General features: G+C 60.4%; 45 protein-coding genes (1 of these 45 running past the window's edge). 14 read left to right on the plus strand and 31 right to left on the minus strand.

The window, feature by feature from the left end:
- The first annotated feature begins 1,221 nt into the window (after positions 1-1,221).
- Genes bcsA through HLH35_RS04370 form a run of 5 tightly spaced genes read left to right on the plus strand, consistent with a single transcriptional unit; the run spans position 1,222 to position 13,321 of the window.
- On the plus strand, positions 1,222-5,850 hold the full coding sequence (gene bcsA, locus HLH35_RS04350) for a UDP-forming cellulose synthase catalytic subunit (RefSeq protein WP_246384844.1): 4,629 nt from the start codon (positions 1,222-1,224) through the stop codon (positions 5,848-5,850).
- Between the two features lie 44 nt (positions 5,851-5,894).
- The gene (locus HLH35_RS04355; RefSeq protein ID WP_182977992.1) at positions 5,895-6,563 is read left to right on the plus strand and encodes an SGNH/GDSL hydrolase family protein; all 669 of its coding nucleotides are present in this window, start codon (positions 5,895-5,897) and stop codon (positions 6,561-6,563) included.
- A 53-nt stretch (positions 6,564-6,616) separates the two neighbouring features.
- Complete coding sequence (locus tag HLH35_RS04360; protein WP_182977993.1) at positions 6,617-7,777, plus strand: acyltransferase family protein; 1,161 nt, start codon at positions 6,617-6,619, stop codon at positions 7,775-7,777.
- A gap of 28 nt (positions 7,778-7,805) precedes the next feature.
- Positions 7,806-11,612: a cellulose biosynthesis protein BcsC gene (locus HLH35_RS04365; protein WP_182977994.1), complete on the plus strand. Its 3,807-nt coding sequence runs from the start codon at positions 7,806-7,808 to the stop codon at positions 11,610-11,612.
- Positions 11,613-11,623: 11 nt separating this feature from the next.
- A complete protein-coding gene (locus HLH35_RS04370) occupies positions 11,624-13,321 on the plus strand; it encodes an SGNH/GDSL hydrolase family protein (protein WP_182977995.1) in 1,698 nt (565 codons plus the stop codon).
- A 277-nt stretch (positions 13,322-13,598) separates the two neighbouring features.
- On the opposite strand, the gene HLH35_RS04375 is transcribed toward HLH35_RS04370, so the two are convergent.
- Complete coding sequence (locus HLH35_RS04375) at positions 13,599-13,862, minus strand: hypothetical protein (protein ID WP_182977996.1); 264 nt, start codon at positions 13,860-13,862, stop codon at positions 13,599-13,601.
- A 635-nt stretch (positions 13,863-14,497) separates the two neighbouring features.
- Between HLH35_RS04375 and HLH35_RS04380 the strand changes: the two genes are divergently transcribed.
- Positions 14,498-16,954, plus strand: coding sequence for a TonB-dependent receptor (locus tag HLH35_RS04380; protein WP_182977997.1), 2,457 nt, complete (start codon positions 14,498-14,500; stop codon positions 16,952-16,954).
- Positions 16,955-17,020: 66 nt separating this feature from the next.
- Here HLH35_RS04380 and HLH35_RS04385 read toward each other — a convergent pair whose 3' ends face one another.
- The 8 genes from HLH35_RS04385 to HLH35_RS04420 form a co-directional block, all read right to left on the minus strand.
- Positions 17,021-18,469 (minus strand): tetratricopeptide repeat protein, encoded by a 1,449-nt coding sequence (locus HLH35_RS04385; RefSeq protein ID WP_182977998.1) that lies wholly within the window; start codon positions 18,467-18,469, stop codon positions 17,021-17,023.
- A 279-nt stretch (positions 18,470-18,748) separates the two neighbouring features.
- Positions 18,749-19,846 carry a flagellin gene (locus tag HLH35_RS04390; protein ID WP_182977999.1) on the minus strand — a complete coding sequence of 366 codons (1,098 nt, stop codon included), beginning with the start codon at positions 19,844-19,846 and terminating at the stop codon, positions 18,749-18,751.
- Positions 19,847-19,875: 29 nt separating this feature from the next.
- A complete protein-coding gene (flgK, locus tag HLH35_RS04395; protein WP_182978000.1) occupies positions 19,876-21,513 on the minus strand; it encodes a flagellar hook-associated protein FlgK in 1,638 nt (545 codons plus the stop codon).
- A 175-nt stretch (positions 21,514-21,688) separates the two neighbouring features.
- Positions 21,689-22,432 carry a flagellar hook-basal body complex protein gene (locus HLH35_RS04400; protein ID WP_182978001.1) on the minus strand — a complete coding sequence of 248 codons (744 nt, stop codon included), beginning with the start codon at positions 22,430-22,432 and terminating at the stop codon, positions 21,689-21,691.
- 203 nt (positions 22,433-22,635) lie between these two features.
- A complete protein-coding gene (gene flgC, locus HLH35_RS04405; protein WP_182964245.1) occupies positions 22,636-23,043 on the minus strand; it encodes a flagellar basal body rod protein FlgC in 408 nt (135 codons plus the stop codon).
- A gap of 16 nt (positions 23,044-23,059) precedes the next feature.
- On the minus strand, positions 23,060-23,476 hold the full coding sequence (locus HLH35_RS04410; RefSeq protein WP_182978002.1) for a flagellar basal body rod protein FlgB: 417 nt from the start codon (positions 23,474-23,476) through the stop codon (positions 23,060-23,062).
- Positions 23,477-23,730: 254 nt separating this feature from the next.
- Complete coding sequence (locus tag HLH35_RS04415; RefSeq protein WP_246384845.1) at positions 23,731-26,103, minus strand: tetratricopeptide repeat protein; 2,373 nt, start codon at positions 26,101-26,103, stop codon at positions 23,731-23,733.
- A gap of 470 nt (positions 26,104-26,573) precedes the next feature.
- Positions 26,574-26,822, minus strand: coding sequence for a hypothetical protein (locus tag HLH35_RS04420; RefSeq protein WP_182978004.1), 249 nt, complete (start codon positions 26,820-26,822; stop codon positions 26,574-26,576).
- Between the two features lie 629 nt (positions 26,823-27,451).
- Between HLH35_RS04420 and HLH35_RS04425 the strand changes: the two genes are divergently transcribed.
- Complete coding sequence (locus HLH35_RS04425; RefSeq protein ID WP_182978005.1) at positions 27,452-28,255, plus strand: response regulator transcription factor; 804 nt, start codon at positions 27,452-27,454, stop codon at positions 28,253-28,255.
- Between the two features lie 236 nt (positions 28,256-28,491).
- Here the strand turns inward: HLH35_RS04425 and HLH35_RS04430 are convergent, their stop codons facing one another.
- The 9 genes from HLH35_RS04430 to flhA all read right to left on the minus strand — a co-directional run bounded on the left by HLH35_RS04430 (position 28,492) and on the right by flhA (position 40,614).
- Positions 28,492-29,259: a flagellar hook assembly protein FlgD gene (locus HLH35_RS04430; protein WP_182978006.1), complete on the minus strand. Its 768-nt coding sequence runs from the start codon at positions 29,257-29,259 to the stop codon at positions 28,492-28,494.
- 37 nt (positions 29,260-29,296) lie between these two features.
- On the minus strand, positions 29,297-31,453 hold the full coding sequence (locus tag HLH35_RS04435) for a hypothetical protein (protein WP_182978007.1): 2,157 nt from the start codon (positions 31,451-31,453) through the stop codon (positions 29,297-29,299).
- 35 nt (positions 31,454-31,488) lie between these two features.
- Positions 31,489-32,370: a flagellar motor stator protein MotA gene (gene motA / locus HLH35_RS04440; protein ID WP_182978008.1), complete on the minus strand. Its 882-nt coding sequence runs from the start codon at positions 32,368-32,370 to the stop codon at positions 31,489-31,491.
- 123 nt (positions 32,371-32,493) lie between these two features.
- Positions 32,494-33,585: a flagellar motor protein MotB gene (locus tag HLH35_RS04445; RefSeq protein WP_182978009.1), complete on the minus strand. Its 1,092-nt coding sequence runs from the start codon at positions 33,583-33,585 to the stop codon at positions 32,494-32,496.
- A gap of 17 nt (positions 33,586-33,602) precedes the next feature.
- On the minus strand, positions 33,603-34,367 hold the full coding sequence (locus HLH35_RS04450) for a hypothetical protein (RefSeq protein WP_182978010.1): 765 nt from the start codon (positions 34,365-34,367) through the stop codon (positions 33,603-33,605).
- Between the two features lie 165 nt (positions 34,368-34,532).
- Positions 34,533-34,958 carry a flagellar FliJ family protein gene (locus HLH35_RS04455; RefSeq protein WP_182978011.1) on the minus strand — a complete coding sequence of 142 codons (426 nt, stop codon included), beginning with the start codon at positions 34,956-34,958 and terminating at the stop codon, positions 34,533-34,535.
- Positions 34,955-36,346 carry a flagellar protein export ATPase FliI gene (fliI, locus tag HLH35_RS04460; RefSeq protein ID WP_182978012.1) on the minus strand — a complete coding sequence of 464 codons (1,392 nt, stop codon included), beginning with the start codon at positions 36,344-36,346 and terminating at the stop codon, positions 34,955-34,957. Before fliI ends, HLH35_RS04455 begins: the two co-directional genes overlap by 4 nt.
- 200 nt (positions 36,347-36,546) lie before the next feature.
- Entirely contained in the window at positions 36,547-38,325 is a 1,779-nt protein-coding gene (locus HLH35_RS04465; RefSeq protein ID WP_182978013.1) for a DUF1217 domain-containing protein, read from the minus strand.
- 198 nt (positions 38,326-38,523) lie between these two features.
- Entirely contained in the window at positions 38,524-40,614 is a 2,091-nt protein-coding gene (gene flhA / locus HLH35_RS04470) for a flagellar biosynthesis protein FlhA (protein WP_182978220.1), read from the minus strand.
- A 495-nt stretch (positions 40,615-41,109) separates the two neighbouring features.
- Between flhA and HLH35_RS04475 the strand changes: the two genes are divergently transcribed.
- A complete protein-coding gene (locus HLH35_RS04475; protein ID WP_182978014.1) occupies positions 41,110-42,546 on the plus strand; it encodes a tetratricopeptide repeat protein in 1,437 nt (478 codons plus the stop codon).
- Between the two features lie 26 nt (positions 42,547-42,572).
- Here HLH35_RS04475 and HLH35_RS04480 read toward each other — a convergent pair whose 3' ends face one another.
- On the minus strand, positions 42,573-43,454 hold the full coding sequence (locus tag HLH35_RS04480; protein ID WP_338029291.1) for a transglycosylase SLT domain-containing protein: 882 nt from the start codon (positions 43,452-43,454) through the stop codon (positions 42,573-42,575).
- A 349-nt stretch (positions 43,455-43,803) separates the two neighbouring features.
- Between HLH35_RS04480 and HLH35_RS04485 the strand changes: the two genes are divergently transcribed.
- The 4 genes from HLH35_RS04485 to HLH35_RS04500 all read left to right on the plus strand — a co-directional run bounded on the left by HLH35_RS04485 (position 43,804) and on the right by HLH35_RS04500 (position 46,393).
- Positions 43,804-44,964 (plus strand): flagellar basal body P-ring protein FlgI, encoded by a 1,161-nt coding sequence (locus HLH35_RS04485; RefSeq protein ID WP_182978222.1) that lies wholly within the window; start codon positions 43,804-43,806, stop codon positions 44,962-44,964.
- A 6-nt stretch (positions 44,965-44,970) separates the two neighbouring features.
- The gene (locus HLH35_RS04490) at positions 44,971-45,318 is read left to right on the plus strand and encodes a rod-binding protein (RefSeq protein ID WP_182978015.1); all 348 of its coding nucleotides are present in this window, start codon (positions 44,971-44,973) and stop codon (positions 45,316-45,318) included.
- Entirely contained in the window at positions 45,315-45,746 is a 432-nt protein-coding gene (locus HLH35_RS04495; protein WP_182978016.1) for a hypothetical protein, read from the plus strand. The genes HLH35_RS04490 and HLH35_RS04495 overlap by 4 nt, the downstream gene beginning before the upstream one ends.
- A gap of 146 nt (positions 45,747-45,892) precedes the next feature.
- Positions 45,893-46,393 (plus strand): hypothetical protein, encoded by a 501-nt coding sequence (locus HLH35_RS04500; protein ID WP_182978017.1) that lies wholly within the window; start codon positions 45,893-45,895, stop codon positions 46,391-46,393.
- A 12-nt stretch (positions 46,394-46,405) separates the two neighbouring features.
- Here the strand turns inward: HLH35_RS04500 and HLH35_RS19755 are convergent, their stop codons facing one another.
- The 8 genes from HLH35_RS19755 to HLH35_RS04540 form a co-directional block, all read right to left on the minus strand.
- Positions 46,406-47,149 carry a DUF6468 domain-containing protein gene (locus HLH35_RS19755; RefSeq protein ID WP_220790543.1) on the minus strand — a complete coding sequence of 248 codons (744 nt, stop codon included), beginning with the start codon at positions 47,147-47,149 and terminating at the stop codon, positions 46,406-46,408.
- 80 nt (positions 47,150-47,229) lie between these two features.
- Positions 47,230-48,381 (minus strand): flagellar motor switch protein FliM, encoded by a 1,152-nt coding sequence (gene fliM / locus HLH35_RS04510; protein ID WP_182978018.1) that lies wholly within the window; start codon positions 48,379-48,381, stop codon positions 47,230-47,232.
- A 58-nt stretch (positions 48,382-48,439) separates the two neighbouring features.
- The gene (locus tag HLH35_RS04515; protein ID WP_246384847.1) at positions 48,440-48,907 is read right to left on the minus strand and encodes a flagellar basal body-associated FliL family protein; all 468 of its coding nucleotides are present in this window, start codon (positions 48,905-48,907) and stop codon (positions 48,440-48,442) included.
- Positions 48,908-49,491: 584 nt separating this feature from the next.
- Positions 49,492-50,820 carry a flagellar hook protein FlgE gene (locus HLH35_RS04520; protein WP_182978020.1) on the minus strand — a complete coding sequence of 443 codons (1,329 nt, stop codon included), beginning with the start codon at positions 50,818-50,820 and terminating at the stop codon, positions 49,492-49,494.
- A 388-nt stretch (positions 50,821-51,208) separates the two neighbouring features.
- Positions 51,209-52,294 carry an EscU/YscU/HrcU family type III secretion system export apparatus switch protein gene (locus HLH35_RS04525; RefSeq protein WP_182978021.1) on the minus strand — a complete coding sequence of 362 codons (1,086 nt, stop codon included), beginning with the start codon at positions 52,292-52,294 and terminating at the stop codon, positions 51,209-51,211.
- Between the two features lie 6 nt (positions 52,295-52,300).
- Complete coding sequence (locus tag HLH35_RS04530; protein WP_182978022.1) at positions 52,301-53,113, minus strand: flagellar biosynthetic protein FliR; 813 nt, start codon at positions 53,111-53,113, stop codon at positions 52,301-52,303.
- A 34-nt stretch (positions 53,114-53,147) separates the two neighbouring features.
- The gene (locus HLH35_RS04535; RefSeq protein WP_182964269.1) at positions 53,148-53,423 is read right to left on the minus strand and encodes a flagellar biosynthetic protein FliQ; all 276 of its coding nucleotides are present in this window, start codon (positions 53,421-53,423) and stop codon (positions 53,148-53,150) included.
- Between the two features lie 10 nt (positions 53,424-53,433).
- Positions 53,434-53,766 (minus strand): flagellar hook-basal body complex protein FliE, encoded by a 333-nt coding sequence (locus HLH35_RS04540; protein WP_182978023.1) that lies wholly within the window; start codon positions 53,764-53,766, stop codon positions 53,434-53,436.
- A gap of 362 nt (positions 53,767-54,128) precedes the next feature.
- Here HLH35_RS04540 and HLH35_RS04545 point away from each other — a divergent pair, with 362 nt between their 5' ends.
- A complete protein-coding gene (locus tag HLH35_RS04545; protein ID WP_182978024.1) occupies positions 54,129-54,764 on the plus strand; it encodes a hypothetical protein in 636 nt (211 codons plus the stop codon).
- A 143-nt stretch (positions 54,765-54,907) separates the two neighbouring features.
- Here HLH35_RS04545 and HLH35_RS20285 read toward each other — a convergent pair whose 3' ends face one another.
- The gene (locus tag HLH35_RS20285) at positions 54,908-55,903 is read right to left on the minus strand and encodes a flagellin N-terminal helical domain-containing protein (protein ID WP_182978025.1); all 996 of its coding nucleotides are present in this window, start codon (positions 55,901-55,903) and stop codon (positions 54,908-54,910) included.
- 229 nt (positions 55,904-56,132) lie between these two features.
- Between HLH35_RS20285 and HLH35_RS04555 the strand changes: the two genes are divergently transcribed.
- On the plus strand, positions 56,133-56,531 hold the full coding sequence (locus HLH35_RS04555) for a flagellar biosynthesis regulator FlaF (RefSeq protein ID WP_182978026.1): 399 nt from the start codon (positions 56,133-56,135) through the stop codon (positions 56,529-56,531).
- 70 nt (positions 56,532-56,601) lie between these two features.
- Here the strand turns inward: HLH35_RS04555 and HLH35_RS04560 are convergent, their stop codons facing one another.
- The 3 genes in view from HLH35_RS04560 to HLH35_RS04570 are tightly spaced (at most 28 nt apart) and all read right to left on the minus strand, a layout consistent with a single transcriptional unit that may run on beyond the window.
- A complete protein-coding gene (locus HLH35_RS04560) occupies positions 56,602-56,988 on the minus strand; it encodes a hypothetical protein (RefSeq protein WP_182978027.1) in 387 nt (128 codons plus the stop codon).
- A 28-nt stretch (positions 56,989-57,016) separates the two neighbouring features.
- The gene (locus HLH35_RS04565; protein ID WP_338029292.1) at positions 57,017-57,577 is read right to left on the minus strand and encodes a chemotaxis protein CheD; all 561 of its coding nucleotides are present in this window, start codon (positions 57,575-57,577) and stop codon (positions 57,017-57,019) included.
- Positions 57,574-57,671, minus strand: partial view of a response regulator gene (locus tag HLH35_RS04570; protein WP_182964275.1) — the 3' end only. It continues 292 nt past the right edge of the window; 98 of the gene's 390 nt are visible here — the last part of the coding sequence; its start codon lies off the right edge, out of view — the gene reads right to left on this strand; its stop codon occupies positions 57,574-57,576. The genes HLH35_RS04565 and HLH35_RS04570 overlap by 4 nt, the downstream gene beginning before the upstream one ends.

Consider the following 57,671-nt stretch of genomic DNA (forward strand, 5'->3'; position numbering starts at 1 on the left):
CGCTTTAATCGCTTCTCAAATCCAGCCATCCGGCCACGGCTCGCTCGGGTCCACATCCCCAGCTTGAATCACGCCCAAGCCACCGCATCAACACATTCTCAAACGGTCTCTAAGATGATAGGAAGATCAGCCTGTTGTTGGAGATGCGAAACAGGTCCTTGATATCTCCAGTTGACATATTTGTTTGTAAAGGTGACGTATTTATTCTCCCGCACCATGAATATAGAAAAATTCATCTTATTATATAAGAATAAAAATTTTGTCTGATGAAGATCTGAACTTTAAATGAGGTCCAAGACCTTTGTATCCCGTAATTTGTGCAAGGCAAGTCAGGGTCGTAGTCCGGTTTTCGCGATTGATTGATGACAGACGAATATACGTCTTCTATCGCCTTGTTGATGATCGCCACCAACATGCGTCATTCTTTCTGATCTGCATAGAAATAAATTTTAACTCTATAGATAATTTTTGTTCTTGTAAATCCCCATTTGGGGCATGAAGATTTATTCTGTTTCGGATACCAGATCAAGCCGTGCCTCGGGGGCGGATAAAGTATTGATGTGGGTTGGGTGGAGTCTGCGATCTCCGTAGATTAAGTTCGCGCTGATGCTATCGCATGTCGTGTCATCAGGGTCTGGCGTGCTGATGCAGAAGGCACGTAGCGGCCGGCGATCCGCCTGAGGATGGGGTGAGGAGTTGATATCGTGGGGAAGTGACCCCAGACCGACGTGTCTCGCAAGCGGTGTGGTCCGGAACGCGGGATTGCTGGCGTGGAACGTGTTTGGTTCGGTGTTGCGATTAGAAAAACGTTGCATGTTCCCTCTTTGGGTGGGCAGGCAGGCATGGTGAAAGATGCAATGGCCAAATGCGCAGGTAATTTTCAATTTTCGTGGGATGCAATGTTGCTTGAGTGCAATATTCTTCGATATTGATGGGTATATTTATTTTATTTTATTTGTAAAGAATTTTTGGTGATTTTCGCAATCTGTACAGCGTTTTTCATAAAAAAACGTGACAGATGGGTATCCTCAAAAACTCGTCGTGGGCTTTAAATATTGAATAATATAGATTATTAATAAAGCGTGATCTCTGCGCGCCGGCGGTGTGTGGCGAGCAATCTTTGGTGTCGATATGAGTTGGCAGGGGCGGCGGACGGACTTCCCTGAGAGTGGGACGCATGTCTGATATCTGGTTGGAATTTCCATGACGCGTCGGTTGGGTATGACAATGCATTCGAAGCCGTTTCGTCGGGTCGTGCTCGATTCCGCTCTTGTCGGCATCATCGGGCTGGGGCTGATGGTCTTGGTCAGCGCACTCACGCTGTCCGATCTGCAGCAGGGGCTGTTCGCGCTCGGTACGATCGGTCTGATGCTGGTTGTCAATCGCCTGCCGGGACGCCTGGCCAGCTGCTTCCTGATCACGCTGTCGATCATGATGTCGATGCGCTACATCGTGTGGCGGGTCGGGACAACGATCACTCATGACAACGTGCTGCAATTTGTTCTGTCCATCACGCTGCTCCTGGCAGAATGCTATGCTCTGGTGGTTCTCGGCCTGGGTTATTTCCAGATGATCTGGCCGCTGGAAAGGCAGGTGCATCCCCTGCCGGTGGATGAGACGCTCTGGCCATCTGTCGATGTCCTGGTCCCGACCTATCATGAAAGCCTGGACGTGGTGCGCGCGACAGTGCTGGCGGCGCAGGCGCTCGACTGGCCGGTGGACAAGCTGAACGTCTATATACTGGATGACGGAAGGCGGCAGGACTTCCACGATTTCGCTATCGAGTGCGGTGTCGGTTACATCACGCGGCCGGATAATCGCTTCGCCAAGGCGGGTAACCTCAACCATGCGCTTGGCATGACCGATGGAGACCTGGTGGTCGTGTTCGACTGCGACCACGTGCCGGTGCGCGATTTTCTGAAGCAGACGGTCGGCTGGCTGGTGGCCGAGCCGACGATGTGCATGCTGCAGACAGCGCATTATTTCTATTCGGCCGATCCGTTCCAGCGCAATCTGACGGCGGCCGAACAGGTGCCGCCGGAAGGCAATATGTTCTATGGCCTGATCCAGGATGGGAACGATCTGTGGGATTCGACCTTTTTCTGCGGGTCGTGCGCCGTGATCCGGCGGGCGGCGCTGGATAGCGTCGGCGGTTTCGCCACGGAGACCGTGACGGAGGACGCGCATACTGCCCTGAAGATGCAGCGCAAGGGCTGGAGTACCGGCTATCTGCGTCAAGCCCTGGCGGGCGGACTGGCGACCGAGCGGCTGATCTTTCATATCGGGCAGCGCATGCGCTGGGCGCGCGGCACGCTGCAGATCATGCGGATCGACAATCCCTTGCTGGGTCGGGGGCTGCGCTGGGAGCAGCGGCTCTGCTACCTGTCGTCGATGTCGCATTTCCTGTTCGCTGTGCCGCGTATCATCTTCCTGGCCGCGCCGATGGCCTTCCTGCTTCTGGGGGTGAATATCCTGACGGCGTCGCCCCTGGCGGCACTCGCCTATGCCGGGCCGCACATATTGCATTCGATGCTGACCCTGTCGCGAATCGAAGGACGCTGGCGTTATACCTTCTGGAGCGAGCTCTATGAAACTTCGCTCGCCATGTTCCTCGTGCGCCTGACGGTGTCCACCTTTCTGTGGCCGAACAAGGGACGTTTCAATGTTACTCGCAAAGGCACGCAGCTTCATAACGACTATTTCGATCTGCGTGCGGTCTATCCCAACGTCATCCTGGCCGTTCTGCTGGGGACAGCAGTGCTGCGCGGCATTTTCGGGGTGTGCTTCCAGCATCTCGACCAGGCGGCCTTCCAGTCGATGCTGCTCAATATATTTTGGGGCCTGTTCAGCCTGTTCATGATTCTGGCATCGATCGCGGTTGCCCGTGAAACGCGCCAGAGCCGCGTCCAGCATCGCGTGCGGGCCGATCTGCCGGTGACTCTGCAAACGGACACCGGTGAAGTCTGGCAGACCCGCACCACCGATCTGTCGCTGGGCGGGGTCGGGCTTATAGCACCAAGCGACATGCCGATTACCGGGCCCATGCAGGTCGTCCTTGATTACCACGATGCGCGGGACGGCCTCGACGCTTCGATCCGGGTCGAGATCCTGCGCCGACGCGGTGACCGCATGCATGCGCGCTGGCTGGTTTCGGGGTTGGACGGCGAGCGACAGGTCGTATCGATGATCTTCGGCCGTCATGATGCCTGGTCCTCGTGGGACGACTTTCCCCGGGATCGGCCTATCAGAAGTTTTCTCATCATCCTCAGGAACATTGCCGGCCTGTTCTGGCGGCGTTCCGGTGAGGCTCGTTTGTCCGTCATTCCTGCCGATGATGAGTCGTCTGATGACGTCACACCGGCCAAGACATTGGAGAAGGCAAGTTTCGTGTTGAAACCTTCACGACCAGCCACGCAGCGTGGCGTAGTGGCTTCCTGTGTCCTGGTGGCCGGCCTGGCGATGGCGGGCATCCCTATGGCCCATGGACAGACCGACGGGGCCCTGCCCGCGTCCGCCCCTGCGGAGGACGATCCGTCATTCGCCCTGCCGTTGCCGGCGCCGCCGGCCGCTTCGGAGGCCAAGCCGGCCCTTGCCGTGCCACCGCCTCCGGTCGCACCGGGGGCACCGGGACTGCCGATCAATGACACCAATGCCGGCGACCGCAATCCGGTAGCAGGTAGCGACGCCGCCATCGCCGCACGTATCTCGGATACCGAGGTGACGAATACGCTGTCCCTGCATGATCTGGGCGTATCCGGTCCCATGGTCCTGCGGGGTTACAGCCCGCTGCAGGGGGTGACTGTCGCGGTGCCGGCCAATCGTATCGTGACCCATGCCCAGTTGACGCTGTCCGGCGCGTTGTCACCCGAACTGCTTCCCGAAGCGAGTGCGGTGACCGTGACGCTGAACGAGCAATATGTCGGAACCATCAAGGTCGATCCGGAGCATCCACAGTTCGGGCCGCTGACGTTCGACATCAATCCTATGTATTTCGGTGGGAAGAACACGCTGAATTTTCATTTCGCCGGCGAGTACAGGCGGGATTGCAACGATCTTTATAACGAGGTCCTGTGGGCGCGTATTTCCGACCTGTCGCGCATCACGCTGACCACGGTGCGTATCGCGCCCGAACGGACGCTGGCGCGTCTGCCGGCGCCGTTCTTCGATCCGAACCTGCGTAATCCCGTGCGGATTCCGATGGTGATCCCCGCTACGGGGGCCAATTTGCGGGTCAGCGGCATGATCGCCTCCTGGTTCGGCAAGCTGGCGGATTTCCGGGAATTCTCCTTTCCGGTCACCAACGTGATCCCGGATGCCGGCAATGCGATCCAGATCGGTGAAAACCTGCCGGTCGGGCCTGATGGCCTGCCGCCGGAAGGGCCGACGCTGCTCGAAATACCCAATCCCAACGATCGCTGGGGTACGATCCTAGTGGTGACCGGGCGAAACCCGCAGGAACTGGAGATTGCGGCGCGGGCGCTGGTGCTGTCGCCCACGACTCTGGGTGCGGTGAATGCGCAGGTGGTGGCGAATGTCGAGGCCGCGCCGCGCAAGCCCTATGACGCGCCGTCTTTCGTGCCGACGGATCGCCCGGTCCGTTTCGGCGAGTTGGTGCCGGCTGAGACATTGGAAGCGAACGGCTTTGCGCCTTCCTTGCTCAACATGCCGTTTCATCTGCCGACCGATCTCTATACATGGCGGCAACGGCCGTTCCTGATGGATCTGTGGGTCCATCCGCCTGGTGTCATCGGCGGAACGACGGTCGATCTGGCGAGTTCGCGGCTGGATGTGTCGGTCAACGACATCTTCCTGCAACGCTCCTCGATGATTGCGTCGGGAACCTGGGACACATGGTCGCGGCGGCTGATCAATCCGCATTTCGGCACGGTCGGCATTCAGGTGGCGTTGCCGCCCGCGACGCTGTTCGGCCAGAATCAGCTTCAATTCGCGTTTGATGCCAGGCCGGTCGATCGTGGTGCCTGCCGTCACGTTCCGATCGACCTCCATACGAGTGTGGATGAGTCGTCGGTGCTGGATTTCCGGCGGGCCTATCATTTCACCACGCTTCCGGACCTGGCCCAGTTCGCCCAGATCGGTTTTCCCTTTACGCGTATGGCGGATCTGTCGGAGACGACGGTGGTCATGCCGCGTCATCCGGATAATGCGACGGTGGGAGCCTATCTGGACCTGATGGGCGTCTTCGGCGCGACGACGTGGTACCCCACGACCGGGGTGTCGATTGTCTATACAGACAGTATCGATGCGGCTCCTCCAGCAGGTGACGTCATTCTCCTGGCGACGGCCAAGCAGGTGCATGAAGCGGTGTCGTTGCTGTCCCGGGCGCCTTATCAGGTTGACGGGACCCGGATTACCGCTGGGCAATACACGGGTCTGCAAGGGGTTCGCTATCTGTTCCAGGACCGCGACCAGACCGGATTGCGCAATGCCGTGACGGCAAGGCTGCGGGCGCCGATCGTGGGGGCGGGACTGCTGATCGGCGCGCAGTCACCCTTTGACTCCCATCGATCGGTCGTGGCGATCATGGGCGACACGCCGGAGCGGCTGCAGGAGATGGTGCTGGCGCTGCGCGACGCGGCCGTTCATCCGCTGATCCAGGGAGATCTGGTTATCAAGAACGGCGAGCGGATTTCCAGCTATCGCACGGCGCCGCGTTATACGGTCGGGTCGTTGCCGTTGTGGATGTGGCCGGCCTGGTACCTCGATGGCCATCTGTTCGGCCTGTCGCTGGTCGGCCTGCTCGGTACCGGTCTGCTGGCCTATGTGATCTGGCGGGGCTTGCGGCGCCGGGCGCATCGTCGCCTGGGCGATATGTCCTCGGACGACAAGTGAGCGTGTTGTCCTGAGGGAATGAGAATGAAGGACGGAAACCGGATATGAGTGCGCTTCTCGCAGGTCTTACGCTGCTGATTATCGGCGACAGCCATGTGACGTTCAAGGACTCGCTGCTGTCGGTCCTGCCGGACGCGTTGACGGCGCAGGGCGCGAAGGTCGTGGCCTATGGGGTCTGCTCGTCGCAGGCGGCGGATTGGGTGGTACCCAATCCGAACAATGGCTGCGGCGCGGCCGAGCGGATCGACGATGCCCCGCTGGGGCCGCCGAACATGCAGCCGGCGGCCCCGCCGTCAATGTCGTCGCTACTGGAGAAATGGCATCCGAATGTGGTGATGGTGGTGCTGGGTGACACCATGGCGTCGTACGGGCAGGAGAGCGTTTCCAAATCCTGGGTCGATGAGCAGGTGAAGACCCTGACCTATACGATCGGCAAGACCGCCTGTATCTGGATCGGGCCGACCTGGGGCCAGTACAGCCCGCGCTATGGCAAGACCGACGCGCGGGCCGCGGAAATGGCGGCCTTCCTCAAGACTGAAGTTGCACCCTGCACTTATATCGACGGCACGGCTCTGATGAAGCCGGGTTCGGTCGCGACCATCGACGGGATTCACGCCACGCCGGCAAGCTATCGGGTATGGGGCGATGCGATTCTGCAGGCGACGGTGCCGCTGTTGCAGAAGATCAAGAATGGGGCGGCTGCGGCGCCATAGGCCATCCTGGCCCGTTCGCATCCCTTTAGAGCGCATTTGTACGGAAGGCCGGAATGTTACAGCGCATCACGACCCCCTCTGAGGCAGGCAACTGGCCGGAGGCCCTGCGGCGAGTTTTCTTCCCGATCGACCGCCGGAGGGATGTCGACGGGCTGCGCGGTCTGGCCGTGTTGCTGGTGGTGCTGTTTCATGCCGGATGGATCCGTGGCGGTTTCATCGGCGTTGATGTTTTCATCGTGATTTCCGGCTATTTCATGGGCCGTTCGGCGTTGCTTCAATCGCCGTTCCGGCCCGTGAATTTCGTTTGCCGCCGCCTCTATCGCCTGCTGCCGGCCCTGCTGTGCATGATTGTTGCCGTCTGTGCGGCCATGCTGTGGTGGGTCCTGGCCAGCGATCGGGCCGACATTGCGCTCAACGGTGCCTATTCGCTGGTTTACCTGTCGAATCTGTGGGCTGCGGGTCATGTCGGATATTTCGAAGGGCAGAGTATCGCCTATCCGTTCCTGCATACATGGTCGCTCTCGCTGGAGATGCAGTTCTATACGATCATCTTCTTCATGGCGCTTTTCCTGCCCTATGTTCGGCATCGTGGCTGGGCGATCATCGGGATCTTCGTGCTTTCGCTGGTTTCCAGCGTGACGGCCCATCTGCACGGCGATGTCCAAGCCTATTACAGCATCTTCGACCGGATGTGGCAGTTCTCGCTCGGGACCATGATCTGGCTTCTGCCGCCGTTCCGCATCTCGTCGGTCGCGGCGAATCTCGTCAGTGCGGTGGCGTGTGCGACGATCGTTCTGGCCGGACTGTTCTATTCCCTGAATTTCGCCTGCCCGTCCTATATGTCGGTGCTGCCCTGCCTGGCGGCGGCCGCGCTGATCGCGCTGCCGCAGACCTGGGTTTCACGAACGGGGTTGAGCCTGCTGTCGCCGCTGGGCGTCATGTCCTATTCTGTCTATCTGTGGCATTGGCCCTGTATTGTCGTGGCGAATTACCTGATGGTTTTTTCGGTGCATGGCTGGGTCATGGCCTGCGTGCTGGCACTGGCGCTGGTGGCTAGTTTCATAAGCTATGTATGCGTCGAACGGATCGGACTGGCGTATGAAGGCCGCGTGGCCATGCCGGTGCGGGTCCGTGGGGCGTTGTGTCTGGTCGGAACCAGCGGGCTCGTCGCGCTGGGGCTGTCAATCATATCGGCGGTATCCCGTGTCCATTAGATTGCGCTCGCCCCAGGGGAACGGACAATTGCGTGCATATTTGACCGGCATGACGATGCTGGGCGGCCTGGTCGCATGGGGGCCGGGGGTGGCCTATGCCCAGGAGACAACAGCAGACGGCGCGGTTCCGGCGGCCGCTGGGCCGGTGGTTACCGGGGATGCCAGTCCCGTGCCGACAGCCGACGCCCGCCTGGCGCATGCCCGGTCGGTGTTGGACCTGGTGCTGGAGCAAAGTCATTACTGGATCGACGCGGGCGAGTTCGTCCGGGCGGGCGAAAGCATCCAGCGTGCGCTGGCGATCCAGCCGACCAATGTCGACGCGCTGAACATGCTGTGCGTGGTGCAGATCGGGACCGGCGATGTCGCGGCCGCGCAGCTGACACTGAATCGCCTGGCTGCCGCCGGTGGGAGTGCGGGCCAGTTGTCGCGGCTGCGCGCGGCTATGCGGGCAGGGCCCGTGGATCCGAAGGGATTGGCCGAGGCACGCAAGCTGGCCGGATCGGGCAGCATGCTGGCCGCGATGCTGCGCTATCGCGCGCTGTTTCATGACGGCGAACCGCCGCCCGCCTTGGCTTTGGAATATTACCGTGTACTGGGCGGCACCATTCTTGGATATAACGATGCACGCGCCAGGCTGTCGGCCCTGGTGGCGGAAAGCCCGCACGATCTGAATGCACAGCTGGCGCTGGCGCAGATCCAGACCTATCGCGATGTGTCACGGGTCCAGGGCCTGGCGGCACTACGTCGTCTGGCCGGGGCCGACACGCAGCCCCTGATCCGTCGCCAGGCGATTGCGGCATGGCACGAAACGCTGTCCTGGGTTCCGATCGTCGGGTCCAGCATTCCGCTCTACATGGAGTGGCTGGCGCTGCATCCGGACGACGCGGCGATCGTCACCCGGTTGGAGAAGGCCCGTGCCGTTCAGGCGGCGATCGACGAAGGTAATGACCGGACCGAGGGGTTCGTCCTGTTGGAGCATGGACGGTTGGATGCCGCCAGTGCTGCCTTCCAGCGGGCATTGATCGTCAGTCCACAGGACGCGGATGTGCTGGGCGGGCTGGGGCTGGTGGCGCAGCGGCACAACCAGATCGCGGTTGCCCGCCGCTTCTTCCACCAGGCCATCGATGCGGATGCGGGGCGTGCATCCCACTGGCGCGCCGCATTGAGCGCGTTGAATGCCGTCGGTGGGAATGATCCGGAGATCGTCGCGATCAACCGTCTGGTGGCGGAAGGACAGTATGACGCTGCGCGGACGGCGCTGGAGCATCTGGCGCGGCGTCCCGAAATGGCATTTGCATCGCTGCTGATGACTGCCGGCCTTGACCGGCTGCAAGGGCGGCCGGCTGAAGCTGAACAGCGTTACCGGCAGGCGTTGCGGCAGCGTCCGGCCGACCCCGATGCGCTCTTCAATCTGGCGGACCTGTTGTTCCAGGCCGGGCAGGTGGATGAGGCACGCGTTCTGACGGCTCGAGTGGCGACTCTGCGGCCGGCCTTGTTGCCCCGCCTGCTGGCTGCGGACGATACGGCCCGCGCCGCCCGCGCCGGCACCGATGCCGAGCGGATCGCCCTGTTGCACCAGGCGCTGGACAGGGTTTCCGGCGATCCGTGGCTGACCTTGCGTCTGGCGCAAGCGCTCTATCATGACGGTCAGCCCACCGAGGCCCGGACGTTGATGGAGACTCTGACCCGCAACGAACATGCCACCTCGCCCAGCCTACGGGCCGGCGTGATCTTCGCGATGAATATGCGGCGGTACGAGGACGCGGCCGTGCTGCTGGAGCGGCTGCCGCCGGAAACACGTGGTCCGAGTATGCAGCGTGCCGCCGAACTGGTCGCCTTCTACCGCCGCGTCACCGCCGTGCCGAAGGACGATCCGCGTTCGATACGGGCCTTGGCCGACCAGCCTGATCCGACCGGCGATCGCGCGGCGATCCTGGTCGATGCGCTGCTGGCGCGTCATGATAGGGACGGCGCGCGCTGGGCGTTGGCGCATGAGAGCGCGATCACCCTGTCCGCCACCCCCGCACAGAAACTGCTCTATGCCGGCCTTGCGTTGCGCCTGGGGGTTCCCGCCGACGCGCAACGCGCGTTGGATGCCTATGACCGCCTTGTCCGTGCCGAGGGCATGCCGCCGGCGGCGGATGCCGTCCTGGCGCGCGCGGACCTGGCGGCGGGGGTTGCGATCCAGCGCAGCGACGAGGAAGTCCGCGCCGGGCGGCCGCAGGAGGCCTATCGCCTGATCGCGCCGATCGTCAGCCTGCATCCGGATTCGGTGGCGGCGTGGCTGGCTCTGGGGCGCGTCTACCATGGGTTGAACCAGCCGCAGATGGCGTTGCGCGCCGACCAGGAAGCCCTGCGACGGGGGCCGCAATCCGTCGATGCGGTGGCGGCGGTGGCACAGGACGCGCTGGCTCTCGACGACCGGCCGGCGGCGAGGGCGATGGAACGGCGTTTGATGGCCAGTGCCCCCAAGCTGTCGACAACCTGGCGGATACGGGCCGAGAACGATCGCCTCGATGGACGCGACCGCCAGCAGGAGGCCGACCTGGTCTTTGCCCGCGAACTGCAATGCGGCGCGGAACAGGAGCCTGCCTGCGCGCCTGCTGTCCGGCAGAAGCCGGATTACCGTTGGCCCGAGATCGAGACCGCATACGTGCCGTTGCGCGGAGCTCCGTTGCCTGCCGGCGAACATTACCTGCCGCAGGACGGTCAGGTCGGGTCCATGAACCGGCAGATCGTCTATCTGCAGGAAAGCACGGCACCACAACTGGATGCCAACACCTATGTCCGCAGCCGCCTTGGCACGGTCGGGCTGGGTCAGCTGACCGAACTGGCGGTGCCCATCACCGGAACGATCCCCTTTGCCTCCTGGCAGAACCGGATTTCGTTTTCGGTCACGCCGACGTTCCTTTTTACCGGAGATCCGTTGAGCCGCGCTTATAGTGCCGCCCGGTTCGGTACGGTTCCGCTTTATGGCAGCGGGTCTGGAGGGCGTCATGCATACAACGTGCAGGGCGTGGGGTTGGATGTCCGCTATGTCGACCATTGGTTCGCGGCCGATGTCGGATCCAGCCCGCTCGGCTTCCCCATTGCCAATGTGTTGGGCGGAGTCGAATTCTCACCGCGTCTGACCGATAATCTGACGCTGAGGATCACCGGCGATCGGCGGATGGTGACCGACAGTGAATTGTCCTATGCCGGCATGCGTGATCCGGGAACCGGCAAGGTATGGGGTGGCGTTACGCGGATCGGCGGACATGGTTCGCTGGAATGGGCCAATGAGATATGGAACGCTTATGCCGGCGGCGGTTTCGCCCTGCTGCAGGGGACCCATGTTGCCGACAATACCGAGGCCGATGCCGAACTGGGGGGCAGCGTGACCGTATGGCAGCGGGTGCAGCGGCAGAGGCTGCGGCTGGGCCTGGATGCTGAATATCTCGCCTATCGTCGGAATGAATATGAATTCACCCTGGGGCAGGGCGGATATTTCTCGCCCCAAAGCTATTACGCCGTTATGCCGTCGGCTGACTATACGGGCCATGTCGATCGCTGGACGTGGTCGGTGCGGGGGGCTGTCGGGTACCAGAACTATCATGTGAGCTCCGCATCGTATTTCCCGTTGGACCCTACCATGCAGAGGATGATGGCCCTGCTGGGGTCGAATCGATATGACAGCCAGGGCGCCAGCGGTGTCGCCGGCAGCGGAAAGGCGCGTATCGTCTATCAGGTGACCGACGGCCTGCGCCTGGGGGTAGAGGGCGGATATATTCGGTCGGGAAGCTGGTCTGAAGCCAGCGGCATGCTGATGGCGCATTATCGGTTCGATGGGCCGTAAGGAGGCAGATCATGTGCTTCGCAGGCCGCTCGAACCCGCGCGGGATCATATTCTGGTCGGCTTGCCTGCTGCTTTCGGCCATCGGGCCCGCAATGGCAGCCGAAGACTGCCCGGTGCCCGGTGCGCCGGAGATGACCTGTATTGCCAGCGGTTCCATCCCGGTGGGCCGGCCGCCGTACGCACATGATGATTCGCGCGCGGGATATGCTGTTGGCGATTTATGGCAGGCTGGGGGGCAGGTCTGGCATGCCGTTTCGGTTCAGCCCGATGCTGCGCGCTGGGACCCGGTGCCTGTCGTCCGACCCGGTGATCCGTTCGGTATTCATACCGTCTTCGCCGGCGGCACGATGCGGATGATCGCGAACTATACCGGCCCGGCACTGGATATCGCGATGACCGTCTCCGGTCGTGTTCTGCAGCGTACGATCGCGATTCGTCCCGACGGGCATTTCGATGCGCCAGCGCTGGAGGTCGCGCTGGCGACACGTGACAATGGCACGGCCGTGCTGGTGACGCGGATCTATGATCAGAGTGGTCACCATCATGATCTGACGGCAATTCCCGGGCATGCGGCGGCTCATATTGGTGCAGTGCGTATCGCGGGGCACGACGTGATTTCGTGGGGCGAACGGAACGGGCCGGGGGGATTCTCGATCCCCGCAGACATGGCGTTGCCGCGCGACGGATTTTTCTTCGGCACGACGGGCATGGTCGCCTCCTCCAATAGTGCGTCGGGTGCCTATCCTGTCCTTGCGACCTTCGGGCAAGGCGGACAGGCAGTTCGCATTTTCACGGGGAGCTATACGCTCGATGGGTTCGTGCATCTGGGGGACGCGAATAATCCTGACCAGCGGAGTGGCTTCGTGCTGCCCAGCAGCCCGGTGGCTTTCGGGATCGGCTCGGGACCGAATGGCTATCGGCTCGTTTCGTCCCGGGCGATTGTGGCGCATCCCAGCGTGATCCGCTCAGGGACATTGAGTGGGGGCTTCATCGGTTACGGCGGAGAGGCCGATGCATGGGTCGCTCAAGGGCGTGGAACGGCCCTGTACACCGGTATCGTTATTGCTGATGCGGCGCCTTCGGATGACATGCTGTTGGCTTTTCAGGCATCGGCGGCAGCCGACAATCATGATCTTCCTCAGCAGCGCACCGTCTTTGTGGCGATCGGAGACAGCCGAACGGAAGGGTATCAACTGGCGGACGGCGGGAACTGGCCGGTGCTGATGCAGCGGATGGCTCGATATCACAGCTATAATTTCGCGGTATCGGGTGCCACGACGCGGCAGATGCTTGCGGCCCTGCCTGCTGCAGGTGCAGCGGCGTCGGGAGCGGCGCGCCGTGTTGCGGTGGTGTTCGGGGGATTCAACGATCATCTGGAACAGAGCAATATCCCGGCTGACGAGACCGTTGCCAAGCTGGCAACGATCGTAAAGACCCTGAAGGGATTCGGTTTTACGGTTGCTCTCATGGCGGAGGCCAATACCAGCGGGCCCCGCCGGGTGGCGATCGCGGATGCGCTTCGTCGAGGCCGTATCGCCGCTGATCTTGTCATCGACCCGTTTGCTGCAGGGCAGAAGCTGTTCAATGTGGAGGACCGCCGTTACTGGCAGGCGGACGATACGCACCCGACCGATGCAGGTGCCGCCATGCTGGCGGACGTGGTATGGGCGCATGTGAGGCCGTTGCTTTCTCCGGTTGAGCACCATTGAAATGCGAGCCCCTCGCCGATCCGTCGTCATGCTGCCCGAGGCGGGATGGCCGGACAGGAGTGAGCCGTCTCGCCTGCCGACAGTCGGGGCAGAGCGTAGCGGCTCGGCCAGGGCACCGATGACGCCCTGACGCAGGCATCGCGCTGGACGGCGCCGACGCCCGATTTCAGTGGTCCGAAGGGCAGCGCGGCCCACGAATATCCTGATCGAGAAGTTTGTATGATGATCCTGATATGCCCCGATGGCAAAGGTCAGGACGTGGGGGCCGGCGGTCGGGTCAGCCGGCGGAGAAGCTGGGCAGCTTCTGCATGATGGCGGCGCAAAACAGATGCACGGCGCGGTCAGCAACAGGGCGACGCAGCAGGCTGCGGGCAATCAGGTGAATGGTGGTTGATGACGGGGCGTTCACCGTGTGCACTCGGCCGGAGACGCATGCACGCCGGTGCCGACCGACCCTGGTGATCTCGGCATAAAGCAGGCTGGTGCCCATCGCCGTCTGGGAATGCGCGCCGAACAGCATGATCCGCGCGGGCAGCGGCATCAGCCATATGCCGCCGCCTGCGGGCGAGGGGCAGGATATCTTCTGAACCGGGCGGTTGCTATTGGCTGGATTTTGAAAACGGCCTGACGGTCTGCTCCCTCATCATCAGCGGGAAACGCAAAAATCGCCCGGACTATTCCATCCGGGATCAAGGAGGCCGGTGACTGGGCGAATCGTTGGTAGCCGCCTTGGGCGGAATTGTGGTGCTGGTCTATTATTTCTTTTATGGAATGATCTGCGGGCCGGCTGCTGCTTGCTCTAATGTTTGATTGTATCGCGCAGAGGTTGAGGCGTGTGGCAGATACTTCGGGAGCGGACTCTATATCACCAGGCTGATCCGTCCGAATTAAAATAATAATGAAAACAATGAATTAATTGGGGGCTCGCGGTTCGAACGACGATAGGCGGCTTTGGAAGCCGGTGGATGAAGCGGCCCCACATTGTGTCGGCCGACAGGGCTGTAACCTTCAGCCGTTTGTTGCAACTTTGTCACGCGCAACGGATTTTTCGTTGGTTTCGAAAAATGAGTTTGAATAATTAATGAAATTTCTGATGCTCTCTATACAGAACCAGACTATTCGGTCAGGTTCCAAGAAAAATGACCCGGTGGGTCATATTTCATCAATGGAGATTGTATGACAAACTATATCAGATCGACGATGCTCGCTCTGGTGTCTTCGACTGTACTGTCGTCGGGGGCGTTGGCGCAGGAGATGGGCACTTCATCGGCGACAGGACAGGCGAGCCCGGCCAAGGTCGAAGCGCGTCCGTCAATGCTTGGTGCGACGTCGCCGACCGACGAGCAGGTGGAGGTCACGGCCCATACCTATGGTGATGGCGTGACGCGCCGTGCACTGGGCGGCGGCTTGATGGTGAACCAGGACGCGCCGAAATCGATCTCTGAGGTGACACGCGATTTCATCGCCAAGCAGAACCCGGGCCAGAACCCGATGCAACTGATCGCGCTGCTGCCGGGCGCCAACGTGTCGGACACTGACCCGCTGGGCATGACGGGCGGCCACATGTCGGTGCGCGGCCTGAGCGAAAGCCAGATGGGTTATACGCTGGAAGGCTTTCCGATCAACGATATTGGGAACTTCGCCGTCTATCCGCAGGAAATCGTCGATTCCGAGAACCTCCAGAGCATCCGTCTGGCGCAGGGTTCGGCCGATCTGGACAGCCCGCATATCAGCGCTTCGGGCGGTGTGGTCGACATGTACATGATCGATCCGAAGAAGCAGATGGGCGGCAAGATCGACATGTCCTACGGATCGTTCAACGCCACCCGTGGCTTTGCGCGCTTCGATACCGGCTATATCGGCCATACCAACCTGCGCGCCTATTTCTCGTATTCCCAGGGGCGGCAGGACCATTGGCGCGGCCCGGGTTACGAGAACAAGAAGCATGGCGAAATGAAGATCGTGAACGACTGGGGGCAGGGCAATCGCATCTCGCTCGCGGTCGTGGGCAACTCGCTGCAGAACGATGCCTATCCCAGCGTCACCAAGGCGAGCTGGAACCAGTGGGGCTACGGGTTCGACAACCCGGTCGGCAGCAGCGGCCTGATGAAGACCGATGCGCCGAACACGGTCTATGAGCGGCATTTCGTGCCGGGTGACAATAACTACTACAAGCTGCATCCGAATCCGTTCACCAACATCTATGCCAGCATGCCGTCGACCTTCACGCTGACGGACCATCTGACGCTGACGGAAACGCCCTATTTCTGGTATGGTTACGGCAATGGCGGTGGTGCCTATGCGACCAGTCTGACCGGTTACCAGTATGGTGCGCAGAAGATCGGCGGAACGATCAATGGTCTCTCGTCCGGTTCGCCGCTACTGTATAACCCGTCCCTGACGGAGACCTATCGTCCGGGCGCCACGACGAAGCTGACCTGGTCCTACGGGCCGAACCGGCTGATGGTCGGCTATTGGTTCGAATATTCGAAGCAGCGCCAGACCGGACCGTACAGCCAGGTGGGCCCGGACGGAACGCCGCTGGACGTCTGGGGCGGCGGGCCGCAGCTGGTGCTGAACAATGGGGTTACGGCGCAGTATCGCAACACGCTGACGCAGACCGAAGTCCATACGCCGTTCATCGGCGACAGCCTGTCGCTGCTTCATGACCGGCTGACGATCGACGCCGGCCTGAAATATTCGATCGTGACGCGTCGTGGCACCAACAACCTGCCTGACGTCTCGCAGAAATATGTCAATACCGATTACGCCAAGGCCCTGCCGACCGCGGCCATTCGCTACAAGATCAATAACGAGAACCAGGTCTTCGTTTCGGTGGCGACCAACTACCGTATGCCGACCAACTATGCGCTGTATGATTCAGGCGCCTATTACGCGGGCACTGGATATTCGACCAAGGCCAGCCCCAACCAGCAGCCTGAAGTCTCGATTTCCGAAGAAGCCGGCTGGCGTTACCAGGGAAGCCTGATTTCCTCGTCCTTGACCTACTTCCATTATAATTTCACGGATCGTCTGTTCACCCAGACGCTCGTCGATCCGATCTCGGGCGCCTACTGGACGAGCAACGCCAATGGTGGTGGCGAGCATTCGGACGGTGTCGATTTCGAAATCGGTACCCGGCCGTTCCATAACATCCGCCCCTATGTATCGGCTGAGTATCTGCATGCCGTGACGGACAGCAACCTGCAGGCATCGTCGGGCAAGATTGTCGATTATCTGCCGACGAAGGGGAAAATCGCGCCGCAGTCGCCGCCGTGGCAGGTCGGGTTCGGCCTGGATTACGACGACGGCCACCGGTTCGGCAGCTTCAACCTGAAATATGTTGCGAAGCAGTATGCAACGTTCATGAACGATCAGAAGATGAAGGGCTATACGCGCATGAACATTGCAGTCGGTTATCGCTTCAGCGATTTCGGCCTGATGAAGAGCCCGAGCATCCGCCTGAACCTGCAGAACATCACCGGCAGCAGGAATCTGACCTGGATCAATAGCGTCCAGACCAATGCGACGGCGATGACGGGGATCAACGGCAACCTGATTTCGGCCAAGGCCCCAACCTATTCGATCGGTATCCCGTTCTCGGCACTGGCGACCTTCAGCAGCGATTTCTGATCGTTGCAGTAGTTTTGGGGCCATGCCGTCGGCATGACCCCATCGGGTGAGGTCCGGCGCGGTGGCTTATGCCATCGCGCCGGATTGCTTTTGAGGGATGGCGGAATGCGCTGCGAGAGCGCGCAGGTCGGTGCATATGCGGCGGATCGGGTCCGACCAGTCGAGGGGCGCGGCCTGCTGGTACAGGCGCAGGCTGTCATACCAGGGGGAATCGGTGCGGCCGGAAAGCCAGCGCCAGCACTGATCGTAGCGGGATAGCATCCAGACCGGTTTCCCCAGCCCGGCCGCCACATGAGCCGTCGAGGTATCGACGGCGATCACCAGATCCAGCGCCGCAACCAGCGCGGCGGTATCGCTGAAATCCCGCAACAGGGGCGTGTCGTCGATTAGATTCATCCCGGCGGGCGGGGTGCGGGCCTGGGAGGATTTTTCGCCGATCTGGAGACTGTAGAACAGAATGTCCGCATCTATGTCGGCAAGGGGCGCGAAGGTCGAAAGATCGGTCGAACGCCGCCGGTTGGCAAGCTCGGCCGCTTGGATTTCGGGATGTGGAGCGCCCGCCCATACGAGGCCGACACGAAGGGCGGGCCGCCCACTCGCTGCAACATCCTGATGGAGCATGTCGTGCCAGAATGATGTTTTTTGGGCGTCGGCCCGAAGGAAGCCACCGGCGGAAGGAATGGTTGCCAGGGTTGTACCCAGCGCGAAAGGGAGGCTAAGAACCGGGCATTGAAGATCGTGCGGCGGTACCTCGTCATCTTCAGAAAAAAAAATCTGTTCGGGAAAAGATTGCCGGAGCATGGTCAGCAATTCCTTTCTTGCCCGGACGATCACGCGCCCTCCCCGTTGCGCGGCAAATGGAATAAAACGGGAGAACTGGATCATGTCACCAAAACCACCCTCGGTATGAATCATGAGGGTAAGGTCATGGAAATGCTCGCCTTTCCATTGTGGCACGGTCATGCCGTAGCTGCGGGAACTGTGCGTTGTCCAACGCCACTCATATTCCCGAAACCCCGCCAGATAATCGCCATGTGCCAGTAGCGAGATGGCATAGTTGGTGCGTGTCTTCGCGTTGTCGGGTGTGAGTTGTACGGCGATCTGATGAAATTTCTGGGCCAGTTCATGCGCGCCGCGATGATCAAGGACCACACCGAGATTGCTTAGGGCCAGGGCATGCGCAGGGCTCTGTTGCAGACAGTTTCTGTAGGCTGTGGTCGCGTCATCATAGCGTTGCAGGTGCAGCAACGTGTTGCCCAGATTGGACCATGCATCGGGCTGGGTCGGGTCGAGCGCAAGAGAACGAGAGAGGACAGCGTACGCATCGTCAAAACGGCTGAACTGGTTTAACAATCCGCCGTAATTGCTCAAGGTTATGGGATCGTCTGGGGTGGATTCCAGTCGGGTCCGATAAACGGCTGCGGCTTCATTCAGGCGTCCGGCGAGTTGGAGTGCTTCGCCACTTTCTTGGGGGTGAAGCGTCTGCTCCGCGGAAGGCCCAATTGGCTGGGACATGACGTGCAAACCCTTATCGTCTTGTGAAGGGGGAAAACCGGCCACGGATATGCAGGATTTTCCAGAGGGCCGAGTGCGCAGCACGATATCCGCGGGGCAGTGGACAGGATGTGCACCGGGGCGATGAAAGTCCACTGATTACCGGACGTGTCCGGAAAGCATTTTTATGGGCGGGGCCTGAGAGCAATCTGCCACGTACCTGGAAGGAAGAGCATGATATCGGGCGCGCCTTGATGGCAGATAGGAGCTTGCGAGAAAGGACCTGAGCCCGGAATAGGCTCAGATATAATTGGCTAACGTCATGTCCTTCATATCAGCAACCAGTTTGTAGGAGGTTTCAAGCTGCAATTTGACGGCCGCCATCTGTGTGGCGACGACCGCAGGATCGGCGTCCATTGCGCTGCTAAGCTGATCTTCCAGCGTGGATTGGACACTGGTCAGCAAGCCTGATTGCGCCGTAAGACTGTTCTGGGTGGAACCAACCGAAGATTCCAGTTCGGTAAGCTGGCTGATGGTAGTTTGCAGGGACGAATAAAGCTGCTTGGCCATGTCGGAGAAGCCCGTTGTCGACGATGACATGCCGCCCATGGCTGACGCGACCATCATGTCGCGCATCAGGTCGCGAATGGGCGAACCTGTTGATGTTGACGACGCGGCGGAAGTCGTCGAGCTTTGGGTTGCGACAACGCCGACATTTGTGGACGCATTGTTATTCGTCGCAGTGACACGCTGAAGGTTCTGGGCGGAATCGGGGGCAACGGACAGGGACGCCGAGAAGACGCTGAGGGGATTGCTGGAAGCGGAGTCGTTCGTTGCGGCTGCCGTCGTGGCCTGTTCCATGACCGACGTCGCCCCGGCCGTGTCGAGCGAACTGACGATATTCGAGATCGTGGTCGCGAGATTGCTGTTCGCGAGCGGTTCCGTGCTGGGGATTGTCGGCGTGTTGCTATCGGTTCCGGAAAAGACGTAGGTCGATCCGCTGGTCGTATTGAGAACAGTCTTCAGTGCCGTCAGCGAGCTCTGTGCCTGTTCGGCAACGGCTGCGACCGAACTGGTATCGCTCGTGCCTGAAACGCTCAGTAGGCCCGTTGCCATGGACTGAGCCTGCGAGACGAGTTGGGCCAAGGCGCTGGCCGTGACCGACAGGTCGGCCTGGGCATTCGTGATGTTGGACTGCCAGGACTGGATCTGGGTAAGTTTCGGCGTCAGGCTGATTGCCGCTGATCGTGTCGAACCTATTCCTGCGAATGTCGAGGCCAGCGTGCCGTTTCCGGCCTGCCAAGTCAGCGTTTCCTGCTGCACGGACATGGACTTGATGCTGGCGGCAAGGATCAGTGATGTAGCGCTACCGCCATATTGATTGATTGCCGAGCTCATCGGTTCCCTATCCCTATCCCGAACTTGAGTTAATTGATGGCGTTCAGAAGCGCGGTAAACATCGTTTGGACCGTGGATACGATCTTGGCGTTCGCCGTGTAGGCATTCTGCAAGGCAACGACCTTCGCCAGTTCGTCGTTGACGTTGACGCCCGATACATCGGCAACTTTTGCCTGCAGGACGGTCTGGACCGAGGTGCTGGCTGCCAGGCTGTTGCTGTTTGTTGCGATGGTCGCACCCTGGTCCGATGTCAGCGCGGTAGCTAGTTGGAGCAACCCTTGATTCCCGGTGTACCCGATTGAGATATTCCCGGTTGAGCCGAGATTGTCCGTCGGTGCCTCGAGATCCGAGCCGCCCGAACTTGTCGGGCCGGTGACATATTGGGCGCTGGTGCCGAATGTCTGGCTGAGTACATTCTGGATGACTGTCGTATCGCCAATCGTCGTGCCGTCGCTTGCTGTGCTCGTCGACAGTAGAGACGGGCTGCTCACATACGTTGTGTTGACGCTGACTGCCGACGAAAGGCCCACGATACCGGGAGGCGTGGCTGGAACCGTCGATGGAGGATTGGCCGGATTTGAAAGATTGCTCTGGGCGGTCGCCAGATAGCTGGATGGGTCGGTTGAGCTAGCACTGTTCGTGAACAGGGAAAGGCCCGCGCTATTGAAGCGGTTGATCAGCGTATAGGAGAACGAGTCCAGCTGTGCCTGCATCTTCGGATACGTCTCGTCGCGCAGGGTAATATTCGCGCCGAGCGTGCCGCCGGTCAGATGCGTGGTGATGTCCTGTCCTGCCAGCATGATACCGGGAATCGGTGACGTGCTGCTCGTCGGATCGTAGCTCATATCCGGCGTAATGGTCACGTCGCCGGTACTCAGCGGCCAGGTGGTGGAAGGCAGCTTCTGTGTACTGTCGTTCTGTCCGATCTGGTCGGGGCGGGTCGGAAGCTCCGTGCCGTCCGCGGTCCGGACGACCATGTCGCCGTTTGACGTTTCGGAAAACGTGACGGAAAGATTCGACGACAGGTCGGACATGACCCCGAGGCGCTGGTTTTCAAGATCGGCGGTGTCGGAGCCGAGCGCCTTGAGCTTTATGATCTGCTGCGAGAGAGCGCCAATCTGCGTCAGGTCGGAATTGATCGACGGGATGGTCGCGGCGATGCTGTCTTCCGCATTCTGGCGCTGGGTTGTGTAAGTCGATGCCAGTGTGTGGATCGTATCCGTCAGGGACTGGGCGCTCGTCACCACGGCCGTCTGCGAAATACTCTGTAGCGGTGTGGAAATCAATGACGTCAAGGCGCTTTGCACATTGCCCAGTTGGTCGGTCAGCGTATTGGTGGTGCCGGAAACGGCGTCCGTCGAATCCGCTGCGGTCGTGCCCTGGACCGCCGAGACCGCGGCCAGCGAATTGTCCATCGTGGTGTAGGAAGAGACTTGGGCATTCTGCGCATACAGCGCGGATTGCAATGCCTGATTGATATTGAGTTGCGTCGCGCCGATATGGACACCATTGCCCGTACCGCTCGTGACGGCACTCGTGACGGTGGCCGTCTCGCTCACATAGCCTGCCGTGCTCTGGTTTGAAACGTTCTGGGATGTGACTGAATATTGGTATTCAATCGCATTCAGTTCGCTGGTGGCTATCGAGAGAGAGGATAACAGACTCATCGTTCCAAGTTTCCTGTACCTAGCCACCGTCCACGGAGCATACGCGTTTGCCGCCAGAAGGCAGGACGGACCCCGAGACTATGTTATGGATTTGTTATCCATTAATGGTTTCTAAAAGGTTACTCGCGGTGACGCACCTGGAACAGGAAGTGGCCTTTCTTCAGAACAGTCGGTCTCAGACTGACGGCTCGGCTGTGATCTTGTCGATCGCATTCATGTTGCGTGTCGACTCGGTCTGTATAAGCTGGAATGTCAGGTCGTAGTCCCGCTGGATTTCGACCATTCTCGTCGCTTCCGAGACGGCATTGACGTTGCTTGATTCCAGCATGGCCTGCCGGATTTCCGGACGGGCGACCGTGTGAGTCTGGGTGGTCGGCCGAAGAAGAAAATGACCTTCGGGGATCAATGTCTGGGTATTGTCGACCGTCACCAGTCCCATCATCCCGATGACGCCGTTCTGGGTGGATATGGTCCCGTCAGCGGAGACCGACAGCAGGTCTTCTTCGTTCTGCAGAACCAGATTCCGGCCGGTATTGTCCAGAACGGGATTGCCCGATCCGTCGACGATCGTACCGTCCATGCGGCGATGGAACTCGCCGTTGCGCGTCAGCCTGATCCCTTGAGTCGTGCGGACGGTAAAATAGCCTTCGCCGTTGATGGCGAAATCGGTCAGGTTTCCGGTCTGCCGAAGGGAACCCTGAAGCTGGTCGCGATAGGTCGCCTGATCCTGCGAGTAGGATTCCTGCTTGTCGCCCGGCAGCGCGTTCGGCCCCTTCTGTTTGACAAGATACTCGGAAAACAGCTGCCTGTTCGCCTTGTAGCCATCCGTGTTGGCATTGGCGAGGTTATTGGCCGTCACGTCCAGAGCGCGCATCAATGTATCGACGCGAGACAGGGCAATATAGGTCGTATTGTCCAATGTCGTTCTCCAGAAGGAACCGGGCGAGTACGGTCAGGCCAGCGCCCATCCACTCATTTCATCAGCCTGTCCCGCCGAGGGGAAATAGCTGTAAAGCATGCGTGCCCAGATTAACGAATTGTTCATGCAACAGCAACAGGCGAGACCAACCGGCCGGAATGCCCTCTTCCCGCAGGGTAATGTCACCGCCGGCCCGCCCCGCCTTATTTCATCAGGTTGATCGTGCGCGTCATCATGGATCGCGTGATCTGCATGGTATTGAGGTTGGCCTCGTACGAACGTTGCGCTTCGTGTGTGTCCATGATTTCGACCATCGCGTTCACATTCGGCATCTTGACCAGGCCGTTGGTGTCGGCAGCCGGATGCGATGGATCGTACCGCGTTTCGAAAGGGGTCTGGTCCTGCCCGACTTCCTTGATGTCCACGCTGGAAACGCCGGAGGTACGATTCAGGACTTCCTTGAACGTGACCGTCTTGCGGCGATAGGGGTCCGATCCGGCTGTCGCGCCGGTGGTTTCCTTGTTGGCGAGGTTTTCGGCCGCTATCTGAAGGCGTTTTGCCTGGGCGCGCATTCCGGCGGCAGAGATGCCCACTGTGTCGGAAAAATCCATGATAGACCTCGTGCGATCAGGCTGAGGGTGAGCCGAGGGCTATCGAGAACATCGACATATAGACACTGTAGGCATTCGTCGCGAGACGTTGCTGGTCATTGGTATCCGCGATCTTTTCCAGTTCGCCTTCGATATTGACCTGGTTTCCGTCGATGGACGTATTGATCCCGGTCCGTGTCGCACTGCCGCCGCTATTGCGGCCGGTCAGATGACCGGGCTCGGTCTGTGCCAGCGTCATGGCCATCTGGTTTTGTAGTACACCCTGAAACGACGCGGTGTCCTTTGGTACATAGCCCGGCGTGTTCGCGTTGGCGACATTGCCTGCCAGCACGGACTCGCGGTTCTGCAGCCATTGCAGGCGGCGCCCGGCCAAGTCCAGCACATCGGTGCCACTATGGGCCTGGGACATCTGGGATGACAATGCTTCCAGCATGCGCTGTCTATTCCGCTGGTTTCTGTTTGCGCCCGACCTGTGGCGCATGCTCTCCATATATAGGGCGTATCGGGGTCTGAATAGCGTGCGCTTGTGGTGCGAGTGCAGTTTTTTCCGGGGTGTGGCAATCTGCGCGACACATGCCCGATGCCCGCCGTGGAACTGGCCGAGAGACTGACTTTCCAGGTTGCCTTTTGGGTGCGGACCGAAAACGCGTGTCGGACTCCTGCCAGCGCATATTTTCGGCCGGGTTCTCAGAGGGGGGCGGATGTCTGCGAAGCCGTCAGCGCGGCGCCCGACGGCTTGGTCAGCAGTTTGAACATGCGTCCTCGATCCCCGTCCGAAATCCGGTCACCGACGCGATCGGCAACCCAGCCCAATAGGCGTTGATCGGATGCCTGGGAAGCATCCGATGCCAGGCGGAGGGCGAGAATCTGCTGGCTTTCCGTCAATGGGCCGGTCGGTGGGATAATGTCCTCGGCCATTTTTCGTACATCGCCGGCAGCGGCCGCCCATTCCCCTTTCTCTTCATGGACGCGAGCGGTGAGGTCGAGAGCAGAAGCGTTCGCGCTATTGTGCAGAAGGGAGAGGGCCTTGGCCTGGTCGCCTGTTGCCAGGGCGACGCGGGCGGCGATCACCTGCCTTGCGGTCCTGATATCGTCAGGAAGAGAAGGATCGTCCGTGATCGTCAACGCTTGGGCCGCATCCTGGGGAAGCTTTCTTTCGATATCAGTTTCCGCCAGCGCCGCGCCTGCCAGTGCGCGAAGATCGGGGGCGGTGAGCATGGGGATTGCATCGGAAAATGCCTGGGCGGCATCATCCGGCAGGCCGAGGGCGAGAAGCATCCTGCCGTAGGAGACAAGGACGTTACCTTTCTGTGCGCCCGGCTGCAGATCGGGCAGATGGACCTTCAGCATCGCCGTGTCGTGCAGAAGACTTTTCTTGTCCGATCCGGAGGAAGAGGAATCGGCAAGGCCTGTGAGGGCCTGGGACACCAGCGGCGCCACCATGTTCTTCGATGCCATGTCGGGATATGTACGAGCCGCGTCGATTGCCTGGAGTGCGTCGCTCCAATTATGCGTCTGCATATAAGCGTCGGCCTGCATCAGGCGGACCGTGGCCTCGCGCCCGGCCAGTCGCGCGTCAGGCATCATGGTGTTAAAGATTTCGGCGGCCGCGTCAGGCTTGATGCGGCCATCGGCGAGTTCGAACGACGTTTTCTGTTCGAGCGCTTCCTCGGCGACCTGGGGGTTGGGGTCGTCGGCAAGTTTCTGGAATGACGCATAGGCAAGGTCTCGCTTGCCGGAGCGCATCTGCCTGAATGCGTTGACGAGTTGATAGCGTGATCCGGGGGGTAGGTCGTCCAGCGCTGTGAGATCCTCCGGTGTGCCGTAACGGCCGATTTCCTCTGCGGCGGCCGGCAGAAGCGCATCACGAACCGGGGCCGGGTATGATTTTAACCGCCCGAAATCCAGAGCCAATTGATGTGCCGCAGTTGCATCGTTCTCGCCGATGGCGGCGAGATAGAGCCCCAGCCAGAGTTGAGTCGCGCGCTTTTGGCTGCTCGGCCACGGGCCGTTGAGCATCGAGGCGCCGTCCAGCTTTCCGCACAGCAATTCTGATGCAGCCAGAAGGAACCTCACGTCGGGCAGAGCCGCCTCTTCAGGGTCGTCCTGGAGGGCAACGGTCAGGATGCCGCGTGCCTCGATAAAGGCGCCGAGGTTGAAGGCGGCCTTGGCCGCTTCCAGCCGCCGCGTGAAGCGATGGAACGGATCCGAGTCCGCGGCGGCGAGAAGAGCGGTGCGATAGCGCTGGATCAGGGCATCAACAGGCAGATTCTGCAGCCCCAGCCATTTCAGATCGACATCGTTGGCATAAATGGCTCTGCCATGATCGGGAAAGGCCTTGCCGTCTTCGGTCAGGAGGATGCCGTTAGGGACGGGTTTCAGATCGATGCGCGGAGAGTGGGCCGCGATTACGATACCTTCCGTTGTCGGCCAGACGTCATAGCCATCGCCGTTCCGCAAGGAGAGAATGCCGCCATCATCCATGGCTGACGTGCCGACCAACAGTCGATCGCCGGATGCGGGGTCCGAGATTGAGAGCACGCGACCGGACCGGCGCATCGGGTACAGGACGCCACTGTCGGTATTTTGCGGATTGATGACGCGTCTATCGTCGTAATCACCGCCCGGGGGAGGTTTGTCACCCAGTACCCATCCTTCCGCCTGCTGTGAAAGATAGAGGCGCCGTGTGTCCGGAAGACGGACCTGGATCAGCGTCGCATCGGGAAGGGTATTCACGGACAGCGTCGAGAAAATGCCGTCGCCACGCAGGGCGCTGGTATCCATCGGTTCCGCATTGTCGATGACAATGATGAATCTGTCGCCGCTCTGGAAGGCGGCGATCCCCATGCGCGGCGGCACCGGGAGTAGAATACGATTGGTGGACGCCACGCCCGGCTGGGAATCCCCGCCACCTAGCTGGAGCGTGTTCGTCGATGGCGCCCGGGATGCCTCTTTCATGCCGTTCTTGCCGGTGATCACGCCACTGGAGGGCGTCGCCGCAGGCGATTGGGGGATGCCCAGGATCGTTGCCCTCCAAGAAGAGGGCAGCCCCTTGAGCAAGATCGAATCAGGCAGTTCGACGTCCCGCGCCGGGGCCGGTGTTGCGTTCGCGGCCGGCGTGGGAGATGCCGGAGGCGGTTTTGAAGGTGAAGTTGCGGTTCGGGAGGTATGGCGGGGGGCTGCCCGGTGCGAGTCTGCCGCCATGGTGGACGTAATGGCGGAACAGGACAGACAAGCGAAGACTGAAAGCGTGACACAGCGTCTTACGCGGGGAGGTCTGCTGAAAGGCACGTGTCTTTAATCCTGACGGGGCTCATATCCCCGTTGTCTCGAGGTCATCGTCTCTGAACGGATCTTCATCGCTGATGTCTGCGAAGACAGGATTGCAGTGGCCATGTCGTCGGACGGGAAGCTGTGGATCGGTCGGAAAAGAAAAGAGCCGGGCAGCGCGCATCTGCCAGCAGGCCGACCATACGAACTGGCGTACGAAAAGGCATGCTTGCGGAAATGTGCCGCCCGACCGCGGTCGATCAGGCGAAGAGATCAACGGCGCTCGCGGTCGCGGATTCCTTCTTGTTCGTCGTGCCAGTGGGCACGACCTGGCCGCTGGCATCGAACTTCATGGATGAAGACGAACCATCGATACTGCTGGAGGTGATATTGATACCGGTCGCCGCTGCATGTCCGGGGCGGGCGCTGTGATAGGCGGCTTGAGAAGCCGCCGAGGTCACCTGACGGAGGCTGGACGCGAGAAGCGAGGCAGCCGTGGTGTCAACCATTTCGTTATCCTTCAAAACCAGAAAGCAGAATAAATATGGGCCGAAACGTGGCCGCTGGATATTTCAATTCTGGAACCTGCCGGTTCCCCACCATCATGTCATAGAGTCCGTTCAGGAGCGGCCAAGGCAGATTTCCCTGATAGGCGTTCTCTCTCAGACAAATCGCATCTTTCCCGGACCCAATCCAGATATGTGGCCGCGCGCCCCGGCTTTCGTTTCGAGGAAGCGCGGTGTGAAGGCTACAGAAATGATTCGGTCATATCTTATAATATAACCGAACTATGCTCCGTTCAGTTTATGAGATAGATCCGACTTCGCCAAGGTGCTTTTTTCCTTTTCAGGTCTTGTCACCGGCCTTTAACGGATGGGGCGCCTGTGCAGGCGCCGCCGTCTGTGGCAGGTATGTAAAGACTTGAGGTCAGGGTGGCTTTCTATCGATGATAACGGTGCTATCACGGAGCGTCGGCCTTGACACTTTCAGCCATATAGGGATTTTTAGACGCTCCATCCATTCTGGAATTGAACAGGCATCCCTTCTTGGCGGCAATAGTAAAAAAATAGATAGAGGACAAGTATAGTCCTGTATTCCTTCGCGATTAGCGACCATACACTTTTTGGCGGAAGTAGATATGCGCGTACTTTGCGTTGGCGAAGATTCGGGTCGGAATGACGGTCGACCCTACGAGGGATTGTCCAAAGCGGCGGTGGGCGGATCGGTCTCGATAACGACGTCTGGTTCCGCTGGGGTTGTGGAAACGTTGCGGCGGTCCCATTACGATATCGTCGTCATCCAGCAGACGACGCCGGACATGAAGCTGTTGCGTCATATCCGGAACAGCCGTGTTCCGACACCGGTCATGGTTATTGCCCGGACGTCCACCCCGTCGGAGGTGGCGGAGCTGCTGTCCACGGGTGCCGATGATTGTGTGTCGGCTTCGGTCGATCCCGCGGAGCTCCTGGCCCGGCTGCGTGCTATCGTCAGACGAGTCAGCGGACATGACAGCCTGACCCTGCATATCGGCCGCTTGACGGTTGGTGTCGACAGGCGGGAGGTCCATGTCGACTCCAAGCCGGTGCCCTTGACACGCAGGGAATACGATCTTGTGGAATTGCTGGCCCTGCGCAGGACACAGGTTCTGAGCAAGGAGACGGTTCTGGATAGCTTGTATGCCGGGGAGAGCGAGCCCTACGGCAAGGTTATCGACGTTATGATCTGCAAGATACGTAAGAAAATGCGTAATTTCGGTATTGATGAGCCGTTTACGACGCTGTGGGGGATTGGCTATCGCCTGAATGAGGTGGCTTTTACCCCGCTGGGAGCAAAGGCAAGCGCCACCGAAAGCAGGACCGACCGGCAGGCGAAGGAATCCTGTATCCCGGTCATGTCGGGGATCAACATTCTGAATTCTTCGACGACGCTGGACCTTGTCTGATTCCTCGCCATGATCTGCCCCGGAGTGCCGGGGCCAGGTCTGGGAGGCTGACTGGAAATGTGCGCTACGGGCAATCCCGGGCGCGTTTTTTGCGCTTCGTCGTTCCCGACCTGAAGGTCGTATTGGGCCGGATCGGAAAATTCGGGCTCAGGTGCATGGCTGACGCTATGCTGCCTCCAGACCGGTATCCTGACAGGGCTGCTCCTCCTGACCTTGATGTCGGAGGAGCAGCATTTTCAGGAACTGGCGCTGTTCGAGCTGGTGCTGCTCGTCGTCGTTCCGGAAGAGATGTTGGTAATGTCGGACATCGGGATAGTGGCTTTGCCCATCTCGATCTCCATGTCGGAAGCGCCTTTTTGTATGCCGGTGATCGTGCCGGTGACAGTGAAGGGCAGGCTGGATGTGGTGCCCGAGGAACTGATCGTCTGGACCGAAACGCTATAGGCGCCATCGGACAACTGATTGCCGTTATTGTCCGTTCCGTCCCACGTCCAGGTATTGGTGCCGCTGGAGGCGGTGGCGACAACATCCTTGACAATGGTGCCGGCGGAGTTTGCTACGGCGATGGCGACGGTGGATCCGGATGTGCCCGAGAAACTGAGCGAGGCGGAGCTGCTTTGAAGCGGCAGCGTCGTCGTGTTCGCGGTTGCCTTCTGGCCGACCAAGTTGGAGTCGTTGCTCATCTGCCCGCTTTCATTCAGCGAAATCAGTGAGCCGAGCTTCGAGTTCGTCTCGACCTGCTGTTCCACCCCGGCAAATTGCGCGAGTTCCGACGTAAAGGTGTCGGTATTCATCGGGCTGCTCGGGTCCTGATTCTTCAACTGCGTGGTCAGAAGGGACAAGAAGGTGGTGTAGTTATTGGCCAGAGAGGACAGGGCCGATGTTGCGGTGCCGCTGCTTGAACTCGAACTGCCGGAAGAAGACGTGTTCGCAGCACTCTTGGCGGCGGCTTCTGCTGCCTGGATAAGCTGGGCCTCGTTGCTGACACTCGATGTCGTCGTCATTTGCCTGTTCCCTTTCTCTCCGCGACAGCCATCGGGGTCATGCGGTAATGTTGATGCCGCTTCCGGCATATGGACCGGAAGATCTTACGGAATGCGAGCCATTTTGCGCCTCGGCATCACCTGTTGCCGGGCCGGCGACCACGCTATTGGTGCTCCAGATGCTGCCACCATAGGTCTGCTGGCCATTCTGTCCAGAACCGCCGCCGGACATATTGCCCGAAAAATTGCTATTATAGGCCGTGCCGTCAGCATTCTGGTTTTGGCCCTGATTCTGAAAATCGCCATTGTTGCTGCTGGCAGCCACAACGTCAATTTTCAGGTTGCTCACATCCACACCGGCAGCGGTGAGTGCTGCGACCAGTTCATGCCTATTGTCGGCCAGGTGGCGCGCCGTCCCAAGGTCTTCGCTTTGGAGAACCACGCCAGTTGTGAGGCCGTCCGTTCCTTCGACGCGCACATGAACGGGTGTGGAATCTTCGGTCAGAATGGTCATGGAAAGAGATGTCGATCCGCCAGCGGATTGTGTCATGATCGAGGGTGAGACGGTCTGGCCGTCCGTTCCATGCGAAGCGCCGGCCGCCTTCTGGGTCTGCTCCGCGTGGGTTGTTGACGCCACGTCGTTCAACGTGCCCGCAAAAGAACTGGACAGGGAGATGCCGGCGGGCAAGTTGAGGCCGGTTGTCATCTGCAGGTCAGCCTGAGAACTCGCCTTCTCCTGGTTGCCATTCGCGGAATCGGAATGTCCCATCGTGCCGCCATGGGCGCCTGATTGCGCGGCGGAATCGTTTGTGCCGTCGGAGAGGGGCGTGAGGCCAGAGGTGGGGGATGCCGGGTTGTCAGTCGACAGCGACGGCGCGGTCAGGGGCGAGCCGCGGCGCTGATCAGTCTGATTTGCCGAAGTGATCTGCCGGGCCGAAGGGGCCGATGTGCTGGCAGCGGACGCGGTAGTAGCGGTCTCGGTATCTTGCAGGGCCGAAGGCGCGTCCTGAGACGCACGGCTTTCGTCCTTTGCTGCATTCGCGGTGGTCGGAAATGACGATTGCGCCAGCGCGGATGTGGATTGCGCTACCACTATTGTCGGAGCTGTTCCTGTGCCTCCAGCCTGGTCGACGCCACTTGTCCCGTCTGTCGGCGATAGCGCCAAGGTGGAAGCCAGGATCTGCGTGCTGCCAGGCGTCAGTGTCGATATGACCGTGGAATCGTTCTGGTCGGTTGTCGGTCCTGGCTGCGATGAGACGGACACCAGGACGTGCTGGCTGTTCGGCACCTGCCCCGAGGCGGTCGCGGGCGTATTCTGGCCGCTCGTCGATATCGTTCCTGCTGCTGGCTGTGACGCGGCGCCTGCCAGGATCTGCGTGCTGTCAGGCGTCGGTGTCGCTGCGGCCGAGGGGGTGTTCTGGCCGGCTGCTGCCGTTGTGTTCGCCGCCGGCTGCGACAAGGCGGGGGCTATGGCCTGCTGGCCGCCCGGGAGCTGGGCCAGGACAGTCGCGAAGGTGCGCTGGCCGGTTGTCGTTGGGCCGCTCGGAGCCACGATGTCAGCTTGGAGAACCGACGAGGCTGTCGGCGCCTGCTGGATTGCGATTTCGGCCGTGGTAGAAGGCAGGGGTGCCGGGTTCGCTGTTGCGGACACGTCGGCATAGCCGGCCGCACCGTCCTGGCCCTGTGACGCCAAGGAAGGAAGGTTCTGCTGAATCCCGATGACTTGGGACAGGATATCTGTCAGCTGGCTCTGGGTTGTCAGGTCGGCTTGCGTGGCATTGCTAGTTGAGGTGTCCGAACCGGATGTGGCCTTTTTCGCCCGGCTGGACGCAGAGGGATCGATCGTGGAATCTACCGTCTGGATAGTTGGTGCAGAGACCGTGTCCGTGGCCGACGGCTGGGCGGTGTTCTGGGTCGCCGAATGTCTGGCAGGGCTGTCGGTCGGGCCCTTTGAGGCGGTTTTGGAAACGTGCGCAGCCGCATCGTGACTGTCTGTGCGGTCGCTCTGCGATCCGCTGGCCTGCTCGTCGTGCGCGGTCTTGAGGTGGGCGTTGAAGGAGCCCTGCCTATTGGGGGGGCGCCGTGTTGCATGGGACTGTACAGCCGCTGTTCCGGAGATCGCGGTGCCAGGCGAGACCGGGAGAAGCGAACTGGATGACGAAGAAGAAAGCGCCTGATCCGTTTTCGCCGAAACTTTCGACATCGTAATACTCATCAGACGCCCCATGTCCCTGTCGCCATTCCGCTCCGTCAGGCCGCGGCAGCCGCCGATGGCTGCGACACGGATAATGCCGTATCGAGTTCGCTAAACGAAGGCATAAAAGCGGGTGGAATATCCTTACGCCCGATTTCGGCACTGACCTGGGGTGGATTGCCCTGAAGATGTGCCACGAAGACAATCCGGATGATGTCCTGGTAGCGCCCATCCTGCGTTATCACAGCCCGCATCCGGGCCGCCAGAGGGGCGACGACGCCATAAGACAGCAGCACGCCGAGAAAAGTGCCGACGAGGGCGCCGGCGATCATTTCGCCCAGGACGGCCGGTGGCTTGCTGATCGAGGACATCGTCTTGATAACGCCCAGAACCGCAGCCACGATGCCAAGCGCCGGCAGCGCGTCCGCTATGCTCGACAGGCATTCGGCGATATGCAGCTTCTCGGTCAGATTCTTCTTCAATTCGCGGGTCATGACTTCGTCAAGCTGATAGGCATCGTCCATATTGAGGCTGACCAGCCGCAGATAGTCGCAAATCAGATTGCGGGTTTCCAGATCGTCACGAATAGTGGGCGATTGCGCGAAGATGCTGCTTTCGGTCGGATTTTCGACATGCTCCTCAAGCGCCATGTTTCCCTTCGCATGGGCCAGGCGCATGAAGCGGAACAGCGTGACCAGCAGGTCGAGATAGGCCGTTTTGTCGTAGCGGGGGCCCTTCAGCGTCAATTTCAGGTCGTGGGGAAGCTTTTTGAGCGCGTCGGCGGAATTTGCCATCGCAAAGATGCCGGCCGCCGCGCCCATGATGGTCAGCAACTCGAAAGGCATGGAGGCGAGCAGAGGGGCCAAGACACCTCCGGAGGCCACGAACGAGCCGAAGACGCAGAGTAGCGCAAAGACGAGGCCCCCGATGAAGAGCATTGAGTTGTCTCCGTTTTCACCCATATGTGCCGGCCGGCGTGCGCCGGTCGCGGTCGTGTGCAGTTCTCTATGCCAGGCGAGCGACCGAGGTCCTTAGGCCTGTTCTGATATGGCCGGGGGGCGTTATTCCGGCCGTGCCGCTCCGGATGTCTGTTGGTTCATAGCCGTATCGGCAGGGCCGGCCGGCACGGTGCCGGTCGTATCCGACAAGGGAACGATGGGGGGGGGCGCGTCTGCATACAGCTTGTGCATGACAATCACGATTCGTCTGTTCGCTGCGGCCGATGGGGTCGAGGGAATGGCCAGCGACCGGTCGGCTCTTCCGGATACGTCGAGGATATTGGTGTCCGGATAACCAGCCTTGACCAGTGCCTCCCTGGCATAATCCGCACGCAGCGCGGATAGGGTCCAGTTGGACATGCTCCGGTTCTTGCCGGCAGGGTAAGCGTCGGCGTCGGTATAGCCGATGATCGAAATACGTTCCGGCATGGGGGCGAGCCATCTGGCGATTTCGGTCAGCATCTGTCGGCCCATGCGGTTGGGCGACGGGGATCCGGAATCGAACATCGGCGTGTTGTCCGCGTCCCGAAGCTCGATCCGGATGTCGTTTCGGCCGAAACTGACAGCAACGTTGGGGGTTGCGTTGTGCAGGGCGGGGTTTTGCTGGATCGCCTGCTGAAGGCTGGATGCCATATGGTCGATCTTGCCCTGTTCGGTGGCCGCATCGTTGGCGCCGACATGCGCCGTATTCTGGCCGCCACCGCTCTCAGGCCCGCCGATCGGGATGATGGTGGGGGCTTGTGGGATAAATTGTGTCCTGATCCCGTAGGTGATGTCGTCGGGGGAACCGCCTCGCATGGACGTGACGGGGTTCCGTTCGGCGCCATGCTTACTGGATTGCGGTGCGTTCAGGGACGCGTCGTCCTTGATCAGCTTAAATGACTTTCCCTCCGTGAGAGGGGAGGGAGCGGTATCGAGCGCCCCATCCGTTGGCGGCACAATGGTCTTCGTATCCGCCATGGGGTTGAAGAATTGCGCGATGCCTTTGCGTTGCTCGTCCGTTGTCGCGTTGAGAAGCCACATGACAAGAAAGAACGCCATCATGGCCGTCATGAAGTCGGCGTAGGCGATCTTCCACGCTCCCCCATGATGGCTCTGCGTATTGGACTCTTCGCTACGCCTGATGAGGATGGGAGCTTTTTTGTTTCTCGCCATGGGGAATTACCGTGACCTTACAGGCCCTTGTGATGGACCATGCCGACGCGGCAGGACGGGTCTCCGCGATAGGCTGCGCGTCCTGCATGCGTCAAGGAAAGAGAGGTGTCGAGCCAGACTTCTCCGCCGAGTTCGCGCCAGCGCCGGCAGAAGGTGAAATCCTCGCTGAGGTAGGTTCCCGTCTCGGGATCAATGCTGGCGTCGAACAGGGCATGGTGCAGGCTGCCGTCTCCGCTGCCCGCGGTGTCGATCCGGCGGTATGCGGTTTCGGGATAGTGCTTGATCATGCGGGCGATCGCCTTCCGGCTGATCATCATGAAGCCGGTACCGGCGTAATGCGTCCGGATGAGCGGCCCTTTTTCCCATGTCTCGTGCATGGCATCGGTCTCTCCGACATAGCGAAGGGAGGCCGATTCCTGTGATTCGCCGCGCAGGATGTTTTCTTGCGTGCCTTTGTCCCAGAACCGATCCTTGATCGGGTACATGCCCGCGATCAGGTCCTTGTCAGCCGCGAGAAGGCGCGCCGGCGCTTCTGCGGCGAATCCGATATCGGCATCGATAAAAAGCAGATGCGAGGCATCGGACCGCGTGAAAAACTGATGAACCAGGGTATTGCGTGCCCGGCTGATCATCGCATCGTCGCCGAGCAGGGAGAGAGTCATCGGAGTCCGCATGACGCCGGTGCAGGCGATAACGGATTCCATGTATTCCTGCGTTACCAGACCGCCGAAACAAGGCGTGGCAATGAATATCTTTGCGGTCTGTTGTTCTGTCTGTTCCATGCGCTTTCCTGGTCGCTTATGTCCACGGGGATGATCGGATCGCATCAGGCACGATCACGCGCCGACCTCGATAAATAGCGATAGCGGGGGCATTCCACTTACTCAAGGATGAAACATGGCAAAACCGACGATCGTCTTGTTGGAATGATGCATGAACATTCAAAGTCAACCTGAGGCCATGCGAACGCGCCGCGACAAATCGTCGATTTCGGCTAGTTCGCGCCGGTTGCGGATCTCTTTTTCCTCTTCCACCCGACGGTCCAGAATGGAGGTGGCCGCCTTCAGGTCCGCGTTGGCCTGCATGAGGGTTTCGCGCGCCTGGTCGGAGGCACGGCCGGCGACATGCAGGGCGCTCCGGGCGCGTTCAACAGCTTCCTGTCCATAAGGCAGCCACTGACGGAAATCGTCCAGCGACGCGTGCCCCGACGTGGCTTCCAGTCGTTCGGTTTCGATCGCTGCCTGGTTGCTTTCCACCTGGCCGCGTGCCGCGTGCTCTCTGGCCAGCGCCTCGGCCATGATCGCCTTTGCCTGGTCGACCTTTGTCTTGTGAAGGCGGATCAGGGACCGTAATGCGCGTGTCCGGGAATTCATCGCGATGTTCCGGTGGTCGAGAGCGCGCCACGCAGGGCATCGAAGCTTTCGGCGATCGTCGCGCTTTCATCGCGTGACTGCTTCAGGATGTTTTCGATTGCGGGCGCGACGCGGATGGCCCTGTCGGTTACGGCGTCGTTTCCAGCCCGGTAGGCGCCCAGGCGAACCATGTCCTGAATATCGTCCCAGGTTGAAAGATCGGTGCGCGCTTCCAGGGCCAGGGCGTTTTCCTCCGCGGCGTTGCAGCCGGGAACCGTGCGCGAGAGAGAGCGGAGGACATTAACGGCCGGATATCGTCCACTTTCGGCGATTCGTCGTTCCAGTACGACATGCCCGTCGAGAATGCCTCGGACAGCGTCAGCGACGGGTTCGTTATGATCGTCGCCTTCGACGAGGACTGAGAACATGGCGGTGATCTGGCCGGCCCTGCCGTCCGGGCCGGCTAGGCCGGGGCCCGCCCGTTCCAGCAGGCGTGGCAGTTCCGCGAAGACGCTGGGCGGATAGCCCCGGGTCGCGGGTGGTTCGCCGGAAGACAGGCCGATCTCTCGCAGGGCCTGGCAAAAGCGGGTGACGCTGTCCATGAGCAGCAGGACCGATTTGCCTTGATCTCTGAAATATTCCGCCACTGCCATGGCCGAATAGGCGGCTTCCCGGCGCATCAGGGGCGAGGTGTCGGAGGTGGCGACCACGACGACCGATTTGGCCAAGCCTTCGGGGCCCAGATCGTCTTCCACGAACTCGCGGACTTCCCGGCCTCGTTCCCCGACAAGCGCGATCACCGCGACGTCGCAGTCGGTATTGCGTGCCAACATGCCCATGAGCGTGGATTTTCCGACGCCGGAACCAGCGAACAAGCCGAGCCTCTGGCCCTCTCGGCATGTTGTGAACAGGTTGAGCACCCGCACGCCCAGATCGATGCGTGGCCCGAGGCGGGCACGCAGTCCTGCTTCCGGGGGAGGAGCATGCAGCCGGCATGGTTCCCCGCCCGGGGGCAGTGGGCCCTTGCCGTCGACGGGACGCCCCATCGGGTCGATGACACGTCCTTGCCATAAGGGATTGACGACCAGCGTGCCGCCCGCCCGGCGCCTTCTCTGCTCCTGGTCGTACAGCCGGAATGTCGCACGGCAGCCCGATCCTATGCCCGCCAACGCCCCGAATGGCATGGCAATGGCCGTGTCCCCCCGGAACGCGACGATTTCGGCATCTGTCTCACGTCCGTCCAGTCCGAAAATACTAACCCTGTCCCCGACTCCGGTGAAGTCGCGCATGCCGCTGAGGGAGACGGAGAGACCGGTCAGTCCGGTCACGCGGCCTTCCAGCACGCCCACGGGAATATCGTGAAAGGGACCGGCCACGGCCTTGCGGATTGCATCCAGGGTGCGGACCATTCCGGTGGCAAGCGTATCGTTGTGGGACGCTCTCGCTGTGTCGGTAGTCGATTCGGCAGGTTGCATGCTGCGCTCACCCTGTCAGGCAGGCAGCACCTGCGCAAATCGCCAGGCTCGGAGACCGTTTTTTCAGGAATGGCATCAAGGTTGCAGTTTCCGACGTTCCGCGGTTCATTTTCTGTACTTCTGCAACAGTCTCTTTAAAACATGCCGGAATAAAGATTTCCGCTCGACGAGGATGACGAGGTGTTGACACCGAAGAGTGCGGCAATGCCCTCGTTGCTCGAACCGCCACCATACAGATCCATCATGGTTGCCGGCTTGTCCGGCGTCTGCGGAGTGATCTGAAGCATGGCCAGATAACGTTCTGCATATTGCTGGATCTGCATTGGAGTCTTCAACTTGGTGAAATCCACCTTGCTTTTCAGCATCCGGACCTGCTGGTCGTAATCCAGTGTGCCGAATGTTGACGGATCGTAGCCGGAGACCGTTTCCGCGACTTTCAGCAAGATGGGATCAGACATCAATTGCGCCAGGGAGGTAATGCCGCTCATCTTGCGTGTGAAGTAGAGGGCGTTACCGACTCCGTTGTCCTGGAAATCGTTGTTATTCTCGTACTGACTCAATTCGAACTGCGACACGACGTCGCTCATGTTGACCTTGGTCACAGTGTTCGTGACTTTGCTGTCAGTCGTCAGGGTTGAATCCTGGGTCAGTGTCGAGGTCGAAAGATTCGGTGCCTGAACATTGACAGTGTAGGTGACGCCGTTCATCTGCGCCTGCAGAGCGGGAATATCGTGAGAATACTGCCCGTTGACTTTCAGAAGATTGCCGCCGCTGTCGAATGAAGTCGTAAATGTCGTGCTGGTAACCTGCGCCCCGTAGGGATCGATGATATAAGCCTGCCAGGTCGACGGCGAGGAGGAGTCCTGAACCCATTTGACGGACAGCGTGGCCCGGTTGGCGGCGGTGACGCCGTTCGCGTCGTCCGATGCTTCGTTGGGGTCGAATGGTGCAGTGACGTAAGTCTGGTTCGTTCCCGACAGGGTACCCAGCGTAATGGAGGGAAGTGTCAGGGTGGTGCTGGAACCAGACGATGACGTCAGGCTGGCGACCTGGCTTGTACTGATGGCGCTGGAGGTGCTGTACGGCGCCATGGTGACACCGCTTGTTCCCCCGAGCGTCCCGAGATCGAGGCTGACGGATTGATGTGTGGTGGTGCTGCCGTCAGATTGGATGATATTCAGGGTAATGGGCAACGACACAGCGCTTCCCGTTCCGCCTGAGGTTACGGCTTTGCCGGTCGACATGTCGGTAGCGGAAGCCAGGGTACCGTCTTGGTTGAAGACGACCTGATAGGCGTTCGTATCGATTGTGGCATTGCCGCCCGCGTCATAGGCGTTGACGGTCCAGACCAGTGGGTTGCTAGAATCCTGGGTCCATTTAAGGGCCACCTGATGGGCGTCGGAATTCGAATCATACGTCGTGACAGGGGCCGTCGTATAGGTCTGGCCGGTCGCGTCGGCAGAGGGAAGAGTGGCGTTTACCGAGATGGTCGTCGTCGCGCTGTAGGTCTGGCTCATTACGGCGGAGGCTGCGTCGGGAGCAAAGGGCGACACGGAGGATGTGCCTTTGTTCTGCCCCCACATCTTGAAGGCATCGGCAAAGGCCAACCATGCTGCGTTATTGGATGATTTGGCGAGGGACTTGGATGAGGTCGGGTCCTGCGTCAACAAGTCCTTGATGATGGCCGTTGCGTTGGAAAGGGAACTAAGCCCATAGGCCCCGAGTACCACCTGCAGGACCGAATAATCCTTCAGGAGTCCATCAACCGACGTAATCGACGCCGCGTCCTTTTCGAACTTTGCGACTTCCTGCTTGGTTGTGGCGTCGGTCTTCGCGTAGGTCGCTGAGGCCGTCGCCTCGTTCTTGATCGCGGAAATATACGTCGAAATCGGAGAGGCGTTGGAGATGGACATCAGCCCGATCCTTGATACACTGCCATGGCACGGAAGGCGTAACTATGATCTTAATTGCACCATTATAGAGCCTTCAGCCTAGCATGACCATACATTCAGTCTTGCAAGAGCAAGAAAGATTGTGGGGCGAGGTGGATATAGTCTCTCTTCATCTTTTCTTCAGTATGTAGGGTGGTATGCAATTTTTCCCGCCCCCTATCATGTAATGGTCGCGATCGTCTTGATTCGGGCGCGTGGATATATTTCGGATTGCGAAAGGACCGACACGCTCGGCCGGACACGTTCCACGATCGAACGCATGGAGTCCCGAACCGGCGTCGAAACGACAATGACCGGTACTTCGCCGGTGGACGAGACGGTATTGAAGACCTCTCGCAGTCGCGCGACGAAACGGTTCAACAGGGAGGGCGGCATGGCCAGGCGCCGTTCCTCGCCCTGTCCCGCGATGTGGTTCATGAATTCCGCCTCCCATTCCGGCGACAGGGTGATCATCGGAATGTAGCCGCCCGGTCCTTCGAGCGTGCTGCAGATCTGCCGGGAGAGGCGGACGCGCACATGGTTGGTCAGGTTCTGTATACCGCGCAGGCCGAGGCCGCTGCCTTCCTGGATGCTTTCCAGGATGGTCGGAAGGTCGCGGATCGAAATCCGTTCGGCCAGCAGCGATTGCAGGACACGCTGGACGGTGCTGAGCGTGACCTGGGAGGGAATCAGGTCGTTGACGAGTTTCTGCTGCTCGCGGGGCAGGTCGTCGAGAAGCGACTGGGTGGCGACATAAGTCAGAAGGTCGGGAAGGTTCTGCCTGACCAGTTCGCTGAGATGCGTCACGATGACACTGGCGGGGTCGACCACGGTGCATTTCAAGGCAATGGCCTTGGCCTTGAGGGAAGGGTCGATCCATACGGCGGGCAGGCCGAACGCGGGTTCGGTCGCCTTGTCGCCGGCAAGGGGAGGTGTGCCGCCGGACGGGCTCATGGCCATCAGCTTGCCGGGCTTCGCCTCACCTGATCCGATTTCGATCTCCTTGAGCTTGATGATGTATTTGTCCGACGGAAGCAGGATATTGTCCTGTATCCTGATGGGCGGCGTCACGAAGCCCATTTCGGTCGCAATTGCCCTGCGCAGCGCCTTGATCTGCTCGGTGAGTTGGGAATTCTCGCCGCTGGTCAACGGCAGCAGGCCGAAGCCAAGTTCGAGACGCAGCAGGTCGAGCTTGAGAACGTCGGAAATGGGAGCCGTCGTCGGGGCTGGCGTGACTTCGGTCACGTCTCCGTCACTATCCTTGGTGGGCGTTTTGTGGCGCCACCAGGCCCCGGCGCCGGCCAGGGCTGCAATGGTCAGGAAGGGAAAGGCCGGCAAGCCGGGCAGCAGCGCGAAGCAGGTTGCCAGCAACGCGGCCATGGCCATCGGCTTGGGATTGCCGCCCAACTGGCGAACCAGGGTGACGTCGGCGGACCCGTCCGTACCGCCCTTCGTGACGACGATGCCGGCTGCAGTCGAGACCAGGAGGGCTGGAATCTGCGATACGAGCCCATCGCCCACGGTCAGCGTCGTGAAGGTGCTGGCGGCCTCGTTCACGGGCATGCCGTGGCGCAGCACGCCGATGGCCAGTCCGCCGACGATATTGATGCCTGTAATGATGATCGCCGCGATCGCATCGCCGCGCACGAATTTGGCGGCGCCGTCCATGGCGCCATAGAACGCGCTTTCTTCTTCCAGTTCCTTGCGCTTCAGGCGTGCCGTCCGGTCATTGATCGCGCCGGAGGAGAGTTCGGCGTCGATCGCCATCTGCTTGCCCGGCATGGCGTCGAGGAAGAAGCGCGCCGCGACTTCCGCGATACGGCCGGAGCCCTTGGTGATGACCATGAAATTCACCACAAGCAGGATGCAGAACACGATCCCGCCGATGACAACGTCCCCTCCCATCAGGAAGCCGCCGAATGCAGCCACCACATGGCCGGCGGCATATGCGCCTTCATTGCCGTGGCTGAGGATCAGGCGCGTGGTTGCGATTTCGAGTGCCAGCCGCAGGAGGGTCGTCAACAGGAGAAGGGTGGGAAAGGAGGTGAACTCGACCGGCTTCTCAAGGAACAGCGACACCATGAGAACCAGCGCGGAGGCAGTGATCGACAGCGACAACCCCATGTCGAGGATAAAGGTTGGTAGCGGGACAATAAGGATGGATAGAAGCAGCAGGACACCGATCGCGAGGCCGATGTCCGTTCCCGGGATCAGTGATCGCCAGGAAAGCGAATTCAAGCCGCCGCGCAGCACATTGTTCGAAAGCGCCATGCCGCGGGAAAGCGACGGGAACAGCCGCGCGGGGCGGTTCCCGCCAGTCAGCTTGCCGTCGCCGGGCTCTGCGATCGTGCTACCATTGGCGGGGTCCAAGATGCCACTTTTCCTTTCGTGTGCCGGCTGTGGTTATGACGATCTCGGCATGATCGCCATGGCCGGGAAGCCTGGGCGGCTGTTCTGTGGCATGTAGTGGCGCAGACCCGGTTTCTGGGGCCGATAAGTACCGCTATAGTCGGCTTTGAGCAAGGCGCGAAAATAGTGCCGGCGAGGAATTGAGGACTCTTTCGGCCGATATAGGCTCCGGCGGCGTGAGGTAGGGGCTGGGGTATGCGGCTCCGGACAAGGCAAGGTGGATTTGTGACGGAAGTAGACATGAAGGTATGCACGGAGGTCGGCGCGGGTGAAGCCGGGCGGCTCCTGACGGTCGCGTTCGCGAAGGAAAGCCTGCTGCAGTCGCCGACGCCGGCCAATCTGATCGAGTTCTGCGATATGCTGGCGGCCCAGGGGCAACTCGTCGAGGTCTTCCGCCTGGTCCTCGAGATGACGTCGCTGCGCATGGATGACTGGCAGCTCAGCCTGGCCGGCGCGACGGTGATCCTGCGCTACAGTTCCAATTACGATATTGTTGAAACATTATTGCGTAATGTGCTCCGATGTGAACCGGACAATGTCGCTGCGCAGGCGTTCCTGGCGCATATCCGAGTGGCCTCTGGAGATGTCGTCGGAGGGTGCGCCCTGTTCTCCGACATGATGCAGCGCTACCCGGCCGAGCATGCAAATATATGCGAATATATATCGATGTCTCTTCTCGAAGCCGGGTATCCGGCGGAAGCGCTGAAAATCCTCCTGTCTCATCTCCAGAGCGGGAATATGACCGCAGCACTTCTGAACAATGTGGGGTGCGCCCTGGAACGGCTCAATCGCTCCCCTGAAGCTCTGCCCTGGTATGAAAAGGCCCTGGCGCTTGCGCCGTCCTCGCCCGCGATCAGCTTCGGCTATTCCTGCACGCTGCTGAAGGCCGGGAGACTGGGTGAGGGATGGGAAGTTTATTGCAAGCGCGACCTGATTGTCAGCGATAAGTCAGCATGGTTCCTGTCTCTGCCGCGTCTGCGGCCCGGAGATGACGTGTCGGGACGGAAGGTCCTCCTGTTCGACGAACAGGGGCTGGGCGATACGATCCAGTTCATTCGCTTGGTCCCTTACCTGCTGGAAAGGGGGGCAGAGATCACCGTCGTCGTGCCCGGAACGCTGGTCCGTCTTCTGACCCTGTCTTTCCCGGGTGTGTCTGTGCGGAATAAGGAGAGTTTTGGCAGGGAGGACGGATATAGCTTCGCCGCACCCATTCCGGACCTGCCCTACATCGCCGGCGTGATGTCGGTACGGGATATTCCGGATGGCATTCCGTATCTGCGTGCCGATGACAGGGATGTTGCGCGGTTTGCGTCCCGCTTGCCCGGCCAGCGGCCGCGCGTCGGCCTGGTCTGGGCGGGTGACCGGAGGACGCAGTCCGAGCACGTGCTTGCGGACAAGCGCCGTTCGGTCACGCTGGCGGACATGGGGAGCGCTCTGACGCCCGTCGAGGCGACGCTGGTTAGTCTTCAATTTGGTCCGCCGCGCGCGGAAATCGAGGCGTGGCACGGCCAGGCGCTATTCGACCCGATGGGCGATGTCCGGGACATGGCCGACACGGCCGCGATCGTCAAAAATCTCGACTTGGTCATTTCCGTCGATACGGCGCCGCTGCATCTCGCGGGGGCTCTCGGCTGCCCGGTGTGGCTGGTCAGCCGTTGGGATGCCTGCTGGCGATGGGGCGATGAAGGAAGGAGTTCTCCCTGGTACCCGAACATGCGCGTGTTCAGGGCGAAGGAGCGGTCGTTCACAGCTGTCCTTCAGGAGGTCGGGCTGGCCCTGCGTAACTGGCTATAGTCAGGCGCCTGTCGGGGGCAGAGGCGTCAGCCTGTTGGGCCTGCCAAGGCGACGGGGTTGGCGCGGTACGAGGCCAGGGTGCGCCCCCGCATGCCTGCAGAGGAGGGCCGGTGCATCGTGGGTTGTGTGAAATGCGCGAATCCCTGGAACGGGTGAAAGACCTTGGCCGGAGCAGGGGGCGCGCCGCCGGCGGGGTCGGGTTGCGCGTCGGCCGTGAGGGGCGGTTGCTGTATCGTCCTGGGCGCGGCGGGATGGGGGAAGAACGGGGTGGAAAGGGAGGGCGCGTGCGAGGGCTGGCGCGATGGGGGCTGCTGGTCCCGTCCATCCTGCGGGATCGCCCAGGCTTCGAGCACCTTCCACTGGTAGGGTGTGCCGATGCCCGGTGTCTGGGAATGGTACGCGGCGGCGGCCCTGGGCCAGCTTCCCGTCTTGTCATACATCTGGAGCAGGAACCGGCCGGCGTAGAGCGCATTGGTCACCGGGTCGAATGCCATGTCGAGCGAGGCAAAGGCATCCGGATGCTGTTGCAAGTTGACCTGCATGCAGCCGACATCGATCGACTGGATGCCTTGCTGACGAAATGCCTCCACGGCCGCGACAGCTTCGGCGCGCGTTGAATAATAATGGCCGATTCCTGCGGCCGTGATCGTCCACGGCCACGCGGAAATGGTACCGTCCGGGCTAGGTTTGCCGCTTTCGACACGGCTCATGGCATTGAGGAAGCCATCCGGGACACGCAGATCCCGCTCCGCTTGTGCCGTTGCCGCGATGCAGGGCGATGCTTCGGGTGGTCGGGCGAGCGCCATTCGTGCCGGCAGAAGCAGGGCGATGGCGACCACCGCCACCCGACATGCCTGACGTCGCGGAGCATGGTAGAGCATGGCCGGTGTCGGGGCTGGACCTGTCACGGGCCGTCTCTCCCTGTATCGTGGCCGCTCGGTCCTGCATAGGAGCAGGAAAGCATCGCCGGACGTATCGAACCACGAAAGTATATGAAGTCTATGCTGCGGTTCGGCTTTACCTCATTTCCGCGATGGTCCACAACCTGGCGGAACCTGCAAGGGAGAAGGCGAACTGCCCTTCCTATTTCGCGCCGGTGGGCCATTGAATGTCATGGTCCGGCGGCGTATTCTCCAAAACCGCCATGGTCACTTCGCGGAATGCCATGGGCCGAAGTGCAAAAGGTGACCAGTGTCTATGAGGACTTGCCTCAGGGTGGCCAGCCTCTATCGCAACCATTTCGGTAAAGGCGATGGAATGAGTGCTGCGTTTTTCAGCAGGGAGAGCAGGCGGGCGCCCCGTTTTCGACGGATTGTGGCGTTGGTTTCGACCGCGTTTCTTCTGGCAGGACTGTTCCCGTTTCCATCGGCCAATGCCGCGATGGTCAGGGTAAAGGATATCGTCGATTATGAGGGCGTGCGTGACAACCAGCTTGTCGGCTACGGCCTTGTCGTCGGCCTGCGCGGTACGGGCGATCGTCTGACCAATACGATTTTCACGCGCGAAACGCTGATCAGCATGCTGAACCGACTCGGTGTGAATATTCGTGACCGCGAGGTGCAGCTTCAGACGCATGATGTGGCCGCCGTCATGGTGACTGCGACCCTGCCGCCTTTTTCTCATGGTGGCGGACGGATCGACGTGACAGTCTCCGCCGTCGGTGATGCGCGCGACCTGGCCGGCGGGACGTTGCTGGTTACACCGCTTCAGGCCGCGGACGGCGAGGTTTATGCCGTCGCCCAAGGATCGCTGGTTACGAACGCGTTCGCGGCTGGCGGTGCCGGGGCAGCCATGACGCAGAACATTCCGACCAGTGGCCATATCGCCAATGGCGCGGTAGTTGAACGTGAGGTGCCGGTTAATCTGGGGGCGAGCGGCATCATCCATCTCTCCTTGCATAATTCCAATTTTACGACCGCGAACAGAATTGCCGATGCGATAAACCGCCATATCGGGCGTGGCATGGCGCGGGTTGACGACCCGCGTACCGTCGCCATCGACTTGTCCGGGCGGGGTACGGCGGAAACCCTGTACCGTATCGGCGACCTGAGCATTGAACCCGATACGATGGCCAAGGTTATCGTCGACGAAGCCAGCGGAACGATCGTCATGGGGGACAATGTGCGCATCAGCACGGTCGCGATCGCGCAGGGAAATCTGACGATCCAGGTCACGGAAGCGCCTATTGCATCGCAACCCGGTCCGTTTTCCAACGGAACGACCGCTATCCTGCCGCGAACGCAGATCACCGCGAATACTGATAATTCCCACCGTCTGGGGATATTGCGCGAGGGGCCGACTCTTGCAAGTCTCGTGTCCGGCATGAACGCTCTGGGCATGGGGCCGCGGGATATGATCAGTATCCTTCAGGCAATCAAAGCCGATGGCGCTCTTCAGGCCGATCTTGAAGTAAGGTAGCGAGGCATGAGTGGTGTAGGCAGTGTCGCGTCTTCGCTGTCGGTGATCGGCCGACAGCAGGTGTCGGCTGGGCAGGCGGATTCGACCCAGACGGAGCAGGCCCGCAAAGCAGCCGTTTCGTTTGAAAGCGTGACCATCGGCGAACTGTTGCAACCGATGTTCGATACGGTCGATACCTCTGATGGCTTGTTCGGAGGCGGCGCGGCGGAGAAGCAGTTCCGCTCGCTCCAGGTGCTGGAACTCGGCAAGCAGATCGCCAATAACGGCGGTATTGGCATTGCCGACAGTGTCTATCGCCAGATCCTGGCCATGCAGGAACAGGCTCAGGCCCAGAAGGAAACGAGCCAGTCATGAGCAGCGCCCCGGCCAGAACCGCGGATTCTCTCCTGGCCAGCTTCCAGGCGGTTTGTACCGTTCTCGAGGCTGAAAACGATCTTCTGAAAGCGGGCAAGCTGCAGGAGGTCGTGGACATGCTTCCGGCGAAACAGAGAGAAATGGACACGCTGGAGAGCATTCTCTCGGTCGACGGGGCGGATTCGTTGCTGGCCGATCAGCCGCATGTCCTGATGACGCCGGAAACCGAAGAAGCGGCTGGTCGCTTCGGCGCATTGGTCCGCGCCAACCGGGCATTGCTGAAAAACGCGATCGACGCGCAGAACGTCCTGATCCGGCTGATCGTCGTGGATGCGGCGCAGGACGTAGGCGTCGGTTATGGTGCGTCGGGTCAATATATGCCGAGCACAGGCGCGCAGGCGGCACTGACATTGCGCAGCGATGTCTGACGCAGGTTGTCGTTCATTTTCCCGTGTCGTTGGTATGCGATCGGACGGTATGCCGCATAGAGTGAAGAGCCCTCTTCGGGCCCTGGGGCGTCCAGAAAAATGGGGTTCGAATTGTTCGGCTTCTCGATACCCGGAAAAGAGAATTCATGAATCTACGACGTCATTTCGCGGCCCGGTTGCCTGATATCCGGCAGCATGCACTTCGGGTGGGTGCAGTGGCCGTGGCATCCGCCGGGTTGGTGGGCTGCCTGTCGCCGGCCAAGCCCTATCTGGATACGGGCCGGCGCCTGGCAGATGCCGGCTTCGTTGCGCATAAGGCGGACACCACGGCGCGCTATGCCATGATGAATACGCTTCCGCCCGGTGAACTCACCTATCGACCGTCCTCGGTCGGCCCGGTCTATCTTTATGCCGATCCGATCGGTTGTGGGTGTGTGTATATGGGGTCGGCGACGGCATACAGCTATTATGTGTCGCTGGTCGCTGCAGGGAAGAATAAACGGACATCGCCCTCCGCCGTGTCGGAGATCCCGGCGATGGCGGCTGAAAACAGGCGTGATACGGCTTTGTGGGACTGGAGCGCGTGGTCGCCCAATGCCGACCCCGGCCCCACCCAGCCCCGGCATGTCATTGGCGGATACTGGTAGAAGCGGGGATTCCTACCTGGAGGGCCGGCTGAGAAAGGTGTTCTCAAACCTTTTCAGCTGCTGATTTTTCTGCCGGGCCGAGCCCCTGGTTCTGGCATTCTTCGATCCGTCATTTCCCTTGGTCGGGGCGGGAGTGGCGGTGCGCTGTGCCGATGGTGCGTCCGGGCCCCAATCCCTGGGTGTGTCGCCTTCTTCGCGGGTTGCCTTGAGTGGCACGTCATTGGCCGAAGACAGGGTATTTGTGGGCGCCGTGTCCTGTGGGAGTGAGAGGGCGGATTCGGAGTTGCTTTCCCCTGCGTCCATCGGAGGCATGGTGGCAGCCTCTCGCTGCGTGCCGTCGGCAGCAAGGCCGTTTCGTGCTTCGGCATTCTGCTTCAGCTCAATTTCGGATGCCTTTTCGAGTAGTCGTTCAAGCCTCTTTTCGTGGGAGGAGGCCTTGATCGTTGCTGTCTCAAGGCGATCTGCCGTCGCATCCGCCTTGCCGACCATGGTGTCCAGCTCAGTGCTTGTTACCTTGGCCAGTTCGATCATGCGGCTGAGTGGGCGGCCGCTGACTTCCCCGGCCACGCGCAGTTTCTCCACGCCTTCTTCCGCACTCTTCACGCTGGCTTCGAGCTTTTCGACCAGTCCCATCAGGCTTTCGCGGTCGTGCTTCAGATTGGAGAGAATCCGACTGAGATAAAAGCTGTAGATAATCCCCAGGAGAAGGAAGAACGATAAGACGATCTCGATGATCAGCTGGATCTGAGTCAGCATTTGCCAGATGTCTCCAGTCTGGCCCGGTTGTGAAGCGACGGGCGGATAAAGAAAGAAGGAATTGGGGTTGTCCTGTTCTCTTATTCGCGGGATGCGAGGGGTGGGGTGGTGTGAGGATGCGGACTGTCGGGTGGCACCAGTCGTCGTTCGATTTTCACGGCTGCCTTGCCGTGCAGCTGGCCGAGTCGTCCTTCGAACAAGGAGTTCTGTCCGCATTGCAGCGTGACATGAATCGGGGTGTCGCTTCGGTAGGGAAATGCAATCTGCGTACCGGGGCGCAGATTGAGAACCTGGGAGAGGGAGAGGAGTTTTTCCTCGAACACGGCGGACACTTCAACATCGGTCTCGAGAATCTCGGACATCAGATGGTTTTCCCAGATCGAATCGCGACCGAACCGTTCTCCCATGAATTGCTGAGACAGGCGGTCACGCACCGGCTCCAGGGTTGCATAGGGGATGATGAGGTCCAGGTTGCCGCTCTTATCCTCCATATCGATATGCAGCTTCGTCATCACCACGGCGTTGGATGCTCGTGCGATTGCCGCGAAACGCGAACTGACCTCGAGCCGTTCGAACGTGAGATCGATCGTGCAGACAGGATTGAACGCCACCGAAAGGTCGTTGAGGGTCAACGTGATCAGTTTTTCGATCAGGGAACGTTCGATCGCCGTATGCGGGCGGCCCTCGGTCCCCGCGTGGCCTACGCCGCGGGGGCCGCCCATAAGGATATCGATAATGGAATAGGACAATCCGGAATCGACGACGACAAGGCCATAATTCTCCCACTGGACGGCCTTGAAGACCGCGAACAGGGAGGATGACGGCACGGTGTTCATGTAGTCGCCGAAACACATGGAGCGTGTGCCCTCCATGGTGATTTCGACGTTGTCGTTCGTGAAGCTGCGTAATGTGGACGACAGGAGTCTGACAAACCGGTCCAATGCGATTTCCAGCATCGGCAGGCGTTCATACGCTACGAAGCCGGCCTTGATGACGCGTTCCATGCCGGTTTCTTCCCGGTCGGGAAGTCCGGCGAACGTATTGCCCAGAAGGCTGTCGATTTCAGATTGGTCCAGCATGTGGCTGCTGATCATGCTATCTTCAAACCCCGTGAACGCATCTTCCCGCGCGTCATGGCCCATCCCTGACGCGTGGCTCTGCGCTTCGGGCGGTGCCTCGGCGCTGGCTTCATCGGACTGGTCGGCATCCGGTGTGTCGTTTACGTCCTGCATATTGTCTTCGCCGCGGTTTGAACTGTATTTGGTATAAATATCAAGTATAATGTTCCGATTACTGAATCAGGAATTCGACCAGATACAGATTCGTGACCTGCAAGGGCAACAATTCCGCCCGGAGACGACGCATGATCGCCTCGCGCAGCCGGTATATTCCGTCGCCCCGGATGTCCTGCGGACGTGTCTCGTGCAGGTAAGTCTGAAATATGTCCTGAACATGCGGGATCATGTTCTGGAGCGACGCCTCGTCGCGTGCGCCTGATATTTCGACCTTGGCCGTCAGCTTTACATAGACCGGTCGACCATCGCCATTGTCGAGATTGGAAACGATCGGCGGAATGCCCAGGATGATCGGCGGATGCAGCACCTGATCCGTGCGGGTTGCCACCTCGGTCCGAACCGAATGGAACAGATGGCCCTTCTTCATGAATAGGGTGCCCCCGCCGACAGCGAGAAGAAGAACCACCAGACCGATGAAGAGGAATTTCGTTGTGGAACGCCGGGGGGTCGTTTCCGTAGCCATGGATCGCCGCTTTTCGTCTCGGGAAGAGGGTTCGGGTACGCCGCCGGTTGCAGTCTCGCTCATATGCAGGTGGCTCCCGGGGGGTAGGTAAACGATTTATTGATAGTGTAGCTACTGGAGGGTGCATGCTCAATGGCATGGGTGGGGCGTTTGTGACGATAGAGGGAAGCAGCCGCCATCAATCGGGCCGATAATCGGTCTCGTGTGACGTTTTCATGATATCGCGGGGCGCCTGGGCAGCTTCTCTATCGCGGGCAGGTCGGTATGCGGATCGCTGATCCGTTGTCCGTGCCATCATAGAGCATGGACGAAACGCGCAGGAACGTCTTACGAGGGGGCTGGTGTGGTCGATCTGTATCGGGAGCGGCGTCCGGCCGGAGGTCGAGGCCATGATCGCCCCGGTTCGCGGGCCAGGGGACGCACAGATGTCAGGACTGCATCCGTCCGTCTGCCGGCAAGGGACAGAAACCGGGCGCCCGGTAATCGATTTTTCCGGATCGCAATGCCGGATCAGCGGGCGGCGATTCTGGCAGGTCGCGCCGGCTGGCCTGTGTTTGCCACGAGCCAGCCGCGCGTCAAGCCCGTTACTGCTTCATGGCGATCGTGGTCTGCAGCAGCTGGTCTGCGGTCGTGACGATCTTGGTATTGGCGGAGTAGGCCTCCTGCGCGACGATCAGGGCGGACAGATCGCTGGTCAGATTGGTCGTGGAGGACTCGACATACCCGACCGACAGCGTGCCCGTGCCATTTTCCCCGACATTGCCGATTTTGGCGTTGCCGGATGATGCCGTGGCCGTATAGGCCTGACCGTCGACGGCATTCAGTCCGTCGACGTTGGCGAAATTCGCCATGGCGATCTTGCCCACGAGCTGGGTGTCGCCGTTATCGAAAATGGCCATGATAGAGCCGTCGCTCTGGACCGACACGCCCTCGTAGGTGCCGCTGGTCACGCTATCGCTGGCCAGTGACGGAGTCGCTGTGGGGGTGGTGCCGGTCGTCATGCCGGTTGTGCCGCCGATTGTGCCCAGGTCAAGATTGACGGTCTGCTGCGAGCCATCCTGATACGACACTGTGATCGGAATGTTGGCGGTGGCACCGAACAAAGTCGAGCCGACGGGTGTGGCGCCGTTCGTGATGGAGGCGATGGAGCCGTTGGCATCGAAGGTTACGGTATATGGACCGGCATTGGTCAGCGTAGCGGTGCCAGCGCCCGCAACGGCTGTACTCTGGGCTACCACATTCCAGGTATTGGGGGCGGTATTCGTCCATTGAAGTTGAACGCCGCCCGAATTGTTGGTCGGGTTGGCGCTGTCGTAACTGCCATCGTACACCGTGGCTGCGGCGGTGGTAACCGTGTCGCCTACGGCGGCAGTGGATGACAGCGTCCCGGTTGTCGAAAGGGTGGTGCTCTGCGTGGGACGGAAAGCGACATTCGCGACGTTGAGCTGGGTCAGGTTCGTGTTGAGCGCCCCGCTCGGATCGACCATATAGCCATCAAGATAGTAGCCGCTGGTGTTGACCAGGTAGCCGGTCTTGTTTTCATAAAATTCACCGTTTCGGGTGTAATACTGCGTGTTCTGGAACTGGGTCTGGGCCGCTGTGGACGCGCCGGTTTCCTTGGACACGACATACAGGCCGTTGCCGGAGATCGATGTCGCCAGGCTGTCCGCGCTGCTGGCTGCCGTACCCTGGGTGTCCACATGCTGGATGGTGACGGCGGAGACGGAGTCCGAAATATCGGCCGATGCCGCGTTTCCGACGAGCGAACCGGCAACGAAATCCTGGAATGCCGTCGTGGTGGCCTTGTAGCCGACCGTCTGGCTGTTGGCGATGTTGTTGCTGAGGTTCGTAAATGCGGTCGACTGGGCGTTGATACCGCTGACAGCCGTGGTAAGGGCATTGAAAACTGACATGTGCCGTCCCTGCCTGTGCGCGCAGCTATCTGTTCCGCCCACCGTCAAGCAGGAAAATCATAACCCGATCATGGCCTGGCAGCTCATGACGTCATGCCCGTCAGACCATTTCCGGCGTGACGCGATTTCGGGTCAGTGATCTTACGGACATGGAATGGCGGCTGAAACATTCCCCGCGCGACATCTGTGCCTTGCTGACTATCTCAGTAGCATGCGCGGCGTGAAACGCAAGGACTTCATGTGTCGTTTTTATGCTACGGGTATATGAAAGATGTTACTGAATTGTTTCCGCCGGTGGATTCAGTGGCAACGCGCGTCGATATGATTCCGGGTGACGGACCCGCCGGGAAGGATCCCTATCCGATCATGCGATACGGAGAGGCGGCGATTACTGTCGAGGCACGCGTGAACCCGGTGTCTTGAGTTTCATGACGTAGGCGATGATCGCGGCAACGGGCTGGAAATATTCCGGCGGTATTTCGGAATCCACCGGCAGGGTATAGAGGGCGCGGGCCACGGGCGGGTTGGAGACGATCGGGATCTTTGAATCCTCGGCTGCCTCGCGGATGCGGGCGGCGAGTTCGTCCGCGCCCTTGGCGACGATTTTCGGCGCCGCGTCCGTACCGTTTTCGTAAGACAGCGCCACGGCATAATGGGTCGGGTTGGTGACGATGACGGTGGCCTTCTTCACGGCCTGGAGCATCATCTGCCGGGCGCGCCGCATGCGGATCTGCTTCTGTTTGGCCTTTACCTTGGGGTCGCCATCGTCCTGGCGCACTTCCTCCTTGATCTCCTGATGGCTCATGCGCAGCTTTTGCAGCCGATGGTATCGTGTCCATACTTCGTCGAGGACGGCGATCACGGCCTGGACCGTCAGGACGGTCAGCGTGGCGTACACGAACCATGATACGAGTTCCGAGGTCAGGTGGCGAAGGGTCCAGCGTTCGGCCTCGGGTGCGACGTGCAATGTTCCTTTTGCCACGTCGTAGAGCACTGCGCCGAAGGCGACGAACTTGACCAGGCTTTTCAGCATCTCGATCAGGTTGTTCGTGCTGACCACGCGCCTGATCCCCGACAGGGGAGACAGGCGCCCGATGTCGGGGATGAGGGCCTGGGGGCGGAACAGTAGACCCGTCTGAAGCATGGCGCAGGCGATGACAACCGCCACGCAGACGAGCACCAGGGGCGCCACCAGCAGAATGCCTTCGCGTACAGCCTGCTGGAAGACCAGGAAGAGCGATCCTCCATCTATTGAGATGGTATCGAAATGCTCCATCAGTCCGCGCATGTGCCGGAGAAATGTGCCGCCTGCGGAGGTCGTGGTCGCGGTGAAGACGGTCAGGAACGCGCTCAGGACCAGGAGCATTTGCGTTTCGCGGGATTGCGCGACGTTTCCGTCCGTGCGCGCCTTCTGCAGCCGTTTTCCGGTCGGGGCCTGCGACCGGTCTTCGCTGCTGGATCCTTCTTCTGCCATGGTAACTCAGTGCAGCGACGGTGGGGCGCCTACGCCGGGCAGGGCGACAAGCAGGTCGCTCATCCTTTCCTGCCAGACGCCGGTCATGATCTGGATCAGCATGGCCAGCAGGAGGACGCCACCCAATAATTGGGCCGGCATGGCAATGCCGTAGACCTGGATTGCCGGCATCAGGCGGTTCAGTACCCCCAGCATGGCAGGCCACAAAGTGCCGATCAGGATAAAGGGGGCGGCCAGTTGCAGCGCCAGGACGAATGTCTGCGCCGTGGCGGCGACGATGCTTTTCGTCATGTCGCCGAGCATCGGCATATGGCCCGGGGGAAACAGGTGGTACGAGCCGGTCACCGCAGCCAGGGGGAGGACATAAAGGCCGGTCGAGAGAAAGATGACCGGCGTGAGGGAGGAGGCCATGTGGCTTATGGCCGTGCTGGATGCCCCGAGTTCAGGATCCGGCTGGAGGATGCTGGCCAGGCCTGCGAGGACGGCGATGATCTGCATCGCAATAATCATCGCCATGGAAACGAGCCGGGCCAGCAGCCCGATGAATGCACCGCATAAAAGCTCGCCCGCGATGATGGCCAGCACCATGAACGGGCGATGAAGCGCCGGTCCGGATACGGCTGCCAGATGATCCTGCACCACTGGCAGGATGGTGATGCTGATGACAAGCGCAATTCCCGCCCGGACCACCATGGGGGACGTGGTTTCGCCAAAGCCGGGGGCTGTCATCACCATGGCACTGACCCGGCACAGGGTCAGCAGGAACATGGCGGCCAGTACGGGGATGGAGCCGCCGGGAAAGAACAGATCCCCGGTCATTCCAGAATGGTCGCCGCCAGAGTGCGGCCTGTCTTCACGAACCGCCCACCATGATCATCTGGTCGAAGATGGTCTGCGCATATGTATGGAGCGTGGCATACATGAACGAGCCCGTCAGCATGAGGGCGGCTGTCGCGGCCATGAATTTGGGCACGAAAGACAATGTCGCCTCGTTCACCTGGGTTACGGCCTGAAGTAACGAAACCAGGATGCCCGCGCAGAGGGACGACAGAAGGGAAGGTGCGCCCATCTTGACCGCAACGAGCAGGGTCTGACGAAGTATTTCGTGAACATCGACCGTATGATGCATGTGCGAGGGCTTAGATCGACATCTTCATGACGTCCTGATAGGCCTGCACCATGCGGTCTCGAACCGTGGTGACGGTTTGCAGGGTCAGTTTCGCTTCTTCCACGGAGGTCGCGATATCGGTGAGGCTGCCTTTGCCGGAGAGGCCCTGAGCTGTCATCGTCTCGGCCGTCTTGCCGGTTTGAATCGCGTTTTTGAGCGCGCCGTCCAGAACATTGCCGAAGCTGGACACGCTGTCGGTGGAGAGGTCGTTCTGCGTGTCGTCGGTGGAAGGTTGCAGGGCCTTCTGTGTCTGCCCGTAGGCATTGAGCGCATCGAAGCTGCGTGTGGTGATGTCGCTGATCATCGTGTACGTGCTGCGCCTCTTCTGCCTTGCCGGATATCACTGGCAGGTTATTGCGCCTCATTGCCTAACCTAGTCTCGTCTTGACGGCAAGGGCGGTAGTTTTCACCTTTCATTAAAACACCATGACTGATCGGAACCGCTTTGGACGGGGCGGAACCGCCGGGCGGATTGTTGGGGGAGGGGGTGATCTTCGTGGGAATCGAGGCTTGTCGGATGCTGTGCGGCGGATATGTATCGTGATAGAGGATGTCTTCGCGCGCGCCAGTAATCGTAGGGCGTCGGAGCCGTCGTGGCATGGCGACAAAGGATCGCCAGGCTGCATGTACATGGAGTACGGCGTTGACAGGTGATATAGAGTCGATATGCGACGTTCGGTGAACGGTGCCCGCGCCGGATCCGGCAGGGGATTTCTGGCCTGCGCGACTGCGTTGGTCGCCTTGCTGGGGAGTGGTTGCGGGGCTGCCATGGCCCGGGGCAGCAGCGGTGTCGGCACGACCGCGCATATCGGAGACGACGGCCTCCGCTGTCCGGCGGGGGTGGTCCATATCGCCGAAATCCAGGCGATCACACGACAGAATAATGAAGCGGATCCGAACCTGCCGATCGGCCAGGCCTCGGTGGAGGTCTGCGCGACGGATGCAACCAAATTCACCGATGTCGTGACACGCGGCGCACCCGATGAGGCGGTGACGGGCGGTTCGGTGGGGCAGAAGACGGGCGTCGACGGAACGATACAAATTCGTGGCCGCACCGCGCAGATGGACGCGACCGTCTATGTTCCGCTTGCCGCCGCCGATATCGCACAATGTAGCTCAAGGGATGACGCGCCGCAGCAGGACGGCGCGGCCGGAACATGCAGGCCGCATGGATTCGTGGCGAGCTTTGCCGGCACATGGGTGTTTTCGGCGGGAAAATGGCAGAGCTTTCAGACTGGAACGGATTCTGCCGGTAATCCGATCGTGCTGGCCGTCAGGATCATGAACGGACCTGTGGAATGACGGCCTGATACCGGTCGGAAGCGCGGCCGGAGCTTGTGATACCGTGCCGGCCCTTTTCCCAACAGGCCCGGACAAGGTATAAAAAAAGCCCCCGGCGATTGCCGGGGGCACTGACCATCTTACACCGTGAGCGTAGGACGGGATTACTGGAACATCGACAGGATGTTCTGCGACTGCGAGTTCGCGATGGTCAGCGACTTGATGGCCAGCTGCTGCTTGGTCTGCAGCGAGGTCAGTTTCGCGCTGGCGGCCGCCATGTCGGCGTTGGTCAGCGCGCCGATGCCGTTGCCCAGGTTGTCGGAAATGGTCGTGCCATAAGTGGTCATGTTGGTGATGTTGTTGGAGTTCGCACCCAGCGAGGAGGTGACGAAGGTCATCGCCTTGATGGCGGACTGGACCTGGGCGATCATGTCGGCGACCGCAGAGGTGCCGGTGAAGTTGGTGCCGAGTGTGCCGCCGATCGTTTCGAACACATTGGTGGTCGGAGCGGAGCCCGCCGTGCCGCTGTTGGTCGTCAGACCCAGCGCGTCCGTCAGGTTCGCGCCGGCTGTGCCGGTAACGGTCGTGCCCGTCGTAAACGCAGTTGCGCCCGCGACCGAGGTGCCGCCCATATAAGAGGCAATCGATGCGTTGAAGCCGGAGATGGTCGTGCTGTCGCCCTGCAGACCCGTGACGTAGGTGAGATCGTTGGAGGTGATGCCGAGGCCGTCCGTGGTGCTGCCATTGAGCAGGTTGACGCCGTTGAACGTCGCGTTGCGGGCAATGGTGTCGATCTGTGCGAGATAGGCGGTGATCTGCGTGCCGATCTGGTCCAGGGAAGCCGGGCTGCCCTGGTTGTTGCCCAGCGAGGTCACGGCGGTCTGCACTTCCTGCAGCACGCTGATGATCTGGTTGGCGGCGCTGGCCGTCGAGCTGACGGTCTGGGCGGCGAAGGTCAGGCCGTCATTCACGGCGCTCTGGCCGGACACGTTGCCCTGCATCTGCTGCGCGATACCGAAGGCGGCGGCGTTGTCGGCGGCGCTGGAAACCTTCAGGCCCGTCGAGACGACGTTCTGTGTGCTGCTCAGGCTCTGCTGGACGGCATCCAGCGTCTCGATAGCGATTTTCGAAGAGGCGTTATTGTTAATGGAAAGGCTCACGGCATTTTCTCCATGCTGGCTATCCTGGGATGGACCAGGTCAACGCCAGAAAATCGGGAAATGGCTAAGAGAAGGTTACCAGCGCGACCCCGAAGAGAATTTTCACGTAAAATGTGGTCGGCCAAGGCTGGGAGTTCCCTATTCCGGCGGCCTGGGCGGGATGGCCCTGAACCATGGAATAGGCTAGAATGACCAGCATCGAGTATGACAAATCGCAGATGGTACGACGATGATTCATCCGGCACTTCGTGCTTATCAGACCGTGACGGAATCCGCCCTGACGGGGAGGGAAGCCGAATCCGTCTGTTTCAGAATGCTTATCGATGAACTGGAGGCCGCCAGCCAGACTTCCGATCCGCATGTTCGCAATCGGGTGCTGGAGAGGCATCAACGCCTGTGGTCGATGATCATGAGGGCCAACATTCTGGATAATGGCCTGGCCGTCGAGGACGATCGGAAGCTTTTTGTCAGAATGGCTGATCAGGCACAGAAATATGGCATCAGAGCTATCTTGGATTCCAGCCTGTCTCTGATGCCCCTCATCGAGATTGCGGAAAACGTCCTTGCCGGATTGGAAATGCTTCCGGGAGGAGGAAACGAACAGGGTGCCGGTCCTGCGTCCGCGTGACCCGAAGGCTACCGGCCCAGGGTGGCTTCCGCTCCGGGCTGAGCGCAGCGGTCTTGTGATACGGCGAGATTTAAAAGAGGTCTATTTCACCGGCCATTGTGGACTGATCCGGCGCGTCCTCGCCTTTCAGGACCTGTACGACATCTCCCAGCGTGATTCCTTCATACAGGTGGGCCACGCTGACAGTGTCCGCGATCCCGGTCGGGGCAAGAGACATCAGGTTTCTCAGCACCGTTGCCACGGATGCGACCGTCTGCGTCGCCAGGTCTAATTTTTGCAGGCGATACATTTCCGCGCTGGTCATGGAGGTGTCGCGCATGCATTCCGCGACGACCTGCTGGGCGCCTGCGAGTTCTTCGCCGGCCATGTCCAGGAGACGCATGACCTTGAAGACGGTGTCATGCACTGTGATTTCCAGGTCTGACGGTCCCTGGGTGACGGTAGCACGCATGGTCATCGCGGTGTCTCTCTCCACGCTCTGGTGATCAGAACAGTTCAACGCTGGAGCCGGCCTCGCGTGCCCATCTGCGTTCGGCTTCGGCCTCTTGCCGATTATAAGCTTCTTCCTGACGGACGATGGCCTGGCCATCCTGTATCAGGTTCTGCTGGGCTTTTCCGGATGTCGGCCAGAACCGCACCCGCCTGGCCTGGGTGCCGCCGAGGCTCTGTGCGATGCAGGGGATGCCTTCGTCCGCCAGATATTGCAGGACAAAGATGCTGTTTTCCTGCCCGATGCGGCCCAGGGACGGGACGATGGCCGCGCCTCCGAAGGCCTTGCAGCGCAGGCGGTCGCGTTTGCCGCCTGCCTTCAGGATGCCGTTGATGAGCTTTTCCATGGCATTGACACCGAAACGCATGGCGGTGCCGTCATGCCTCTCGCCCCCGCCGGGCAAGAGAAAATGATTCATGCCGCCAACCTCGGTCACCGGATCGAACATGCACACCGAAATGCAGGACCCCAGGAGGGTCACGAGAAGTGCGGATGGATTGTTCGAAACGATGACTTCGCCTTGTACAACTGTCGTCGGTGTCAGGGGGTAGGTCACGTGATGGGTCCGAACACCTTTTCGAGAACTTCGCGCAGTTTCGCGACCGTGTAGGGCTTGGCGAGAAAATTGTTCACCCCCGCCTTGACTGCTT

It is taken from the genome of Gluconacetobacter asukensis (assembly GCF_014174375.1).
GTDB lineage: Bacteria > Pseudomonadota > Alphaproteobacteria > Acetobacterales > Acetobacteraceae > Gluconacetobacter > Gluconacetobacter asukensis.

Excerpts from the sequence above, each read along its gene's own strand:
- bcsA (WP_246384844.1), top strand. The coding sequence starts at position 1,222 with ATGACAATGCATTCGAAGCCGTTTCGTCGGGTCGTGCTCGATTCCGCT.
- HLH35_RS04355 (WP_182977992.1), top strand. The coding sequence starts at position 5,895 with ATGAGTGCGCTTCTCGCAGGTCTTACGCTGCTGATTATCGGCGACAGC.
- HLH35_RS04360 (WP_182977993.1), top strand. The coding sequence starts at position 6,617 with ATGTTACAGCGCATCACGACCCCCTCTGAGGCAGGCAACTGGCCGGAG.
- HLH35_RS04370 (WP_182977995.1), top strand. The coding sequence starts at position 11,624 with ATGTGCTTCGCAGGCCGCTCGAACCCGCGCGGGATCATATTCTGGTCG.
- HLH35_RS04375 (WP_182977996.1), bottom strand. The coding sequence starts at position 13,862 with ATGCCGCTGCCCGCGCGGATCATGCTGTTCGGCGCGCATTCCCAGACG.
- HLH35_RS04380 (WP_182977997.1), top strand. The coding sequence starts at position 14,498 with ATGACAAACTATATCAGATCGACGATGCTCGCTCTGGTGTCTTCGACT.
- HLH35_RS04385 (WP_182977998.1), bottom strand. The coding sequence starts at position 18,469 with ATGTCCCAGCCAATTGGGCCTTCCGCGGAGCAGACGCTTCACCCCCAA.
- HLH35_RS04390 (WP_182977999.1), bottom strand. The coding sequence starts at position 19,846 with ATGAGCTCGGCAATCAATCAATATGGCGGTAGCGCTACATCACTGATC.
- flgK (WP_182978000.1), bottom strand. The coding sequence starts at position 21,513 with ATGAGTCTGTTATCCTCTCTCTCGATAGCCACCAGCGAACTGAATGCG.
- flgC (WP_182964245.1), bottom strand. The coding sequence starts at position 23,043 with ATGGATTTTTCCGACACAGTGGGCATCTCTGCCGCCGGAATGCGCGCC.
- HLH35_RS04410 (WP_182978002.1), bottom strand. The coding sequence starts at position 23,476 with ATGCTGGAAGCATTGTCATCCCAGATGTCCCAGGCCCATAGTGGCACC.
- HLH35_RS04420 (WP_182978004.1), bottom strand. The coding sequence starts at position 26,822 with ATGGTTGACACCACGGCTGCCTCGCTTCTCGCGTCCAGCCTCCGTCAG.
- HLH35_RS04425 (WP_182978005.1), top strand. The coding sequence starts at position 27,452 with ATGCGCGTACTTTGCGTTGGCGAAGATTCGGGTCGGAATGACGGTCGA.
- HLH35_RS04430 (WP_182978006.1), bottom strand. The coding sequence starts at position 29,259 with ATGACGACGACATCGAGTGTCAGCAACGAGGCCCAGCTTATCCAGGCA.
- HLH35_RS04435 (WP_182978007.1), bottom strand. The coding sequence starts at position 31,453 with ATGAGTATTACGATGTCGAAAGTTTCGGCGAAAACGGATCAGGCGCTT.
- motA (WP_182978008.1), bottom strand. The coding sequence starts at position 32,370 with ATGCTCTTCATCGGGGGCCTCGTCTTTGCGCTACTCTGCGTCTTCGGC.
- HLH35_RS04445 (WP_182978009.1), bottom strand. The coding sequence starts at position 33,585 with ATGGCGAGAAACAAAAAAGCTCCCATCCTCATCAGGCGTAGCGAAGAG.
- HLH35_RS04450 (WP_182978010.1), bottom strand. The coding sequence starts at position 34,367 with ATGGAACAGACAGAACAACAGACCGCAAAGATATTCATTGCCACGCCT.
- HLH35_RS04455 (WP_182978011.1), bottom strand. The coding sequence starts at position 34,958 with ATGAATTCCCGGACACGCGCATTACGGTCCCTGATCCGCCTTCACAAG.
- fliI (WP_182978012.1), bottom strand. The coding sequence starts at position 36,346 with ATGGTCCGCACCCTGGATGCAATCCGCAAGGCCGTGGCCGGTCCCTTT.
- HLH35_RS04465 (WP_182978013.1), bottom strand. The coding sequence starts at position 38,325 with ATGTCCATCTCCAACGCCTCTCCGATTTCGACGTATATTTCCGCGATC.
- flhA (WP_182978220.1), bottom strand. The coding sequence starts at position 40,614 with ATGGCGCTTTCGAACAATGTGCTGCGCGGCGGCTTGAATTCGCTTTCC.
- HLH35_RS04475 (WP_182978014.1), top strand. The coding sequence starts at position 41,110 with ATGCTGGCGGCCCAGGGGCAACTCGTCGAGGTCTTCCGCCTGGTCCTC.
- HLH35_RS04485 (WP_182978222.1), top strand. The coding sequence starts at position 43,804 with ATGAGTGCTGCGTTTTTCAGCAGGGAGAGCAGGCGGGCGCCCCGTTTT.
- HLH35_RS04490 (WP_182978015.1), top strand. The coding sequence starts at position 44,971 with ATGAGTGGTGTAGGCAGTGTCGCGTCTTCGCTGTCGGTGATCGGCCGA.
- HLH35_RS04495 (WP_182978016.1), top strand. The coding sequence starts at position 45,315 with ATGAGCAGCGCCCCGGCCAGAACCGCGGATTCTCTCCTGGCCAGCTTC.
- HLH35_RS04500 (WP_182978017.1), top strand. The coding sequence starts at position 45,893 with ATGAATCTACGACGTCATTTCGCGGCCCGGTTGCCTGATATCCGGCAG.
- HLH35_RS19755 (WP_220790543.1), bottom strand. The coding sequence starts at position 47,149 with ATGCTGACTCAGATCCAGCTGATCATCGAGATCGTCTTATCGTTCTTC.
- fliM (WP_182978018.1), bottom strand. The coding sequence starts at position 48,381 with ATGCAGGACGTAAACGACACACCGGATGCCGACCAGTCCGATGAAGCC.
- HLH35_RS04515 (WP_246384847.1), bottom strand. The coding sequence starts at position 48,907 with ATGGCTACGGAAACGACCCCCCGGCGTTCCACAACGAAATTCCTCTTC.
- HLH35_RS04520 (WP_182978020.1), bottom strand. The coding sequence starts at position 50,820 with ATGTCAGTTTTCAATGCCCTTACCACGGCTGTCAGCGGTATCAACGCC.
- HLH35_RS04525 (WP_182978021.1), bottom strand. The coding sequence starts at position 52,294 with ATGGCAGAAGAAGGATCCAGCAGCGAAGACCGGTCGCAGGCCCCGACC.
- HLH35_RS04530 (WP_182978022.1), bottom strand. The coding sequence starts at position 53,113 with ATGACCGGGGATCTGTTCTTTCCCGGCGGCTCCATCCCCGTACTGGCC.
- HLH35_RS04535 (WP_182964269.1), bottom strand. The coding sequence starts at position 53,423 with ATGCATCATACGGTCGATGTTCACGAAATACTTCGTCAGACCCTGCTC.
- HLH35_RS04540 (WP_182978023.1), bottom strand. The coding sequence starts at position 53,766 with ATGATCAGCGACATCACCACACGCAGCTTCGATGCGCTCAATGCCTAC.
- HLH35_RS04545 (WP_182978024.1), top strand. The coding sequence starts at position 54,129 with ATGCGACGTTCGGTGAACGGTGCCCGCGCCGGATCCGGCAGGGGATTT.
- HLH35_RS04555 (WP_182978026.1), top strand. The coding sequence starts at position 56,133 with ATGATTCATCCGGCACTTCGTGCTTATCAGACCGTGACGGAATCCGCC.
- HLH35_RS04560 (WP_182978027.1), bottom strand. The coding sequence starts at position 56,988 with ATGACCATGCGTGCTACCGTCACCCAGGGACCGTCAGACCTGGAAATC.